At 71.6% G+C, this 56155-nt stretch carries 50 protein-coding genes and 1 pseudogene (2 of these 51 cut by a window edge); 27 read left to right on the top strand and 24 right to left on the bottom strand.

Translation table 11 applies throughout. The features are described 5' to 3' along the window. Positions 1-568 carry the 3' portion of a metallophosphoesterase gene (locus ACZ3X1_RS03475; RefSeq protein ID WP_467276069.1) on the top strand. 194 nt of this gene lie to the left of the window's left edge, so 568 of the gene's 762 nt are visible here — the last part of the coding sequence; its start codon lies beyond the left edge, outside the window; its stop codon occupies positions 566-568. Here ACZ3X1_RS03475 and ACZ3X1_RS03470 read toward each other — a convergent pair. The 7 genes from ACZ3X1_RS03470 to ACZ3X1_RS03440 form a co-directional block, all read right to left on the bottom strand. After that, positions 544-855: a DUF2087 domain-containing protein gene (locus tag ACZ3X1_RS03470; RefSeq protein WP_467276067.1), complete on the bottom strand. Its 312-nt coding sequence runs from the start codon at positions 853-855 to the stop codon at positions 544-546. The genes ACZ3X1_RS03475 and ACZ3X1_RS03470 overlap by 25 nt on opposite strands. 127 nt (positions 856-982) lie before the next feature. Further along, positions 983-1633 carry a hypothetical protein gene (locus ACZ3X1_RS03465; protein ID WP_467276065.1) on the bottom strand — a complete coding sequence of 217 codons (651 nt, stop codon included), beginning with the start codon at positions 1631-1633 and terminating at the stop codon, positions 983-985. Beyond that, a complete protein-coding gene (locus tag ACZ3X1_RS03460; protein WP_467276063.1) occupies positions 1630-2220 on the bottom strand; it encodes a DUF6114 domain-containing protein in 591 nt (196 codons plus the stop codon). Before ACZ3X1_RS03460 ends, ACZ3X1_RS03465 begins: the two co-directional genes overlap by 4 nt. After that, the gene (locus tag ACZ3X1_RS03455) at positions 2211-2840 is read right to left on the bottom strand and encodes a DUF6230 family protein (RefSeq protein ID WP_356810971.1); all 630 of its coding nucleotides are present in this window, start codon (positions 2838-2840) and stop codon (positions 2211-2213) included. The genes ACZ3X1_RS03460 and ACZ3X1_RS03455 overlap by 10 nt, the downstream gene beginning before the upstream one ends. A gap of 107 nt (positions 2841-2947) precedes the next feature. After that, complete coding sequence (locus ACZ3X1_RS03450) at positions 2948-3700, bottom strand: MerR family transcriptional regulator (protein WP_467276061.1); 753 nt, start codon at positions 3698-3700, stop codon at positions 2948-2950. Between the two features lie 28 nt (positions 3701-3728). Beyond that, positions 3729-4934 (bottom strand): methyltransferase, encoded by a 1206-nt coding sequence (locus ACZ3X1_RS03445; RefSeq protein WP_467276060.1) that lies wholly within the window; start codon positions 4932-4934, stop codon positions 3729-3731. 70 nt (positions 4935-5004) lie between these two features. Continuing rightward, positions 5005-5355, bottom strand: coding sequence for a tetratricopeptide repeat protein (locus ACZ3X1_RS03440; RefSeq protein ID WP_467276057.1), 351 nt, complete (start codon positions 5353-5355; stop codon positions 5005-5007). A 118-nt stretch (positions 5356-5473) separates the two neighbouring features. Here ACZ3X1_RS03440 and ACZ3X1_RS03435 point away from each other — a divergent pair, with 118 nt between their 5' ends. Beyond that, on the top strand, positions 5474-6439 hold the full coding sequence (locus ACZ3X1_RS03435) for a pirin family protein (RefSeq protein ID WP_467276053.1): 966 nt from the start codon (positions 5474-5476) through the stop codon (positions 6437-6439). A 566-nt stretch (positions 6440-7005) separates the two neighbouring features. Here the strand turns inward: ACZ3X1_RS03435 and ACZ3X1_RS03430 are convergent. The 3 genes from ACZ3X1_RS03430 to ACZ3X1_RS03420 all read right to left on the bottom strand — a co-directional run bounded on the left by ACZ3X1_RS03430 (position 7006) and on the right by ACZ3X1_RS03420 (position 13290). Next, positions 7006-7488: a barstar family protein gene (locus tag ACZ3X1_RS03430; RefSeq protein ID WP_467276051.1), complete on the bottom strand. Its 483-nt coding sequence runs from the start codon at positions 7486-7488 to the stop codon at positions 7006-7008. 607 nt (positions 7489-8095) lie between these two features. Beyond that, a complete protein-coding gene (locus ACZ3X1_RS03425; RefSeq protein WP_467276049.1) occupies positions 8096-12640 on the bottom strand; it encodes a putative T7SS-secreted protein in 4545 nt (1514 codons plus the stop codon). Next, positions 12640-13290 carry a hypothetical protein gene (locus ACZ3X1_RS03420; protein WP_467276047.1) on the bottom strand — a complete coding sequence of 217 codons (651 nt, stop codon included), beginning with the start codon at positions 13288-13290 and terminating at the stop codon, positions 12640-12642. Before ACZ3X1_RS03420 ends, ACZ3X1_RS03425 begins: the two co-directional genes overlap by 1 nt. 622 nt (positions 13291-13912) lie before the next feature. Here ACZ3X1_RS03420 and ACZ3X1_RS03415 point away from each other — a divergent pair. Then, positions 13913-14581 (top strand): hypothetical protein, encoded by a 669-nt coding sequence (locus ACZ3X1_RS03415; protein WP_467276045.1) that lies wholly within the window; start codon positions 13913-13915, stop codon positions 14579-14581. A gap of 406 nt (positions 14582-14987) precedes the next feature. Here the strand turns inward: ACZ3X1_RS03415 and ACZ3X1_RS03410 are convergent, their stop codons facing one another. Further along, positions 14988-16205, bottom strand: a complete 1218-nt coding sequence (locus ACZ3X1_RS03410; RefSeq protein WP_467276043.1) for a PP2C family protein-serine/threonine phosphatase — start codon at positions 16203-16205, stop codon at positions 14988-14990. 453 nt (positions 16206-16658) lie between these two features. On the opposite strand from ACZ3X1_RS03410, the gene ACZ3X1_RS03405 reads away from it, so the two are divergent. From ACZ3X1_RS03405 to rfaE2, 15 genes are all read left to right on the top strand, one after another. Then, the gene (locus ACZ3X1_RS03405; RefSeq protein ID WP_467276041.1) at positions 16659-17060 is read left to right on the top strand and encodes an ATP-binding protein; all 402 of its coding nucleotides are present in this window, start codon (positions 16659-16661) and stop codon (positions 17058-17060) included. Between the two features lie 252 nt (positions 17061-17312). Continuing rightward, entirely contained in the window at positions 17313-18407 is a 1095-nt protein-coding gene (locus tag ACZ3X1_RS03400; protein WP_467276039.1) for a carboxylate-amine ligase, read from the top strand. Positions 18408-18644: 237 nt separating this feature from the next. After that, the gene (locus ACZ3X1_RS03395) at positions 18645-19058 is read left to right on the top strand and encodes a CBS domain-containing protein (protein WP_467276038.1); all 414 of its coding nucleotides are present in this window, start codon (positions 18645-18647) and stop codon (positions 19056-19058) included. Between the two features lie 336 nt (positions 19059-19394). Then, complete coding sequence (locus ACZ3X1_RS03390) at positions 19395-20141, top strand: SDR family oxidoreductase (protein WP_356810964.1); 747 nt, start codon at positions 19395-19397, stop codon at positions 20139-20141. A 14-nt stretch (positions 20142-20155) separates the two neighbouring features. Next, entirely contained in the window at positions 20156-20965 is an 810-nt protein-coding gene (locus tag ACZ3X1_RS03385; protein WP_356810963.1) for an SDR family oxidoreductase, read from the top strand. A 247-nt stretch (positions 20966-21212) separates the two neighbouring features. Further along, positions 21213-22286 (top strand): lactonase family protein, encoded by a 1074-nt coding sequence (locus tag ACZ3X1_RS03380; RefSeq protein WP_467276034.1) that lies wholly within the window; start codon positions 21213-21215, stop codon positions 22284-22286. A gap of 180 nt (positions 22287-22466) precedes the next feature. Then, positions 22467-23429 (top strand): NAD-dependent epimerase/dehydratase family protein, encoded by a 963-nt coding sequence (locus ACZ3X1_RS03375; protein ID WP_356810961.1) that lies wholly within the window; start codon positions 22467-22469, stop codon positions 23427-23429. Between the two features lie 90 nt (positions 23430-23519). Then, positions 23520-25175, top strand: a complete 1656-nt coding sequence (locus tag ACZ3X1_RS03370; protein WP_467276030.1) for a carbamoyltransferase family protein — start codon at positions 23520-23522, stop codon at positions 25173-25175. A 5-nt stretch (positions 25176-25180) separates the two neighbouring features. Continuing rightward, positions 25181-26257 (top strand): glycosyltransferase family 2 protein, encoded by a 1077-nt coding sequence (locus tag ACZ3X1_RS03365; protein ID WP_362622435.1) that lies wholly within the window; start codon positions 25181-25183, stop codon positions 26255-26257. After that, positions 26254-26973 carry a D-glycero-alpha-D-manno-heptose-1,7-bisphosphate 7-phosphatase gene (locus ACZ3X1_RS03360; protein ID WP_467276027.1) on the top strand — a complete coding sequence of 240 codons (720 nt, stop codon included), beginning with the start codon at positions 26254-26256 and terminating at the stop codon, positions 26971-26973. Before ACZ3X1_RS03365 ends, ACZ3X1_RS03360 begins: the two co-directional genes overlap by 4 nt. After that, entirely contained in the window at positions 26970-28049 is a 1080-nt protein-coding gene (locus ACZ3X1_RS03355; RefSeq protein WP_390074055.1) for a glycosyltransferase family 9 protein, read from the top strand. The genes ACZ3X1_RS03360 and ACZ3X1_RS03355 overlap by 4 nt, the downstream gene beginning before the upstream one ends. Then, entirely contained in the window at positions 28046-29008 is a 963-nt protein-coding gene (locus tag ACZ3X1_RS03350) for a glycosyltransferase (RefSeq protein ID WP_390074057.1), read from the top strand. Before ACZ3X1_RS03355 ends, ACZ3X1_RS03350 begins: the two co-directional genes overlap by 4 nt. Next, positions 29005-30276, top strand: a complete 1272-nt coding sequence (locus tag ACZ3X1_RS03345; RefSeq protein ID WP_356810955.1) for a glycosyltransferase — start codon at positions 29005-29007, stop codon at positions 30274-30276. Before ACZ3X1_RS03350 ends, ACZ3X1_RS03345 begins: the two co-directional genes overlap by 4 nt. Positions 30277-30420: 144 nt before the next feature. After that, entirely contained in the window at positions 30421-31095 is a 675-nt protein-coding gene (locus tag ACZ3X1_RS03340; RefSeq protein ID WP_467276306.1) for a D-sedoheptulose-7-phosphate isomerase, read from the top strand. After that, positions 31092-32489, top strand: coding sequence for a D-glycero-beta-D-manno-heptose 1-phosphate adenylyltransferase (gene rfaE2, locus ACZ3X1_RS03335; protein ID WP_356810954.1), 1398 nt, complete (start codon positions 31092-31094; stop codon positions 32487-32489). The genes ACZ3X1_RS03340 and rfaE2 overlap by 4 nt, the downstream gene beginning before the upstream one ends. A 110-nt stretch (positions 32490-32599) precedes the next feature. Here the strand turns inward: rfaE2 and ACZ3X1_RS03330 are convergent, their stop codons facing one another. Continuing rightward, a complete protein-coding gene (locus ACZ3X1_RS03330) occupies positions 32600-33868 on the bottom strand; it encodes an MFS transporter (RefSeq protein ID WP_467276304.1) in 1269 nt (422 codons plus the stop codon). 544 nt (positions 33869-34412) lie between these two features. On the opposite strand from ACZ3X1_RS03330, the gene ACZ3X1_RS03325 reads away from it, so the two are divergent. Beyond that, the gene (locus tag ACZ3X1_RS03325) at positions 34413-35432 is read left to right on the top strand and encodes a glycosyltransferase family 9 protein (protein ID WP_467276022.1); all 1020 of its coding nucleotides are present in this window, start codon (positions 34413-34415) and stop codon (positions 35430-35432) included. Between the two features lie 1247 nt (positions 35433-36679). After that, on the top strand, positions 36680-37705 hold the full coding sequence (locus ACZ3X1_RS03320) for an ATP-dependent DNA ligase (protein ID WP_467276019.1): 1026 nt from the start codon (positions 36680-36682) through the stop codon (positions 37703-37705). Between the two features lie 219 nt (positions 37706-37924). On the opposite strand, the gene ACZ3X1_RS03315 is transcribed toward ACZ3X1_RS03320, so the two are convergent. Next, positions 37925-39391 (bottom strand): aminotransferase class I/II-fold pyridoxal phosphate-dependent enzyme, encoded by a 1467-nt coding sequence (locus ACZ3X1_RS03315; protein ID WP_467276017.1) that lies wholly within the window; start codon positions 39389-39391, stop codon positions 37925-37927. A 230-nt stretch (positions 39392-39621) separates the two neighbouring features. Between ACZ3X1_RS03315 and ACZ3X1_RS03310 the strand changes: the two genes are divergently transcribed. Next, a complete protein-coding gene (locus tag ACZ3X1_RS03310) occupies positions 39622-39828 on the top strand; it encodes a DUF5133 domain-containing protein (RefSeq protein ID WP_467276015.1) in 207 nt (68 codons plus the stop codon). A 334-nt stretch (positions 39829-40162) separates the two neighbouring features. On the opposite strand, the gene ACZ3X1_RS03305 is transcribed toward ACZ3X1_RS03310, so the two are convergent. The 4 genes from ACZ3X1_RS03305 to ACZ3X1_RS03290 all read right to left on the bottom strand — a co-directional run bounded on the left by ACZ3X1_RS03305 (position 40163) and on the right by ACZ3X1_RS03290 (position 44113). Next, complete coding sequence (locus ACZ3X1_RS03305) at positions 40163-41752, bottom strand: phytoene desaturase family protein (RefSeq protein WP_356810948.1); 1590 nt, start codon at positions 41750-41752, stop codon at positions 40163-40165. Continuing rightward, positions 41745-42197, bottom strand: a complete 453-nt coding sequence (locus ACZ3X1_RS03300; protein WP_356810947.1) for an SRPBCC family protein — start codon at positions 42195-42197, stop codon at positions 41745-41747. Before ACZ3X1_RS03300 ends, ACZ3X1_RS03305 begins: the two co-directional genes overlap by 8 nt. 100 nt (positions 42198-42297) lie before the next feature. Further along, entirely contained in the window at positions 42298-42627 is a 330-nt protein-coding gene (locus ACZ3X1_RS03295; RefSeq protein ID WP_356810946.1) for a plasmid stabilization protein, read from the bottom strand. A 292-nt stretch (positions 42628-42919) separates the two neighbouring features. Beyond that, a complete protein-coding gene (locus ACZ3X1_RS03290; protein WP_390074067.1) occupies positions 42920-44113 on the bottom strand; it encodes an amidohydrolase in 1194 nt (397 codons plus the stop codon). An 868-nt stretch (positions 44114-44981) separates the two neighbouring features. Between ACZ3X1_RS03290 and ACZ3X1_RS03285 the strand changes: the two genes are divergently transcribed. Next, the gene (locus tag ACZ3X1_RS03285) at positions 44982-45380 is read left to right on the top strand and encodes a profilin (RefSeq protein ID WP_390074069.1); all 399 of its coding nucleotides are present in this window, start codon (positions 44982-44984) and stop codon (positions 45378-45380) included. Between the two features lie 271 nt (positions 45381-45651). Here the strand turns inward: ACZ3X1_RS03285 and ACZ3X1_RS03280 are convergent, their stop codons facing one another. Continuing rightward, positions 45652-46095, bottom strand: coding sequence for an STAS domain-containing protein (locus tag ACZ3X1_RS03280; protein WP_467276009.1), 444 nt, complete (start codon positions 46093-46095; stop codon positions 45652-45654). Between the two features lie 866 nt (positions 46096-46961). Between ACZ3X1_RS03280 and ACZ3X1_RS03275 the strand changes: the two genes are divergently transcribed. Both ACZ3X1_RS03275 and ACZ3X1_RS03270 read left to right on the top strand, forming a co-directional pair. Continuing rightward, on the top strand, positions 46962-47396 hold the full coding sequence (locus tag ACZ3X1_RS03275) for a hypothetical protein (protein WP_356810942.1): 435 nt from the start codon (positions 46962-46964) through the stop codon (positions 47394-47396). Positions 47397-47780: 384 nt separating this feature from the next. Then, positions 47781-47882, top strand: a pseudogene (locus tag ACZ3X1_RS03270) (VOC family protein); the annotation flags it as partial. A gap of 190 nt (positions 47883-48072) precedes the next feature. Here ACZ3X1_RS03270 and ACZ3X1_RS03265 read toward each other — a convergent pair. Beyond that, complete coding sequence (locus ACZ3X1_RS03265; protein WP_467276007.1) at positions 48073-48612, bottom strand: GAF domain-containing protein; 540 nt, start codon at positions 48610-48612, stop codon at positions 48073-48075. A gap of 416 nt (positions 48613-49028) precedes the next feature. On the opposite strand from ACZ3X1_RS03265, the gene ACZ3X1_RS03260 reads away from it, so the two are divergent. The 3 genes from ACZ3X1_RS03260 (at position 49029) to ACZ3X1_RS03250 (ending at position 51068) form a co-directional block, all read left to right on the top strand. Next, positions 49029-49508: a DUF5133 domain-containing protein gene (locus ACZ3X1_RS03260; protein WP_390074072.1), complete on the top strand. Its 480-nt coding sequence runs from the start codon at positions 49029-49031 to the stop codon at positions 49506-49508. A gap of 95 nt (positions 49509-49603) precedes the next feature. Next, the gene (locus ACZ3X1_RS03255; protein ID WP_356810938.1) at positions 49604-50017 is read left to right on the top strand and encodes an SRPBCC family protein; all 414 of its coding nucleotides are present in this window, start codon (positions 49604-49606) and stop codon (positions 50015-50017) included. Positions 50018-50345: 328 nt separating this feature from the next. Continuing rightward, positions 50346-51068, top strand: coding sequence for a UdgX family uracil-DNA binding protein (locus ACZ3X1_RS03250; protein WP_390074074.1), 723 nt, complete (start codon positions 50346-50348; stop codon positions 51066-51068). 417 nt (positions 51069-51485) lie between these two features. Here ACZ3X1_RS03250 and ACZ3X1_RS03245 read toward each other — a convergent pair whose 3' ends face one another. The 5 genes from ACZ3X1_RS03245 to kdpA form a co-directional block, all read right to left on the bottom strand. After that, complete coding sequence (locus ACZ3X1_RS03245; protein WP_356810936.1) at positions 51486-51854, bottom strand: PRC-barrel domain-containing protein; 369 nt, start codon at positions 51852-51854, stop codon at positions 51486-51488. A 100-nt stretch (positions 51855-51954) separates the two neighbouring features. Further along, positions 51955-52116 carry a hydrophobic protein gene (locus tag ACZ3X1_RS03240; RefSeq protein WP_356810935.1) on the bottom strand — a complete coding sequence of 54 codons (162 nt, stop codon included), beginning with the start codon at positions 52114-52116 and terminating at the stop codon, positions 51955-51957. 456 nt (positions 52117-52572) lie between these two features. Then, positions 52573-53289 (bottom strand): potassium-transporting ATPase subunit C, encoded by a 717-nt coding sequence (locus tag ACZ3X1_RS03235; protein WP_467276000.1) that lies wholly within the window; start codon positions 53287-53289, stop codon positions 52573-52575. A 22-nt stretch (positions 53290-53311) separates the two neighbouring features. After that, positions 53312-55420 carry a potassium-transporting ATPase subunit KdpB gene (gene kdpB, locus ACZ3X1_RS03230; RefSeq protein WP_467275998.1) on the bottom strand — a complete coding sequence of 703 codons (2109 nt, stop codon included), beginning with the start codon at positions 55418-55420 and terminating at the stop codon, positions 53312-53314. Continuing rightward, a protein-coding gene (kdpA, locus tag ACZ3X1_RS03225; RefSeq protein ID WP_467275996.1) for a potassium-transporting ATPase subunit KdpA crosses the window boundary here: on the bottom strand, positions 55417-56155 show its 3' end. Its footprint extends 941 nt past the window's final position; only the last 739 of its 1680 coding nucleotides appear in the window; its start codon lies beyond the right edge, outside the window; its stop codon occupies positions 55417-55419. Before kdpA ends, kdpB begins: the two co-directional genes overlap by 4 nt.

The raw sequence follows: 56155 nt of genomic DNA, 5'->3' as shown, positions 1-56155 counted from the left end.
CCCCTTGGTGGTCTGTCCCGGCAACCACGACGGGCGCGCCGCCTTCCGCCGCGGACTGCTGGGGGAGGAGACCCCGTCCGCGCTGCCGGTCGACCAGGAGCTGCGCGGCGACGGCTTCGTGCTCGCCGTGTGCGACTCCTCCGTCCCCGGTGCGCACCACGGCTTCCTGGAGGAGTCGACGCTGGCCTGGCTGGACGGCGTACTGACCGACACCCCGCGGGACACCCCTGTCCTGGTCGCCTTCCACCACCCGCCGGTCATGCTGCACACCCCGTACGTCGACGGGATACGCCAGTTCGGCGAGGACAGGCTCGCCGCGCTCGTGGAGCGGCACCCGCACCTGGCGGCGTTCCTGTGCGGGCACGCCCACACCGCGGCCGCCACCACCTTCGCCGGCCGACCGCTCCTGGTGGCACCCGGGGTCGTGTCCACCCTCCGGCTGCCGTGGGAGGGGCGCACCGGGTCCTCCGAGCACGTGCACCTCGACGAACCGCCGTCCGTCGCCTTCCACGTGCTCGGTGACGACGGCCGGCTCACGACCCACTACCGGGTGGTCGTGGACCGCTGATAGCTGCGTCCGTCGCGGGTCCGCGTGAGCAGGCCCGAGGTGATCAGATAGCGCCGCAGCGCCGAACAGTCCTCGTGCACGGTGCGCAGCGCGTCGTTCACCTCGGGCTCCGTGTACGTGCGTTCCACCGTGAACAGGGTCTCGGCCAGGTGGACGAGGAGCTGTTCACGCCGGGCGGCCTTGCGCGGGATCGCGGTGAGGCGGCCGCCGCCGGAGAAGAGGTCGGAGACGTCCCGGCGGCCCGGCCGCGGGGCGGACTGCTGCGGGGGTTCGGTGCTCTGTGACATGACAACGAGCCTCTCGCGGCGCACCGGGTCCGGCAACGCAATTTCCGCCCGGGCCACGAGAAGTGAGGCCCGCCCCCCCCGGATTGACTCCGGGGAGGACGGGCCGGGCGCGGTACGGCGGTCGGGCTCAGGGGCCGACGGTGATGTCCTGCGCCGGGTCGGTGACGTCGGAGACCTTGTAGACCGCGTTGAACACCGACGCGGTGGCGCTGGTCGGGCAGCCGAACCCGCCGGTGACCTTGACCGGTACGGACGCGTTGGTGAAGGTCAGGGTCGACGGGCTGCCGTTGGCCCAGGTGCCGGGAACGCTCGCCGGGGCCGTGGGGGCGGCGGTGACCGTACAGGAGGCGAGCCCGCTCGTCTTGAGGACCAGCCCGCCGGTCGGCACGGTCATGGTGGCGGTGATCGGCGCGCCGTCCTGCATGGACACCGCCCACGCACCGCTGGTGGTGACCGTCGGGGTCACCCCCGGCATGCTGGACGTGCAGGAGCTGTACGTCGGCGGCGAGATCGGCGAGGAGACGGGCCCGGCCGGGTTGCTGTTGCCGGGCGCGGCCGGCACCGTTCCGGTGGAGACGGAGACCGTGCAGGTCACCGTCACCGAACCGGCCTTGAGGGTGGCCTTCCCGCTGAGGACGGCCTTGAAGTCGTGGCCCGCCGGGGTGACGGTGGTCGACCCGGCCACGGGCACGGGAGCGGCGGAGGCGGTGACCGAGGCGAGCGCGATGGCGCCGGCGGCGGCCGTCCCGAGGGCGAGCGCGGTACGTGTGCGGCTCATGGCTGTGCTCCTTGGGGATCGGAGTGCGGGGTGGGGGGCGGGGGCGCGCTTCGGGGCGGGACCGGGGCGGAAGCCCGGGGCGGGGCCGGAGCCGGGACCGGGGTCTCGTCCAGGTCCTGGGCCCGGCGCTTGTCCGATGCCGGGACCGCGACCGCGACCGCAGCCGGAGCCGGGACCGGAGCCGGGTCGGGCTCCGCCCCGGTCCCGGCCCCGGTTCCGCCGTCGGCGCGCTGGGCGGCGTACGGCTGCCAGGCGAACATCAGGCCGCCGCCGAGGATGCCGAGGAGGGTGCCGATCAGGAAGCCGCCCAGGTTCGACAGGACCAGCGCGGCGGTGGCGATCAGGGTGGTGAGGACACCCGCGAGACCGCGCTGCGGCGGCGAGAACCAGGCGGTGAGGCCCAGCACGACCATCACGATGCCCATCAGGACGGACGGGATCCCCGCCACCCCCTGCTGGAGCATGATCTTCAACGGCGCCAGTGGGAGGACGCAGATCCACGCCCCGGCCAGGATCGCGAACAGCCCGCCCCAGAAGGGCCTGCTGCGCCGCCACCGCCGCCACCGCTGACGGCGGCTCAGAAGCATTCCTTCTTGCCCTTGCTGACGTTCATGCTGAGCCCGGAGAGCTTGAAGGTGCCGGCGTTCGTCGCCCACGCCGTCTGCTGGAGACCGGTGATGCGGACCGTGTCGGCCTGCTGGGCGAAGAGGTCCTGCATGCCCTGCGCGTCGGCCGGCCCCTTGTCGAGGGTCGAGGCGTCGCGCCCGATCTCGATGTTGCTGAAGACGGCGTCACCGGCGAGCTGGGTCGCGTCGACGAAGAGGTTGCTCGCCTCCACCGGGGTCTTCCCGCCCGCGGTCAGGTTGAGCGAGATGTCCCCGACCACGGGGAGCGTGGTGACGACGGACTGGCAGAGGTTCTGGAGCTTGGCCTCCCGGATGGCGGTGACGGCCACCGGGATGAGCTCGTCGCGGGCGTTGACGTCGACGCCGCCGTACTGGGCGAAGCCCTCGCCCTCCAGGCTGCTCGCCGACACCTTGAACTGCTGTCCCGACACGGCGAAAGAGGCGGCCAGCACGCCCTGGGCGAGGGCGATGCCGAGGCCGGCGGTCACCGCGACGGCGGGAACGGTCAGGACGGCGAACCGGCGCCAGCGGACGCGGCCGGATGCGCTGTGCTCGTCGGATAAGTGGGGGGAACCGGTCATGGGATCGTCCCTTATTTCGGCTGTGCACCGTTGTTACCGACGAGTTGAATGTAAGAGTACCAATGGTGGTTGGCAAGGTTGTGCGAGCGCACCCTTTGAGCCGACTCCTACTGGTCCGTACGCAGCAGTTCGGCGACCTCCGCGTCCACCCGCCGGGCCATCGCCCGCGCGAACTCCGTGGTCACGACCTCGCCGGCCACCGGCCGCAGGGCCTTCACCGCCGCCGTGATGTGCTGGAGCCGACTGGCCGAAAGCAGTTCCAGTCCCTCCGCACCGATCACATGCCGCCGGAACAGGCCGACGAACCGGTCCGCGAGCGCGGCCGCCTGCGCCTGTACGAACTCCCCGGCGTCCAGGATCTCCGCCAGCGGCACCCCCTGCCGCACCAGCGCCAGCGTCGCATCCAGCAGACGCCGGCTCGGGTACGTGACCAGGTCGCCGTCGACCGTGAGGTAGCCGAGCTCCGCCGCCCGCCGGGTGTCCTCGGCGGTGGCCGTCGGGCCGAACAGCTCGCGCAGCGCGGCCCGGGTCATCGTCACCGGCTCGTCCTGCACCCAGTCGCGGGTCATCTCCTGCTCCAGGCCCAGCAGTTGGGACAGGCCGCCGCCGTCTTCCCACGCGCTGAGCAGCTCCGAGATGCCGTTGACCGTGTAGCCGCGCCCCAACAGGTCGTTGATCAGCCGCAGCCGGGTCAGGTGGTCGTCGGAGTACCAGGCGATCCGGCCCTCCCGGCGCGGCGGCGGGAGCAGCCCGCGCTCCTGGTAGTAGCGCAGGTTGCGCACCTTGACGCCGGCCGCCCGGGCCACGTCCTCCCGGCGGTAGCGCCCGCCACCGCTTCCGTCCTCCACCTGGCTGCTCACGCGCCAGAGTGTAGGACGTACCGGCAGGTCACATAGGGCGTGCGGGCCGCGGACGTTCCTCCTTGACCGCCCGCAGGACCACGAACTTCGGCTCGCTCGCGACGACTTCGCTGTTGCCGAAGAGCTGGCGCAGGTGGGTGTGGTAGCCCATGTGCCGGTTGGCGACGACCCACAGCTCGCCGCGGGGGCGCAGCACCTTGCGCGACTGGGCGAACATGCGCAGCGCCGTCGCGTCCGTGGTGGCCTGGTGGGAGTGGAAGGGCGGGTTGCACAGGATCAGGTCGATCGAGCCGGGGTCCAGCATGGCGACGCCGTCACCCACGAGGAAGTCGGCCCGCTCGCGCTCGCGGTGCACGTTGGCGCGGAACGTCGCCTTCGCCGAGGCGACCGCCTGGTACGACTCGTCGGTGAACACGATCTCGGCCCGCGGGTCCGCGACGGCGACGGCCGTGCCGACGATGCCGTTGCCGCAGCCCAGGTCCACGACCCGGGCGCCGTTGGTGTTGGTCGGGATGCTCTGCAGGAAGAAGCGGGTGCCCACGTCGAGCCGGTCGGCGCAGAAGATGCCGGCGTGGTTGACGGCGGTCAGGCCGGCGCCCGAGCCCGCGTCCTGGTCCAGCTTGTACGTCACTGGCCACGGGTCTTCGCCCCGCGTCGCGGTGGCGGCGCCCGGCGTGCAGAAGATCAGCCGGGCCTTCTTCTCGGCGAGCGAGGTCCTGGTCGGGCCGAGGATCCGCTCGAAGAGGTTGAGGGTGGAGGTGTGGATCTCCTTGACCATGCCCGTGCCGACGACGACGGTGCCCGCGTGCACGTGCGGCGCCAGCCGGTACAGCTGGTCCTCCAGCAGCGCCAGGCTCTTGGGTACGCGCACGAGGAGTACGTCGATCCGCTCGGGCGGCGGGTCCTGCGTGGTCAGGAGCCGCACCGTGGACTTGGCGGTGCCGATCCCGGCCCGGTCCAGGTTCGCCGCGGTACCGGCCCGGGAGAGGTAGGAATCGGTGATCTGCGTCGGGCGGTACGCGGCCAGCGCCGTCGTCAGCGCTCCCCAGCGGTCACCGAGGATGGTGATCTGCCCGGCGCCGGCCAGGTCCACCGGACCGTGTTCCCCCGTACCGGAGTCGAGGTGGCGCAGCAGGTACTCGTCGGCGGCGTCCCAGGCGCGGAGCCGGTCGCGCGGGTCCTCGGGGAAGCGGGTGAGCTCGTAGGAGCCGAAAGGCGTGGTCAGACGGTTCATCGTGCCCCCAGGCTAACCGAGGAGGCCGCCCGGCCCCGCACGCACGGGCCGGGCCGTCGCAGTACGGCGGCTACTCGGGGAACTCGCCGGCCATCGCGGCCGCCATCCGCAGGTGGGGACGGGCCTCGCCGGGCCGCCCCATGCGCTCCAGAGTGCGACCGAGCATGAGCTGGGCGTAGTCCTCCACCGGCCAGCGCTCCAGTACGGCGCGCAGCTCGCGCTCGGCGCGGGAGAGCTGGGCGGAGTGGTAGTAGGCACGGGCCAGCAGCAGCCGCGGGGCGAGCTGCTCGGGGGCCCCGCCCGCCAGCGGCTCCAGGATGCGGGCGGCCGTCGTGTACTCCCGCGCTTCGAAGAAGAGCTGGGCGCGCGCCCAGCGCTCGGCTGCCGTCCCGTGCTCGAAGTACTCCTCCGGCGCGTTCATCGTGTGCCTTCCGCCGTTCAGGTGGTTCGTTCAGGTGGTTCGTCCGCTGCCTCGAACACGCTTGGCCTCCGGAACATTCCGCTCAACACGGCCGCCCCGGCGGGGCTAGGTTGTGCCCATGAGCAATCTCGATCGCCAGCCCGCTCTCTCCGCCTGCGGCGGCCGCGGATTCGTCGTGGCCGAACCGGTGCGCGAGCTCCTCAGCCCGCGCACGGTCAAGCTGGGGGAGTCCACCGAGGTACGCCGACTCCTGCCGAACCTGGGCCGCCGCATGGTGGGCGCCTGGTGCTTCGTGGACCACTACGGTCCGGACGACATCGCCGACGAGCCCGGCATGCAGGTCGCGCCGCACCCGCACTCCGGGCTCCAGACGGTGAGCTGGCTCCACGAGGGCGAGGTGCTGCACCGTGACAGCGTCGGCAGCCTGGAGACGATCCGCCCGCGTGAGCTGGGCCTGATGACCTCAGGCCGCGGCATCAGCCATTCCGAGGAGAGCCCGCGCCCGCACGCGCGTTTCCTGCACGGCGCCCAGCTGTGGGTGGCCCTGCCCGACGCCCACCGCAACGTGGAACCGCACTTCCAGCACCACGCGGACCTGCCGCAGGTGACGGCCCCGGGCCTGACGGCGACGGTGATCCTCGGCACCCTGGACGCGGCCACCTCGCCCGGCACGGCGTACACCCCGATCGTGGGCGCGGACCTGGCGCTGGCGGCGGGCACGCAGACCCGCCTCCCGCTGGACCCGGACTTCGAGTACGCCGTCCTGTCGATGTCGGGCGAAGCCCACGTCGACGGCGTCCCGGTCCTCCCGGGCTCGATGCTCTACCTCGGCTGCGGCCGTACGGAACTCCCCCTGCGCGCAGCCTCTGACGCGGGCCTGATGCTCCTGGGCGGCGAGCCGTTCGAGGAGGAGATCGTGATGTTCTGGAACTGGATCGGACGGTCACACGAAGAGATCGCCCAGGCCCGCGAAAACTGGATGACTGGGACCAGATTCGGCGAGGTGAAGGGGTATGGCGGCCCTCCACTTCCGGCTCCTGACCTGCCCCCGACCCACCTCAAACCACGCGGCCGAGTGCGCTGACCTGCGATAACTGGAGAGAGGTGACCCCGCGGGGCGCGGGTCAGACGCCTTCCGGTTACTGAAGCCTCGTGCGGGGCCTTCCCCCTCTGTAGGTGTCCGTGGGGGGGTGTATGTCTACGAATGCTGACCCAATGCTGACTTTCCTGACGCTACGTCAGGTGAGGCTTCGTGCAGGTACAGACGTCGAAGCGGCTTCGTCGGCGATCCGCGCTTGTCTGGAAGTTGTTCCCGGCTACGTGCCGGTCGGGTTGCCCACTGCGCTTCGCAAGGGCCGGACCGAGAGTCTGATCGCCCGGGTGTCACCCCTTGTGGGAAGCCGACAACCCCTGCGGCGGTCGTCGCAGCGGCGTCCGCCGTGCAGTCTGCGCGAGGTGGGCTTCCGGGTCCCGTGCCGGGCTCGTAAGCCAAATCCGTCTGTGCAGACCTCGGAGCCACTCGGCCCCCAGTGAGCTTCTCGGCCCACGTCTTCCCTCCGGGCGACCCGACTGCTCTGCTGCCAAATTGACAGCTGCTGTTGAGCACCGCTGATACTGGACGACTGGCTGTAGGCAGCGGACTGGGCCAGCTCACCAGTTGGGCTGTTCCTGCCATTCTTCAATCCGTTTCGCGAGGGTGGAGACGGAGTCCTTGTCGCATGACAGGACAACGGAGAGTTTTGTGAGCGTCACGCCTTCAGGGCGCTTGGTGTAGGACCACCGCTGACCAGCGCGCCACAGGCATCCGAAGAATTTCTTGCGGCCATCGTCGTCCCGGGAAAGGGAACTCTCGGCGGATTCGATAATCAGGATGCGATTGTCCGCCGAAATCCAATTAAGGTCGCGCACGCAATCATAGAAGGCGTTCCAGTTCCACCCAAAGTACTCAGGGAACTTGAGTACTTCCGAGAAGTGTTGGAACGCCGACACCGCGTCGGGCATTTCCTGGCCGTTGAGACGTGCCACGTACACGCTGCCCGACGCGGGCAGGAGTTCATCGAGGGGTACGCCACCGCCTGGCGTGATTACGTGCATCCACGGGGCGATACGGATCGCCGGCATCTCTTCCTTCATCGATCTACCCACCTAGTAGGGCTTCTGCCCACACCGTGTCCCTCAGGTCGAACCGCTCGGGTCATCGCCGACCCATACCGAGAACTCGATCACCACGGCAGATTTGCCCGTCACCACGGAGTGGCTTCGGCTTGCGGTGCCACCACCAGTGCGCGGGATCGGCATCCCTGCGCCTGTGCCGCAGCCAGCGGTCCAGTTCCCCGGTGACGTCCTGGATCGTGCACGCCTGGAAACGAGCGTCCAGTGAATCCAGCAGGACGATAATTCCCGCCGTCGGCTCTAATGCTTCAGGTCCCTGCCTCCGTGAATTCTTCGAGAGTGCGAATCAAGGTCGCGATCGCGACCCTTTCCTCTTCTGCGGAGCGGTCTGCATGAAAGTCCCACCTGCCGCTGTCGAGAGGGAACGCTTCGCGCAACACAAGTCCAACCCATCCAAGGCTGCCATCCAATGCGAGTCGCTCCGCAAGCCAATTGCGGTACCTTGAAAGGTCGCCATGTTGATCGGCTGCCGAGAATCCGTACAGAAAGGCCGTGTAGTTGGAGAACTGTTCACCCAGTCCAAACATTCCAGGCCTGGTTCGCAAATGCGGAATGATTTCTGAGAGTCTCAATCGAGTGGCCTCCAATGAAGTATGTCAAGGTAGTCTGGACTCCAGAGTGCATCGTATTCGGCTCTCGGTAGTCCGTACCGGCCTGTGAATCCGTCGTAGACCCGATCACCGTAGACGACAACATCGTGGTGGAACCAAATGGGATCCGTGCCACGGTAGGGGCCCATTGAGTAAGCTTCGGCAAGCGGGTTGGGAATGGCATTACTGATGCGATACCTCACTCCACCACCCAACTGTTCCTGGATCTTTACTGCGACATCTTCGCATCCGTTCCAGTTCTTCGGGTCCTTAATATCAAGAGGTTTCCAATCCTCGCCGAGATCCGGGCAACCGTCGGGTGCGAGGCCCAGGCGGTCGGACCAGGTGAGGGGGTTGTGGACATAGGCGGCCGGGTTCGGTGACGGGGTGAGGCCCAGGGGGTCTGGGGTGAGGTAGCGGGCGGTTTCCGGGTCGTAGGTGCGGAAGTAGTTGTGGTGAAGCCCGGATTCCGGATCGCAATACTGGCCTGGGAAGCGGAGCGGGGTGTAGGCCGTCGCGTCGCGGTTCCAGGTTGTGCTGCCCCACAAGGTGCTGCGGGTGTGCCACGCCGTGGTGCCGTCCTCCGCCAGAAGGTGGGTGGGTGTGCCGATCAAATCGGTGACGATCACGAAGAAGCGGTCGTCGACCTCGGACTGGTCGATGCGCTCTGCCTGGGTCAGGGGGTGCAGGCCTTGATGGGTCCAGGTCAGGGTGACCGCGCCGCTGGTCTCCTCGCAGAGGGTGGTTCCGTCCCAGGTGAACAGGGTTTCCTCGGTGACCTCACCGGTCTGTGCAAGGCGCTGCTTGGCTGTGCGGCGGCCGAGGGGGTCGTACTGGTAGCACCAGCGGGTGCCGTCCGGGGTCGTGACACCAGTGAGCTGATTTTCCGCGTTCCACTCATACCGCCAGGTGTCCGGCTTACGGGAGAGACGGCTCTTCTGGCGGAGGGTGACGCGCCCCAGGGCGTCGTGCTCGTAGCGGATCGATCCCGCCCGGATGATGCGAGTGCCTGCGTAGGTGCGGGCGCCTTGTGCGTCTCCGTTCGGGTGCTGGGGCGGCCAGGAGGTACTGGTCTGGTTGCCGGCTTCGTCGTAGGCGTAGCGCTCCGACCAGCACGCGGCATCCACCGCTGTCACGCGGGCCGCCGCGTCCAGGGTGAAGCTGCGCGAACCGGTGACGATGTCCTTGATGCCGGTCAGGTAGCCGTCGGCGCGGTAGCTGTAACCGCGCCGCTGGAGGGTGCGGCCGTCCTGGCCGACTACGGATTGGGCGTTGCGGCGGCCCATCACGTCGTACTCGTGGGTGAGGGTGAGCGACGGGCCGAGTGTCCGGGTCAGCTCTTGGCCTGCCGCGTCCCGCTCGAACGTCAGCGTGCGGCCGGCCGTGGTGAGGGAGGTCCGCCGGCCTCCTTCGTCGTACGTCCAGTGGGACTCGGCGCCCGTGGGGGTGATGCGGCTGGTGCGGCGGCCCAGAGCATCGTAGTCGTACGTGAGGGTGCGGCCGTTCACCGTTTCCGACAGGAGCCGGCCCCTGGCGTCGCGGAGCCAGGCGACCGTGGTCTCCCGCGAGGATGCCGTCGCGAGGGCGTCGAAGACGTCGTACTCGTAGGTGCTGACCAGGCCGGCCGCGTCCTTGCGGACGACCTGCCCGAGTGTGTTGTGCTCGTACGCCGTGGTCTCGCCCGCGGCGTTGGTGCGGGAGGTCAGGCGCCCCGAAGCGTCGTACCCGTAAGTGAGGGTTCGGTCGTCGAAGTCCGTCTCCGAAGCCAGCCGTCCCGCCTCGTCGTAGGCATAGTTCCAGGTGAGCCCTTGCGGGTTGGTGACCCCCGTCAGGCGGAGTTGCATGTCGTGCGTGAACGTGTAGCGCGTGCCGTCCGGCCCGGTGCGGGTGTTGAGGAGGTCGAAGTCGCCGTACTCGAAGTTTGTGACTCCGCCGATCGCGTCCGTGTGGGTCAGGCAGTTGCCCTCGCCGTCGTACGTCCAGGACTCCGCGGTGCCGTCGGCGTTCACCCGGTGCAGGAGGCGGCCCTCGATGCTCCAGGTGAGGTGCGTGGTGTGGCCCAGCGGGTCCGTGATGGCGATCGGGCGGCCGAAGGCATCGCGGACATACGTTGTTGTCCCGCCCAGGGGGTCGGTCGCTGAGGCGACCTGGCCCGCCGGGTCGCAGCGGACCGTCGTGGTGTTGCCCAGGGCGTCTGTCACCGAGGCGAGGTGGCCGCGGCTGTCGTACCCGAATTGGGTCGTGGCGCCGGACGGGTCGGTGACCGAGGTGCGGTTGCCGTGGTCGTCGTAGGTCTGGCGGGTCACCCTGCCGTCCGGAGTGATCAGCTTCACCGGCAGGCCGAGCGCGTTGTATTCCGCCCGCGACGCACGGCCGTCCGGTCGGGTCACGCCGGTCACCCGGCCCGCCTCGTCGTATGTGAAGCGGGTGGTGTGGCCCAGCGGGTCGGTGTGCACCAGGAGGCGATTGCGGCGGTCGTGCTCGAAGCGGGTCGTCGCGCCGGTGGGATCGATCTCCGCGGTGATCTGGGCTCGGTCATTGACCAGGAACTGCGTGGTGTGGCCGAGGGAGTTGGTGAGGGTGGTGCGGCCCGGCTCGTAGGTGAATCGGACGTTGAGGTGGCCGTTGGTGCCGGACTGGGCGACGCACCGGTGCTGGTCGTCGTAGACGTAGTCGAAGTGACGGTCGTTGGTGTCGGTCCAGGAAGTGATCCGGCCTAGCTCGTCGTAGCCGAAACGGAGTGGCAGGCCCGAGGAGTTGGTGACCTGGGTGAGGTGGCCGTCGGTGTAGCCGTAGCGCAGGACCTGGGTGCCGTCGGCCAAGGCGAGGCCGGTTATTCGGCCATCGGAGGTCGTCAGGCGGACCTCGTAGCCGCCGCTGTGGGAGATGGCGGCAGGGGCGCCTGCTTCGTCGTACGTGTAGGTGATCCAGGCGCCGTTGCGGTCGTCGATCTGAGTGAGCAGGCCGTCCTCGGTGAAGTGTCGGACCTGTCCGGTGTTGAGGTCGGTGACCGTGTAGCTGCCGTCGTCCTGCTGTTCCAGCGGCCAGCTGCGGCCCAGTCGTGGCAGTACGGGGGCGTCGGGCGAGGGGTGTGGGTAGCCGAGCAGGCTGCCGTCCTCGCTGACCAGGACCACGCCCTCGTCGTCGAACTCCAGCCGCTGGTCGACGGTGCAGGCCCAGGTGGGGCCGAACCAGCGGCCCAGGCGGTACGACGACTCGAACGTCCGGCTGAACACCAGCGGCAGGGAGCCGGGCAGGACCAGGTCGGTCTGGGGGAGCGTCATCCGGCCCGTCGCGACGTCGACCGGATCCTCCCGACAGGTCTTGCAGTCGGATTCGCGGGACTTGTCGTGCGGATCGTGGCGCAGCTCGTCACCGGCCGAGGGAGCTGGCTCCTTCGGTCCCCCCGGCCTCTTCGGCGTATGTGTCAGGTCGTCGGCGAGGCGGGCGGCTCCGGCGGCTCGGCGGGCAGCGCCGGACAGGAGGCCACCCCCCTTGGGGCCGGCGGCTTCAGGGACGAGCTTGCCGCCGAACTCGAAGGGGTCCTGCATCGCGCTGTCGGCCATGGCCTTGGCCGCTGCGGCAGGGTCGTTGGCCGCCGTGAGGAAGCCGGCACCCATGCTCTTGAGGCCCATCTGGGCCACGGTCGGGTGGGTGATGTTGTACGGGTCCTGTGGGCTGAGCGCGCGGCCGAAGTTGACCAGGCCGGCCGCGCCCTTGGCGATTCCGCCGAGGAAGTGTTCGGCCTCCGCGCCCTTGCGGACGATCTCGACCAGCGCGGCGTCGGCGGCCGACACTTTCGGCGCCGCGTCACGGGCCTTTTCAAGCGCCTGTGCCACCGAGCGGGCCACGTCGTCGCGCTGGCGCCGCGCCTCGGCCAGCTTCTGCTGGGCGGCCTTGATGCCGTCCGCACCGGGGTCGGTGAAACCCATGGGGCGGGCCGGAAGAGGATCCTGCTGAGCTTTGACAGCCGACTCGTAGTCCTTGACCCACGTGTCGTAGGCGGCGTGGGCGTTCTCCGACAGCTTGACGGCGGTCTTGTAGTCGTCGATCGCCTCCTTGGCCTGCCCCTGTGCCCAGGTCACCGTGTCGGCGAAGCGGCCGACTGCGCCGGCCGCGGTCTCGAAGGCGGCCGCGGCCGCGAACCAGCGGGGCGCCTTCTCCTGGACGGAGTCCCGAAAGGCGTCGGCCGTGGCGCCCTTGATGCCGTCCGTGCCCAACTTCTTCAGGCCATCCCCAGTACGGGTAAAGGCCGCGTGGAAGTCACTCAGGTGCCCGGCGGTCGTCCGCAGGCTGCTCGCGCTGCCGTGGACCAACTGCTTGGGATCGTCGCTCTGGCCGAGCTCGACCTCCCCGACGTCGGCGCCCAGACGGTTCGCCGCAGAGTTCGCCGTGTTTCGGACAGCGTTGGCACCCCCCTGCCAGCCGACATCCTCCAACACGTCGGCGCTCTTGTCGCCGAGCCACTCGACGGCCTCGCCCGTCAAGGCGGCACCCTTCTCCAGCCAGTTGCCGTCCCCCATCAGAAACTGCCCCCCTGATCGCCGCTCTGATCACTGTCCTGATCGCCACCCTGCTGGTCCGCGCCCTGCGGGTTGCGGAGACGGTCGAGGGTCTCGCGGTCCATGCCCTGCGCCTCGGCCACGTCCTCCAACACGCCGCCGCCGAACCCATCGTTGAGGATGTCGCGCTTGGTGTCCGCCCACGTACGGTCGAAGTCCTCCCTGGCCTGACGCGCCTGCTCCGGCGTCTCCCGCTTGAACGCGTGATCCGACAGGATCGCGTCCATGGACTTCTTCTCGACCTCGTCCTCCGACGCGTAGGGGTTGCCGATACCGGCGTTGACCAGCACCTTGAAAGTGCCCCTGCGGTATTGGTCCTCCTCCCACACCGAGCCGGCCCCAATACCCAGGCGCTCGGCGAGCCCACTGGTCATGACGAAGAGACTGCTCACGCTCATATCCCAGCGTTCGCAGAACCCCTCCAACGCCGCCGCGACCGCCGGATGACCAGCCTCCATACCCGTCGGCGCCAGCTGGCTCATACCGCCACCCGCCACGGCCGAGGTGCCCATCGCGAACTCACGCAACTCCCCGACCGCGGAACGCAGACCGTCCTGGATGTTCCGAACCGCGACCGGATCCATCTCCAGGTCTGCGCTGCCACCACTCATGATCCCTACCCCCAAGGTTCCCGAAGACGCTACACGAGAAGACCGACAGCTCCGGTGCCGAGCGTCGACGTTCGGCCAGGTCAGCGGACCACTGCGGCATGTCCCGGCCAGTGCCCGCAGAGCCAGGGCCTGGCCGCCATCGACTGGCACGGCTTGTGGCCCGACGAACCAGAGGCGGACCAATACGGCATCGCGAAGTACGACGAAGCCCAGATCGTTTCCACGGCGATGAGACCCAGTTGGGTCGGTCGACTGAGCACCCCACTGATCTCGTCCACGGGGGCAGCCGACGGGCCCGGACCAGAGCCCAGTAGCTCGCCGCGCACGTCGGCAGCGAGGTCCTGGGCGAGCCACAGCTCGGGTGGCGATACGAAGAGAGGCGAGGTCGACGTTCGCCGGGACCCCGGCCGGCAACGACCACACGGGAACTTAGGGGTCACTACCTGGGGAATTACGGGGGCTGTCGGGGATCTTGTGACGGCGGCCAGACGGTTGGAGCGTCGGAACCTGTCCAAGCGCCTGCCCCCAGGTATGCGGGTTGCGTACGAGACCGATCACCCCGTCAACGGCTTTCGTGACAGAGTGTTCTTGATCAAGAACAGAGGGGCAACGGGGGTACGAAGTGAAGCACTGGGGACGGCTGTCGGTATGCGCGATGACGGTGGGCGTCTTGACAGCCTGCGGCAGCGGCGACCCGAGTGCCGGGCCGGGCGGCTGGGGCGGCGGGAAGCCCGAGGCCGTTTCGCAGCCCGGTCCCTACCGGGTGGTCCTGCCGCCCACCCTGCTCAAGGGAAAGTACAAGGAGACCGAGCACGCCGAGCCTGATCAAGCCCTCGCCCGCGGCCTCTCCGACTGGATCGACAACCCGGTCCCCGTCTTCGCGGCCTACGAGGGACCCTCCAGTCCTGATAAGAACAAGGCCGCGGACATCCTGACCGTCACTGGTGTGCAGGGGTTCGTGCCCAGCCCGGTACAGGCGCGCACTCACATGCTGGACACGCTGGACCGCCGATGGGAATTCCCGCAGGAAACGGTCGTCGGCCCGCGCGCTATCACCCCCTCCGGCGGCGAACCTCTGTCGTGCCGCGTGACAAAGAGGCGTCACGAGGCCGGCCAGTCGTTCATCAGCCTCGAACCCGAATGCACCTGGGCAGACGAGTCAGCGGTCATCGCCGTCGTCGGAAGCGTCGACTTCGACACTCCGCCGGCCTCCATCAACCTCGACACGTTCGCCGCAACCGTGGCCACCATCCGCAACGAGGTAAGCAAGCAGATCGCCGCCAAACCCTGACCGACCGTCCCTGAGGGGCCCGCCGTTCGTTCGTGGGGGCCCTCGGGCACGCAGCGACGACCGGTTCAGGTGTCCTTGTAGATCCGGCGAAGACTGGATGAACGGCACCCGCTTCGGCGAGGTGAAGGGCTACGACGGCCCTCCGCTTCCGGCCCCGGCACTTCCCCCGATTCGCCTGCAGCCCAGGGGAAGGGTGCGCGGAACCGGTCTGATGCCATGAGATGCACAGGCCCGCGAGCGGGCCGCGCCCGTGCGTACGAGCAGCTGCCCAGGCTCCGATGTCGTCGCGGTCGGCGGTGCTTTCCCCGGCGAGGATCGCCTTTTGCCCCTGCCCGGCCGCACGCGTCCGACACCGCCGCCGGGTCGGGCGACCGGCGCTGCCGGCCGTTCCCTCCGGCCGGCGTGGTCAGTGCGCACGGGGGGAGGGGTGCCATTCGATGAGCAGGATCGTCGCGTCGTCGTGCAGGTGGTGCCGGTGGTGGGTGAGGACGCTGCGGACGAGGCGGCGCAGTGCTTCGGGGGCGTTGTCGCCGGAGGCGGTGGAGCGGATGACGGTGTCGGCGAGGCGTTTCTCGCCGAAGAGGTCGCCCTCGGGGGAGCGCGCTTCGGTGATGCCGTCGCTGTACATCAGGACGCGGTCCCCGGGCTGGAGCCGCAGGTGTTCCTGTGCCGGAGGGTCGGGGGTGTGGAAGCCGAAGCCCAGGGGGAGATGGGCCGGGCGTTCGAGGGCGTTCTGCAGAACGTGGCCGTCGCGGATGAGGAGCGGCGGCGGATGGCCGCAGTTGATCCAGGTGAAGTCCCCTTGCACGGTGTCGAGTTCGGCGATGACGGCGGTCATGAGCCGGTTCGGAATCCACTGGGCCAGGGTGCGGTCGATGGCGCAGGCGATGTGGGGGAGGTTGCCGCCCGAGCGGCGGGTGGAGCGGCACGCGGCGAGAGCGGCGGCGCTGGCGCCCCCGGAAGCGAGGTCGTGGCCCATCGCGTCGACCAGCGTCAGGTGAAGGACCTCGTCGATGAAGTTGTGGTCGAAGGCGTCGCCCCCGATGTCGTACGCCGGCTCCAGTACGGCGGAGGAAGTGGCCAGGTCGGTGCCGATGGTCCGGGGCGGCAGGAACGCCCACAGCAGTTCGGCCTGGAGGGTCACCGGCCGTACGCGCTGCCGCTGGACGAGCGGGTCGTGGTGGGTGGACTTCGATACCACCAGGAGGGTGGCCAGGCTCGCCAGCGCCCGGCCGGCCTCCGGCAGCCCGGGGTCGGGGCTGGAGGTGAGGGCCTGCATGACGCCGATCCGCTCGATGCCGTCGATCATGGGGAACCAGCTCGTGTCCCCGCCACGCGTCGACTGCACTTCCTGGGTGCGGTAGGCCAGACCGGCGAGGGAGTTGTCCACGTCGAGGCCTTCACGTTCCTCGACCGTGAGGTCGGGCTGGGGCAGCGGCAGCAACCGCCGCTGTTGCAGGTCGGCCAGGTAGAGACGGGTCCGCATGATCCCGAGCCGGCGGGCGGCCTCGCCGATCACCCTGGGCAACTGCAGTGCGGACGCACCGTGGGAGCGCTCGAGCACCCAAGCCAGAACGGGCCCCAGACCCTCCGGCCCCACCGGGACGGTCTCCTCCGCGGTCACTGCCGCGCTGCTTCCGCAGCGTCACGAGCCATCGCGCGCCTCGATTCCAACCGGCGGCCCCTGCTCCATCCTCGTCCTCCCCCGCCGCGAAAGCGACCGGCACGGCGGGACGGATTCCGGCGGGTGGGGGACCCGGGGCGGGTGAGAGCTCTCCGTCCCGCGTGCCCCGGGACAACCGAGACGGAGCGTTGTGGGGGAGCCTGCGACGAGGCCGTGCCGGCCACCGCCGGCGGCATGCTTCCCGCCGCCCTCACCCCACGAGGCGTCCCGCTGCCCCTGCGCGGCAAGGTGCCCGCGGACGCTGAGCAGGACGAGTGACGTGAGGGCCCGCCGGCCTGATGGCCGGCGTATCCGCCGGCGGGGGCGACTGGGCCGGGCCGGAACGGGCAGGGGCACAACGGAGGGCGTCGCCCAGTACGCCCCTGGACCCGTCGAAGCCTTCGGAGCCGACCCATGCCCCTCCCCCTCGTGCACCTGGAGCTGAACGGTCCGGGTGCCGCGGCTGCTGCCAGGAGTGCAGCGCGCGGCTTCCTGCGGCCGTCCCACGCGGGTGCCCGCGCGTTCACGCCCGTCGCGTGCGATACCGCCCTGCTGGTGATCAGCGAGCTGGTCACCAACGCCGTCCGCCACACGTCCGGGGGCTGCGTGCTGGAACTGCACAGGACACCCGACGGCGGGCTGGACGTCGATGTCAGCGACACCAGCAGTGCCGATCCCCGACTCCGGAACCCCGGTCAGCGGGGTGAAGGCGGATGGGGTTGGCACCTCGTCAACCGGCTCGGCACAGAGGTCGACGTGCGTCACCTCGGGGAACAGGGCGGCAAGACCATCCACGTCCACCTGGGCCGCACCTAGGCCTTCTCTTGGCTCAGGGGGTCTCGCGAGGTCGATTCGAGGCCACTTCGATCCCCCTTGGCGACGGGTCGCAGGTCTACGGCCTGTCCTAGTAGGAGGCACGGCAGTTGATCTCCGCCGCGGTACGGCCTGCGCGATGATCCGTCCCGCGTGCAGTGCCCCAGGACGTCGACGTGCGGGTCGCAGACCCCGGCCCACCGCCTGAACCGTCCCTGCTGGGGTGATCAAAGAACGGGCGGGTAGCCGCAGGACATGCTCACGGTGGGAGTCGAGGAAGAGTACTTGCTGGTCGGCCCAGCGGGCATCCCCGCTCCGCTCGTGGAAGAAGTGCGCGGTACGGCCGGTATCGGTCCCCTCGCCGAGGAGGGCGAGGTGCAGGAGGAACTGCTCCAGGCCCAGATCGAGGTAGCCACCCCCGTCTGTCGCCGGCTTGATGAGGTCGCAGGCCATCTGCTGCGGCTGCGACACGCCCTGGCATCGGCTGCCGAGGTGCACGGCTGCCGGATCGCGGCGACGGGAGCGGCGCCGGTGCGAGGAACCTCGGCCGTGCCGGTCACGCGTAAACCCAGGTACTTGCGGATGCAGGGCGAGGCGCGACAACTGGTCGACGAGCAGCTGATCTGCGGGATGCACGTCCACGTGGGCATTCCCGACGCGGACACCCGGGTGGCCGTGCTGAACCGGATCCGGCCGTGGCTCCCGACCCTGCTGGCCGTGTCCGCGAACTCGCCGTTCTGGGACAGTCGGGACACCGGCTTCGCAAGTTGGCGCACCGTCGTCTTCGGCCGGTGGCCGGTCAGCGGTCCGCCCCCGCACTTCGCCGGACTCGCCGATTACGGGCGGCGCCTGGACGCGCTCGTGCAGTCCGGTGTGATCGCCGACCGAGGGCAGGTGTACTGGCAGGCCAGGCTGTCCGACCGGTACCCCACCGTGGAGGTCCGCTGCCCCGACGTCCAGCTCGGGGCCGACGACGCGGTGATGATCGCCAGCATGGTTCGGGCACTGGTCGCCACGGCGATTGCCGACGAGAAGACCGGAAAGCCACCTCCACCGCCGTGCCCTCCGGAAATCCTGCAGGCGGGCAACTGGCACGCGGCCCGCCACGGCCTGAACAGCACGCTCTTGGACCTCACCGGCCACCCGCACAGCAGTGGTGACGTCGTGCATGCGCTCATGCACTACATCGCCCCAGTCCTGGAGGACGCCGGGGATCTGCGGGAGGTGAGCGCCCTGGCGCACCGCCTGCTGCGCGAGGGCACTCCAGCAGATCGGCAGCGGCGTGCCCTGGCCGAGGGCGGCCTGCCGATCCTCCTGGCACTGATCACCGACGCGGCACCCACCGCCTGACACCCCGCTTCGACCGCCGCGCTGCGCTCTGTCCACGCCTCACGCCTGCGGTCTGAGACGTGCGCCCGCTCGGTGCGGACGAGGCTCGCCGCACCGGCCCTGCGCGGCAGCTTCGCACTTGGCGCTACGGCACGAGGCACGGTGGCGATGCACCAGCGGCTGTCCATGCGTAGGTGGGGGAATAAGGGGCAGGGGCCCGGCGGGAGCCTGTCGATCCTCAGAGACGGGGTGGCTGCGATGACTACCGCACGCGACATCATGACTCCGGAACCCGAATGTATCGATGCCGAATCCACCGTGCTGGAGGCGGCGCGGAAGATGGCACGCCTCGACGTCGGTGCGCTGCCGATCTGCGGTACCGACCACAAGCTCAAGGGCATGCTCACCGACCGGGACGTCGTCACCAAGGTTCTCGCCGTTGGCAAGGACCCGGCGACCTGTAAGGCGGGCGATCTTGCACAGGGCGAGGCCGTGACGATCGGCGCCGACGACGACGCCTCCGAGATCCTCCGCACGATGTCCGAGCACCACGTACGGCGGCTGCCAGTGATCGATGGTCACGACTTGGTCGGCATCGTCGCCCAGGCTGATGTGGCCCGTGCCCTGCCCGATCCCCAGGTCGGAGATCTCCTCGAAGCCATCTCCAGCTGAGGAACGCTGCCGCGGACGACACGCCGGCCCCAGCGCGTGCAGCCTCGCAGCGGAGCCGGATCACTCGCCGGAGCCGTACGAGAACCGTTCGCCGGTCGGGGCGAGTACGAGCGGGGCGGCCGACCGGCGTCATGACCCAGCGGTCCAGTCCCTGCCCGGTCCATGGACGCGGCCGGGTACCCGGAAAGGAACGCCGGCGCCGCCTGGTGGCCTAACCCCGCGCGCCCGGTGCCCGACCCCTGCGCAGAGTGAGTCCCACAAGACGCGACGGCGCCGGCCCCCTCCCCACCCGGGGCGGCGCCGGCCCGCCGGAACCGAGGGAAGGCAAGGCACAGCATGAACAGCGCCGCACAGGTCGACCTGACGGGCAAGCAGGCTTTGGTCACCGGCGGGGCCCGGGGTCTGGGCGCCGCCATCGCGCGGCGGCTCGCAGCAGCCGGCGCCTCCGTCCTGGTCGCCGACGTACGCAAGGACCTCGCTCAGGAGCTCTGCGCGGACCTCGTCGTGGCGGGCGGCCGTGCCCGCTTCGTCGAGATGGACGTGTGTGACCCCGACGCGGTGGCGGCCGTCCTCGGGGACGTCGAGGCCGACGGCGGTCGGGTGGACGTCCTCGTCAACAATGCGGCCGTCGACGTGTCGAAGTCCGTCGAGCACCTGACCGCGGAGGAAGTCAAACACGTGGTGACCACCAACCTGCTCGGCCCGATGTACCTGTGCCTGCAGACGTACCGGCGCATGGTGGCCGCGGGCGGGGGCCACATCGTCAACATCCTCTCCACCGCCGCCAACCGGACCTGGACGGAAGCGGGCCCCTACGCGGCGAGCAAGTCCGGGCTGCGGGCGTTCACCCACACCCTGTTCAAGGAGGCGCAGCGGGACTGCACCGGGATCGGTGTCACCGGGATCATCGCCGGCGGAATGGAGACCGCCTTCATCATGGACCGGTTCCCGGAAGCCGACACCGCACTGCTCCAGAGTCCGGAGATCGTCGCCGACACGGTCATGTACGCGCTGTCCGTGCCCGCCGGGAGCGTGGTCGGGGAACTGGTCGTGGTGCCCCGTCGTGAACCCTCCTGGCCCTGACGGGAGGCGCGGCCATGATCAGCCCTTTGAGTTTTTCCCCCACCACGGCGGTGGTCACCGGCTCCGACTCCGGAATCGGCCGCGCCGTCGCCGTGCATCTGGCCACGGCCGGACTGGATGTCGGCATCACCTGGCACGAGGACGAAGAGGGAGCCGAGCGCACGGCGCATGAAGTTCGGGCGCGCGGCCGGCGCGCCGTGCTCGCCCGGCTCGACCTCACCGACCTTCCCGCCGCCGCCGACGTCATCGACCGGCTCGCCGAGGGACTCGGGCGCATCGACGTGCTCGTGAACAACGCGGGCACCGGAACCGCCATCCCTTTCCTGAACCTGGACCTGGCCACTGTTCGCCAGGTCCTCGACGTCGACCTCGTGGGCCCGCTGTTGTGCGGTCAGCGGGCGGCCCGGCACATGATCCGACAGGGCACCGGCGGCCGGATCGTCAACGTCACCTCCGTCCACGAACACCAGCCGCGCGTCGGCGCCGGCCCCTACTGCGCGGCCAAGGGCGGACTGGGACTCCTCACGCAGGTGATGGCACTCGAACTCGCCGAACACGGAATCACCGTGAATGCCGTGGCTCCCGGAGAGATCGCGACCCCCATGACCGGCCAGGAGGACGAGGACGTGCGTACCGAGCCCCGGCCGGGCATTCCCGCCGGCCGGCCGGGCGACGCCCACGAGGTCGCCGCCGTCATCGCCTTCCTGGCGGGAGCCTCGGCTTCCTACGTCACCGGCGCCTCCTGGACAGTGGACGGCGGCATGCTGCGGATGGGACCCATGGCCGGGTCGCACATGGACCACGACCGGTGGCGCCGGCCCTGAGGGCCGCCCCCACCCGGCGCCCCCGACGACGCACTGACGCAGGCGCGGGAGCACAGCGGGCGCCGTGCGGGCCGGCGGCGGCGTGCCCGCCGAACCGGCGACCGACTCGGTCGTGGAGGCTCAGCCGCCGGCAGATACGGCCCGGCGGCTGAGCCGCTGCCCCACACCGGCCCGGTCGGCGCGGGTTCGTGGCAGCCGGCTGCTAGCTTCGCCCGGAGCAGGGGACTGACGGCGGAAGGACCACCCGGTGGGCGGCGCGGGAAGCACGGACCAGGGCGTCGGACAGCGCGCGTACATCGGTTCGTTCGCCTCCGGCGGAGGCCGCGGGATCACCACGGCGGCCGTGGACCCCGTCACGGGGGCGCTCACCGTACTGAGCGTCGCCGACGGCCCCGGCCCCGCGGACGCCTCGTGCCTGGCCCTGTCCGTCGACCGGCAGGTGCTCTACGCCGCCGGCGGAACCGATCACGGGCTGGCGGCCGCATACCGGATCACCGCCGACGGTCTCGCCCCGCTCGGACGGCCCGTCCCCGTCGACGGCCTCGGTCCCGCACACATGAGCGTCGTCGGGGACCGGCTGCTCATCGCCAACTACGATTCGGGCAGCGTGAGCAGTCTCCCGGTCTCGCGCGACGGCGGGCTGGAGGGCCCCGCCGCCGTCCTCGGCCACCGCGGCCGCGGGCCCGACCCCGAACGGCAGGCCGGCCCGCACGCCCACTGCGTGACGCCCGATCCGAGCGGCCGCTGGGTGCTCAGCGTGGACCTCGGCACCGACTCGGTGCGCGTGTGCGCGCCCGATCCGGCCGGCGGGCCCCTCCGCGTACGTACCGAGACGCCGCTGCGGCCCGGAAGCGGTCCCCGGGAAGTGGTCTTCCACCCTCGCGGGGACGTGGCGTACGTGGTCCACGAGCTGGAACCGCAGGTGACCGTATGCCGGTGGGACGCCGGCTCCGGGAGCCTGTACCCGACCGGGGAGGTCGCGCTGGGCTCGGGCGACGACGCGGCGGACGCCAGGGAGTACCCGTCGGTGGTGCTCGTCCCGGGAGACGGCCGTTGCGTCTGGGCGGCGATCCGGGGCAGCAACCTCATCACCACCCTGTCGCTGTCCGACGGCCCCGAGAAGCCGCGGATCACGGATGTCGCGAACTGCGGAGGTCACTGGCCGCGGCATCTGGCGGCCGACCCGTCGGCGCGCCATCTGTACGTGTCCAACGAGTGGTCCGGTGACGTCACCTGGTTCGAAACCGATCCCGACAGCGGGCGGCTCCACCTGGCGGGCAGGCTCGACGTCCCGGCCGCCGCCTGCGCCGTCCTCGCCTGAACACGGCCGCCCTGAACACGGCCGCTGTCACCCGGTTGCCCGCTCCCACGTGCCGGTCCACCCCGGCTCCAGCAGGCTGAGGGGCGTATCTGCGGGGTTCATCCCGGTACGAGCGGGCCCGGCTCTCGCCGCTCCCGGTTCCTGCGTCCCGCTGTGCCCCTGACGGACGAGGAGATCACCATGGGCTCATCGCACGCGCCGCGATGGGAGCACGCCGTCGTCACCGGCGGTGCGGGCTTCGTCGGCTCCCACCTGTGCTCAGCCCTGCTGGCAGCGGGGACCGCCGTCACCTGCGTCGACGACTTCAGCACCGGGCGGCCCGAGAACATCTCGGAACTGGTCGACCATCCCGGGTTCACCCTGCAGGAGACGAACGTCTCGCGACCCTTCAGCGTACGGAGGGACCCGGACCTCGTTCTGCACCTGGCCTCCCCGGCTTCCCCCTCCGACTACCTCCGGCTGCCGCTCCACACGTTGGAGGCAGGGAGCCTCGGCACGCGCAACGCCCTGGAGCTGGCACATCGCAGCGGGTCCCGCTTCGTCCTCGCCTCCACGTCCGAGGTCTACGGGGATCCGCAGGAGCACCCCCAGAACGAGCGGTACTGGGGGCACGTCAACCCCGTCGGCCCGCGCAGCGTCTACGACGAGGCCAAACGCTTCGGCGAGGCGTTGACCAGCGCCCACGCCTCGGCCCTGGGCACGGACGCGTGCATCGTGCGGCTGTTCAACACCTATGGCCCGCGCATGCGGGGCTACGACGGGCGCGCCGTGCCCACCTTCATCCGCCAGGCGCTCGCGGGCAACCCGCTGACCGTCACGGGTGACGGCCTGCAGACCCGTTCGCTGTGCTACGTCGAGGACACCGTCGCCGGCATCCTCGCGGCCGCCGACCACGGGATGCGGGGGCCCGTGAACCTCGGCAACCCCGACGAGCTCACCATGCTCGAGCTGGCCCGCTGGATCGTCGAACTGACCGGTTCCTCCTCGGAGATCACCTTCATCGAGCGGCCCACCGACGATCCGACCGTGCGCTGCCCGGACATCACACTGGCGCGGGACAAGCTCCAGTGGGAGCCGCGAGTGGCGGCAGAGGACGGGCTGCGCCGCACCATCGCCTGGTACCGCGCGCATTGCGACGACTGATCCCTTCGGGCTCCCTCGTACGTTCGCCGGCTGCTGTGCCTCCTCTGCGCGGCCCCGCCCGGCACCCCCACCCGAAAGGTCTCTTCCGCGATGCGCATTCTCGGAATCAACGCGCTCTTCCACGACCCGTCCGCCGCACTCGTCGTCGACGGCCGTACGGTCGCCGCCGCCGAGGAGGAGCGGTTCTCCCGTCGCAAGCACGGCAAGCGGCCGGTGCCCTTCTCCGCCTGGGAACTGCCCGAACAGGCCGCGGCCTGGTGCCTGAAGCGTGCCGGTCTGCGTCCGCAGGACCTCGATGCCGTGGCGTACTCCTACGACCCCGCTCTGGCGCGGCCGGCCGACGCCATGGGTCTGGACGACCCGTGGGACCACCTCCGCCAGACGTACGCGCGCGAGGCCCCGGGTTTCCTGGCCACCACCCTGCCCGGCCTCGACCCCGGCCTCGTGCGCTTCGTTCCGCACCACATGGCACATGCCGCGTCCGGCGCGTTCGCGGCCGACGGCGCGGACCGCAGTTCCGTCCTGGTCCTGGACGGACGCGGTGAACGCGCTTCGCACCTGGCGGCCCGCCGCCTGGGCGACAGGCTGGAGCCGCTGTACGCGCAGGACCTCCCGCACTCGCTCGGACTCGTCTACGAGGAACTCACCGAGCACCTGGGCTTCTTGAGGTCCTCCGACGAGTTCAAGGTGATGGCACTCGCCTCCCACGGACGCCCGCGGATGCTCGCCGAGCTCCGCCGCTACGTGTACCCCACGGGCGACGGCGGCTTCCACGCCACCGGCGTCCCCTGGGGCGAGTTCTGCCCACCCCGCGGCGCGGACGAGCCGTGGACCGGAGCCCACGCCGATCTCGCCGCGAGTGCCCAGGCCGTCCTGGAAGAGACGCTGCTCGACCTGGTCCGCTGGCTCCACGGCCGCACCCACGACCACGTGCTCACCCTCGCCGGGGGCGTCGCGCTGAACTGCGTGGCCAACTCCCGCATCGCGCGCGAGGGCCCGTTCTCCCGCGTGTGGGTGCAGCCCGCCGCCGGAGACGCGGGAACGGCGCTCGGTTCCGCCCTGCTCCTCGCCGCCGGAGCGGGGGACGCCCCCGAGCCCATGGCCGGCGCGGATCTGGGCCGCGACTGGTCGGACGCGGAACTCGGTGCCTGGCTCAAGACGGCGGGAGTCCCCTTCGAGAGGCCCCAGGACATCGCGGTCACCGTCGCTGAGTCGCTCGCCGACAACGCCATCGTGGCCTGGTTCCAAGGCCGTTCGGAGTTCGGGCCGCGGGCCCTGGGGCACCGCTCACTGCTGGCCCATCCCGGGCACGCGGGGAACCTGGAGCGCCTCAACGATGTCAAGGGCCGTGAACAGTTCCGCCCCGTGGCCCCGATGGTGATCGCCGAGCGGGCGTCCGAGATCTTCGACGGACCGCTGCCCAGTCCGTACATGCTGTTCGTGCACGACGTGGCCGCCGATTGGCGCGAGCGCATCCCCGCGGTGGTCCACGTCGACGGCACGGCCCGCATCCAGACCGTGGATCCGGAGCGCGAGCCGCTGGTGGCACGCATGCTCACCGAGTTCGAACGGCGCACCGGACTGCCCGTCGTCGTCAACACCAGCCTGAACACCGCCGGCCGGCCGATGGTCGACGACCCCCGGGACGCCCTGGAGTGCTTCGGCTCGTCACCGGTGGACCTGCTGGCCATCGGGCCCTACGCCGTGCGCCGGGACGGCATCTTCCGTACCGCCGAGGAAGGTTGACCGCCATGCTGCAGTCCTCCGTGCCCCTGCCTCCGTACGCGATCGTGGTGCCCACCCTCGGCCGGCCCAGCCTCCGGGCCTGCCTGGACGCCGTGGCGGCCGCGACGGCCTCCGGGCGCGGCCCGGTGCGGATCGTTCTCGTACACGACCGTCCCGGTCCCGACGGAACTCCGCCGCCCCTGGACGTCCCCCCGGTGCTCCGCCCGATCACCACCGTCGTGGCCGGCCGGGCCCGCGGCCCCGCGGCCGCCCGCAACACGGGAATGCGGGCGGCGGGTCCGGTGCCCTGGATCGTCTTCCTCGACGACGACGTGGTGCCGGGACAGGGGTGGGGCGAGGACCTGGCGAACGATCTGGTCTCCGCTTCCCGTGACACCGCAGCCGTTACGGCCCGCATCGACGTTCCCCTTCCGTCCGGCCGCCGCCCCACGGACTGGGAACGCAACACCGCGGGTCTGGCCACCGCCCGCTGGATCACCGCCGACATGGCCTTCCGCCGGGAGGCGTTGGACGCCGCAGGCGGCTTCGACGAGCGCTTCGGGCGCGCCTTCCGCGAGGATGCCGAGCTGGCCCTGCGCCTGATCGAAGGCGGCTGGGTCCTGAGCCCCGGCAGTCGCCGTACCACTCACCCGGTCCGCCCCGCAGATCGCTGGATCTCGGTCCGGCTCCAGGCCGGCAACGCCGACGACGTACTGATGGGCCGACTGCACGGGCACGACTGGTGGGGGCGGGCAGCGGCCCCTCGGGGGCGGCTGCCGCGCCATGTCGCCGTGACCGCGGCCGCCGCCGCGGCCGTGGGCTGTGCGGTGGCAGGCAGGAGGGGCGCCGCCGCGTGGTGCGCGGCCGGCTGGGTGGCGGGCACCGCCGAGTTCGCCGCCGCCCGGATCGCACCCGGACCGCGCACCCCGTCCGAGGTCGTCACCATGGCGGTCACGAGCGCGGTCATCCCCGCTGTGGCGGTCTGGCACTGGCTGCGCGGGACGGTCGTGCACCGCCGTGTCCACCGAGCGGACCCGGCGGCGCCCCCCGTGAGCCGCTCGGCGGCTCCGCAGGAGGCTCCCCGCCAGCAGGTGTGGTCATGAGGAACCGGCCCGTCGGAGGCACCACCGTCGGTGGGGCCCCGGCCGGAGCCGTTCCCTGGCTGTGGGACCGCCCCGGCGCGGCCCGTGTCCCGCGCCGGCCCCGGAAGGCCGGCCGGCTTCCGGAAGCGGTCCTCTTCGACCGTGACGGCACGCTCGTCGTCGACGTCCCGTACAACGGCGACCCCGACCGGGTCTCTCCCATGCCGACGGCGCGGGCCGCGGTGACCGCGCTGCGCGAGCTGGGGGTCCGGGTCGGTGTCGTCAGCAACCAGTCGGGCGTCGCCCGCGGGCTGCTGACGCAGCAGCAGGTGATGGCGGTTCGCCGACGCGTGGACGAACTGTTCGGTCCGTTCGACGTGTGGGCCGTGTGCCCCCACGGCCCTGCGGACGGCTGTGGCTGCCGCAAACCCGCACCCGGCCTGATCCTTGCCGCGTGTGAGCGGCTGGGCGCGGCCCCCGAACGCACCGTGGTCGTCGGCGACATCGGCTCCGACGTGCGGGCCGCCTCCGCCGCGGGGGCGCGCGGGGTGCTGGTGCCCACGCCCGTGACCCGCCCCGCAGAGGTCGCGGCCGCCGGCGAGACGGCGTGCGATCTGCTCACCGCCGTCCGGCTGATCTCGTCCCCGGCCGGCTCCGGAGCCGGCCGCGGCACGGACGAGGTGCCGGCGCGCGTACCCCTGCGGGAGCGCCCGCGCGCTGTCGGCGGTGGCGGATGAACGCCCCGCGCAGTCTCGTCGTACGCCTCGACAGCGCCGGGGACGTGCTGCTGGCCGGTCCTGCCGTGCGCGCGGTGGCGGCCGGCTCGTCCCACACCACGCTGCTCTGCGGGCCGCAGGGTGTCGCCGCGGCGCGGCTGTTGCCCGGAGTGGACCAGGTGCTGGTGTACGAGGCCCCGTGGGTGGGGCTGGAGCCGGGCCGCACCTCGCGCGAGGAGTGCGGTCTGCTGGTCGACGCACTGGCAGCCGGCCGTTTCGACCGTGGCGTGATCCTGGTGTCCCACCACCAGTCCCCGCTGCCGGCGGCCCTGCTGCTCGCGCTCGCGGGAGTGGGGCAGGTCGCGGCCGATTGCGAGGAGTACCCGGGGTCCCTGCTCGCGCTGCGCCACCACCGGCTGCCGGACCGGCACGAGGCGGACGCGGCGCTCGACCTGGTGCGCGACTTCGGTTTCGCGCTGCCCGACGGCGACGACGGCGCCCTGCGCGTGTCCGTCCCGCCCGACACGACGCGGCTGACGGGTCCCGAACCGTACGTGGTGCTGCACCCGGGAGCCGCGGTGGCCGCCCGCGCCTGGAGCCCGGCCAGGGCGACGCGTGCCGCGGCCGCGCTGCACGAGGCGGGGCACCGGGTGGTGGTCACCGGCAGCCCTGCGGAGAAGGGGCTGACCGCGGAGGTGGCCGGCCGCCACGGACTCGACCTGGGCGGCGTCACCGGCGACCTGCACGAGCTGGCCGGTGTCCTGGCCGCCGCGCAGGTCGTGGTGGCGGGCAACACGGGCCCGACCCATCTGGCCGCCGCCGTGGGCACACCCGTGGTGTGTCTGTTCGCACCCGTGGTGCCGGCGGGCCGGTGGCGGCCGTACCGGGTGCCGCACGTGCTGCTCGGCGACCAGCGGGCTTCGTGCGCGGGCAGCAGGGCGCGGGTCTGTCCCGTCGAGGGGCACCCCTGTCTGGACTCGGTGGATGACGACGAGGTGCTGGCGGCTGTCGCCGGCCTCCTCCCGGACGCCCCGCCGGGCGGCCGTGGACCGCGACCGCACGAGCCGAGCGAGACCGATGGAGAAGTGACCGTATGAACATCCTGTTGTGGCACGTGCACGGTTCCTGGACGACCGCGTTCGTCCAGGGACCGCACACCTACCTCGTACCGGTCACCCCGGACCGCGGGCCCGACGGGCTGGGCCGCGCCCGCACCTTCAGCTGGCCCGATTCGGTGCGGGAGGTCACGCCGGCCGAACTGGCCGATGCTCCGGTGGACCTCGTGGTGCTCCAGCGGCCCCACGAGATGGAGCTGGCCGAGCGCTGGCTGGGCCGCCGCCCCGGACGCGACGTTCCCGCCGTGTACCTGGAGCACAACGCACCGGACGGCGACGTACCCCGCACCCGGCACCCCTGCGCCGACCGCGAGGACCTGACACTGGTCCACGTCACCCATTTCAACCGGCTGTTCTGGGACAACGGCGGCACCCGCGCCGAGGTCATCGAACACGGCATCGTCGACCCCGGGCACCTCTACACCGGCTCCCTCCCCCGTGCGGCCGTGGTGACGAACGAACCGATCAGGCGGGGGCGCCACACCGGAACTGACCTCCTGCCCGAGCTGGCCCGGGCGGCGCCGCTGGACGTCTTCGGCATGGGCACCCACGGCATCGCCGAGCACCTGGGGCTGTCCGCGGGGCGGTGCCGTGCCTACGAGCTCCCCCAGGGCGACCTGCACACGGCGATGGCGGAGCGCCGGCTGTACCTGCACCCCGTGCGCTGGACCTCACTGGGACTGTCGCTGCTCGAAGCCATGCACCTGGGCATGCCCGTCGTGGCGCTGGCCACCACGGAGGCCGTCGAGGCCGTCCTGCCCGGGACCGGCGTCCTGTCCACCCGGCCGGAAGTGCTGGCCCGCGCGGTCGTCCACTACGTCAACGAACCCCAGGCGGCTGCCGAGGACGGCGCGCGCGCCCGGCAGGCCGCGCTCGAACGGTACGGCCTCAAACGCTTCCTGGCCGACTGGGAGCGCCTGATGACGGAGGTACGGTCATGACACCCCCCACCGCCCGTTCGATACGGTCGCCCAACCGGCTCCGGCCCCTGTCGTTGGCCCTGGTCTCCGAGCACGCGAGCCCCCTCGCGACACTCGGCGGTGTCGACGCGGGCGGGCAGAACGTGCACGTTGCCTGCCTGGCGGGGGCACTGGCCGACCGAGGCCACCGGGTCACGGTGTACACGCGGCGCGATTCCCGGGACCTGCCGGACAGAAGCCGTTTGCGGCCGGGTGTGACGGTCCACCACGTGCCGGCCGGACCGGCCGATCATTTGCCCAAGGACGAACTGCTCCCGCACATGAGGGAGTTCGCGTACTACCTGATGCAGCACTGGCGGGAGTCCGGTCCTCCCGACCTGGTCCACTCGCACTTCTGGATGTCCGGGCTCGCCTCGCTGGCGGCGGCGCAGGAACTGGGCCTGCCGATGCTGCACACCTTTCACGCGCTGGGAACCGTCAAGCGGCGCCACCAGGGTGCCGACGACACCAGTCCGCCCTCACGCATCGGCTGCGAGCGGGAGGTCGCGTTCGGCTGCGACCGGGTCGTGGCGACGTGCCGCGACGAGGTCACCGAACTCGCCGGGATGGGCGTCCCGGAGGACAAGGCCGACGTCGTTCCGTGCGGTGTGGACACCGAGCGGTTCCGCCCCGACGGACCCGTTGCCGAGCGCGGATCCGCCCACCGCCACCGGCTGCTCCAGCTCGGCCGGCTCGTCCCCCGCAAGGGGGCGGCCCTGTCCATCGCCGCTCTCGCCCACCTGCCGGAGGCGGAGCTCCTGATCGCGGGCGGCCCACCACCCGGCGGTCTCGACCGCGATCCCGAAGTGCGGCGGCTGCGCGCCCTCGCCCGGGGGGCGGGAGTCCTCGACCGCGTGCGCTTCGTCGGCGCGGTGCCCTGCGACGCCGTGCCGGCCCTGCTGCGCAGTGCCGACGTCGTGCTGTGCCCGGCGGACTACGAGCCGTTCGGCATCGTGCCGCTGGAGGCCATGGCCTGCGGCCGGCCGGTCGTGGCCAGCGCCGTCGGCGGCCAGCTGGACACCGTCGCCGACCGGGAGACGGGGCGTCTCGTGCCGCCCCGGGACGTCCTGGCGCTCGCGGCGGCCACTGCCGAGCTGCTGGCCGACGACACAGTGCGCCGGGCGTACGGCGAGGCCGGACGGCGGCGCGTCCTGAGCCGTTACGGCTGGTCCCAGGTCGCCGCCGCGACGGAACGGTCCTACCGCTCGGTGCTCGCCGGGCGGCTCGTGGTCGCCGGGACGACGACGTGAGCCACCTCTGCCGCTCCTCCGTCCGTCCCGGCTCCGTCCGACGAACCTCTCCGGTCGGTCACGACCGGACCGTTCTCCGCGCAGTACCGATTGCCTGAAGGAGGTGGGGTGCGGACCGCTCTCCCGAGCGGCCGCCCCGACGCCATGAGCCGATCTCCCGCAAGCACAGGAGCCCACCAGCACTGCCAGGCACTGGAGGACGCGCTGAGACGTCTGCGCGTCCACGGTCTGGACCAGCTCGCCCACTGGGGTCACCGGCTCGCCGCGGTGCTTCCCGCCGGAGGCCGCCTCCTCGCGGCCGGCAACGGCGGCAGCGCTGCCCAGGCGCAGCACTTGACCGCTGAGCTGGTCGGCCGCTACCGGGAGGAGCGGCCGGCGTACTCGGCCATCGCCCTGCACGCCGAGACGTCCAGTGTCACGGCGATCGGCAATGACTACGGATTCGAGCAGGTCTTCGCCCGGCAGGTCGCGGCGCACGGCCGGGACGGTGACGTCCTGGTCCTGCTGTCGACGTCGGGCCGCAGCGGCAACCTGCTGTCGGCCGCGAGGACGGCCCGCGCGGCGGGCGTGGAGGTCTGGGCCCTGACCGGAACCGCCCCCAACCCGCTGGCGGAGGCCGCCGATCAGGCGCTGTGCATCGACGCTGCCTCGGCGGCCACCGTGCAGGAGGCCCACCTGGTGGCCGTGCACCTGCTGTGCGAGTCCTTCGACTCGGCCCTTGCCTCCTCCTCCTCCGCCACCGCCGCCGCCTCCTCCTCCACCGCCGCCGTCAGCACGGCGCCTCGACGCACCGTCGCCGCCGTCAGGAGGACCCGGTGACCGGCCGCGAACCGCTGGTCGTGGTCGGCGACGTCCTGCTGGACCGCGACATCCGGGGTGCAGCGTCCCGTCTCGCTCCGGACGCCCCGGCGCCCGTCGTCGACGTCACGGACGACCTCTCACGGCCCGGAGGCGCAGGACTGGCCGCCGTGCTGGCCGCCCGTTCCGGCCGCGAAGTCGTCCTCGTCACGGCACTGGGGGAGGACCGTGCCAGCAACCGGGTGCGGGAGGTGCTGGACGGCCGGGTCCGGCTGGTGGAGCTCCCGCTGGAAGGCTCCCTGCCGGTCAAGACACGGATACTGGCCGACGGCCGCCCCCTGGTCCGGATCGACCGGGGCGGTGGCCGGGTCGGCCCTCCGAATGCTGCCGTAGGACGGGCCTTGGCCGATGCGCACGCCGTCCTGGTCGCGGACTACGGCAGGGGCACCGCGCAGGCGCTGCGGCCCCTGCTGACCGACAGCGCGCGCCGCGTCCCCCTGGTGTGGGACCCACACCCGCGGGGCGGACCACCGGTGCCGGGAGCCCGCCTGGTGACACCGAACGCGGCGGAGGCGACCGCGCTGTGTCCCGATGAGGGGGACTCCTTGGCAGCGCACGCCCGGCGCGGCGCGGAGCTGGCGGAGCGCTGGGGTGCCGCTGCGGTGGCCGTCACACTCGGCGAGAGGGGGGTCCTGCTGACCCGTCCCCTGTCCGAGGCGCCGATGCTCGTACCGTCCCCGTACCGAGCCGTGGGCGATCCGTGCGGAGCGGGCGACTGCTTCGCGGCCGTGGCGGCCTGCGCACTCGCGGACGGGGGCCTGCCGGAGGAGGCGGTACAGCTGGCGGTGGCCGCGGCCGCGGCCTTCGTAGCGGCGGGCGGCGCCTGCGACCCCGCCCTGTGGCAGACGTCCCGCGCCACCGGCTTCGCCCGGCCGACGGGCGGCGACGCCTTCGCGACGGCCGCGAGCGTACGGGCTCGGGGCGGAACGGTGGTCGCCACGGGCGGCTGCTTCGACCTGCTCCACGCCGGGCACGTCGGCCTGCTGGACAGTGCGCGGCGGATCGGCGACTGCCTGATCGTCTGCGTGAACTCGGATGCCTCGCTGCGGCGGCTCAAGGGGCCGGGCCGCCCGCTGAACCCGCTGGAGGACCGCGTACGGGTACTGGCGGCGCTCGGCAGTGTCGACGCCGTCGTGGCCTTCGAGGAGGACACGCCCGAGACCCTGCTGGACCGGCTGCGGCCGGACGTCTGGGTCAAGGGCGGCGACTACTCGGCCGACGATCTTCCGGAGGCGCGGGCGCTGCGGGCTTGGGGCGGCCAGGCCGTCGTCCTGCCCTACCTCGACGGCCGCTCCACGACCGGCATCGCCGATCGCGCTGCGCGGGCCGCCTCCGGTGCCCGGTCCGCCCCCTGAGCGGGCCGGGCCGGGCCGGGGGCCGGGCCGGGCCGGGGGCCGGGCCGGGCCGGGGGCCGGGTCGGCACACGCTGCGTCGCGGACGGGTCCGCGTGTCGGACTCGCAGTGATCAGGCGGCGGTGCTCAGCCGCGCCCGGACGGGCACGACAGCCTCGGGCACCGGGATGAGCGCTCCGCTGCGGGGCTTGCGCCCCTTCAGCAGGTAACCCGCGACGACGAACGTGGCGATGGCCAGTCCGCCCACGATCAGCGTGACCCGTACCCCGGCCAGCTCCATGAACACTCCCAGCATCGGCGGCGCCGCCAGGCCCCACACGGTGCGGATGCTGGACCAGGCGCCGAGCACACGGCCCCTCATGTGGGCGGGCGGATCGGTCTGGAGCACCGTGGACTGGGCGGTGTCCCCGACGGATTCCGCGATCGCCATGGGGAGGACGAGGACCAGGAGCACCAGGAGGGAGGGGGCCAGGCCGGCGAGGATCTGCAGGAGGGCCCCCGCCAGGGTCAGGACGGCCACCATGCGGACGCTCGGCCTGCGCAGGCGGGCGCCGAGGACCGCTCCGACGATCCCGCCGACGGCCAGCACGGTGGAGACCTTGCTGAAGGAACCCGCGTCACCGGCGAGGGGCCCGGTGACCAGGACCACCAGGGTGAGCGAGTAGTTGCGGCCGAACAGCGCACTGATCCCGTTCAGGGCGGCGAGGGCGACCAGTCGCGGGCGCCGCATGAAGAAGGCGAGCCCCTCCCGGGCGCTCATGCCCCGCGCCGCGGCCGCTTCGGGCGCGGGCCGCCCCGCGGGTGCGGGTACCACCGCCCGCGTTGCCTCTCGGGGGCGGGCCGCCTTGAGGAACGGGATCACGCAGGCCACGAACAGGAACGACAGGCCGTTGGCCGCATAGGCCGCCGCCGTGCCCAGCAGGCCGACGGCCACGCCGGCGAGCGCCGCGCCCGCGAGGCGTCCGGCGCTGTGGACGAGCGAGCCCACCCCGATGGCCGACGGGACGTCCGGGGCGTGGACGAGATCGTTGCCGAGCAACGCGCACGCAGGGCCGTCGACGGTGGCGATCAGGCCGGTCACCGCGGCCAGCGCCAGCAGCACCGGTAGGTCGAGCCCGTCCAGCGCGACCAGCAGGGCCGTCACCAGCGCCACCGCACCGAGCAGGGCCTGCGCGACGGCGGCGGTCAGCTTGCGGGGCAAGCGGTCGACGGCCGCGCCGCCCGCCAGGCCGAGGAGCAGGCCGGGCGCCATCTGGATGGACACGGACAGGCCGGTGGCGGCGGCCGATCCCGTGATCTGGAGGACCAGAAGGTTCTGCACCGTCAGCTGCATCCAGGTGCCCGCGTTGGACACGAAGTTCGCGACGGCCCACCAGCGCATGCTGCGGTAGCGGAGGGACCGCCACGGAGAGCGGTCGGCGGAGCGGTCGGGAGTGGGGGCGGAGGAGGACGCGGAGACAGAGGCAGACACAGACAGGACCCAGGGTGGAGCGCGAAGCGCAGGAGGCGGAGGGGAACGGGCGCTCCGCGCCGCCCGACGCGCACGGCGACGCCCGGCAGCAGAAGGGGGAGGAACTGGCCCGCGGACCATGGTGGCAGAACCCGCCGCCCGCCTTGGTGACCCGTGGCACCCCACGGTCCCTCCGGCAGGCCCCGGACCCTGGCCTGCCAAGGCCTGAGCGACAGCCGGTGTGTTTGCTCACAGCGGCCGTCCGGAGCCGTCCGAACACCTGGCGGCCTAGCCCGGCGTGCCCCGGAGGACCGTCCTCGGGACAGTGGAGTGCAGCAGCCGCGCGACGCGGGATCTCCCCGGCCGGAGCGGCTCGGCAGCACCCGGGCGGGAGTACCGCTCAGGTGTGGATCCCGACCGGCGACAGCGGTCGGATCAGCGGCCGTCCGCCCCTTGTGAGCTTCGGAAGGACCTCATGAGTCTGCACACGCCGGCAGGCCCCGCTCCGACGGAGCACGCGTTCGCCCCCAGCCGCGCCCGGGTACTGGTCCTGCGGGCCTTGGGCCTCGGCGACCTGCTGACGGTGGTGCCCTGCCTGCGTGCGCTGCGCAGGAGCATGCCGGATTGCGACATCGTCCTCGCCGCACCCGGTCGGCTCGCCGGCGTCGCCGTGGCCACGGGCCTGGTGGACCGTGTCCTGCCCACGACCGCGCCGGGCCGCGGCGTGCCCACCGAACTGAGCTGGGAGGGGCCGCCGCCGGAGCTGGCTGTGGACCTGCACGGGAACGGGCCGCCCAGCCATCGCCTCCTCCAGCAGCTGCGGCCGCGTCGGCTCCTCGCCTACCGGCACGCGCAAACCCCGGACGTCCCCGGACCCGAGTGGCGCGAGGACGAGCACGAGCGGGAGCGCTGGTGCCGCCTGCTGCGCTGGTACGGCATCGAAGCCGACCCCGCTGACCTCTCGATCGCCGCCCCTCCGTGCGCCTCGCCCGCCCCGGGTGCCGTCGTCGTCCACCCCGGCGCCGACGCCGGTTCTCGCCGGTGGCCCCCCGAACGGTTCGCAGCGGTCGTACGCGCCCTGCGCCGAGCGGGCGCGGACGTGGTCGTCACAGCGGGCGCGGGCGAGGGGGTGCTGGCACGGCGGGTGGCCAGGGATGGCGGACTGCCACCGGGCGCGGTGGTCGGCGGCTCCTGTGACGTGCCCTTCCAGGAGCTCTGTGCACTGGTCGCCGGTGCGCGCTGCGTCCTGGTCGGCGACACGGGCCTGGCGCACCTCGCGACGGCCCTGGGTACACCGTCCGTCGTCCTCTTCGGCCCCGTGGCCCCCTCCCTGTGGGGCCCGCCCCCTCACGCCAAGCACCGGGTGCTGTGGTGCCCCCGTGCGGGAGAGGACCCCTTGCGGCCCGGCGACGCACACGCGTCTGCGCCCGATGCCCGGCTCCTGCGCATCACCGTGGGCCAAGTGGTCGAGGCGGTGCTCGGCCACCGCCCTTGATCGCCGGTACCGTGGTGTTCCGCCGCACCCGGCGCGTCGAACGGCGTGAGATCAGCTGGGGTTCCGCTCGCCGGGCGGGTCTTGGGGATCGACTCCGGTGACCGCCGATGCGTCCCGTGTGCCACTGGGACGGCGGGAGGCGCCCTGGGGCCCCAAGTCGTGCATGCCCTTGGAGCTCTTGGCACCCTTGGCCTGCCGCTCTCCCCTGCGGCCTTCGCTCTTTCCTACATCGATGCCAGAGCCCTTCTCCTCTTCCTGGGACACCTCGCGGCCGGGACCGGGAGCGGGCGCATGCTCTTCCGCGTGGAAAGACCGCTTGGCGCTCGGGTTCTCCTGCTGTCGCGTCGCGTCTACGTCCGGCGCCCAACCATGCTGGGGACCGGTGTGCCTGCTTGCCTCGCCTTGGCTTGGTTCGTTCTGCTTCGCCATGACATACCCGCTCTCTTCGGCCGCCTGGGCAGCCGGGCGGCCGAACTGTCGATTTGTGCTGCTCCTACCCATTCGGGCCCGGACAATCCTGCGGGCCCAGTCGAGATCGCGAGCGCGGCGGGCTTCGCTCCTCCACGGATCGATGGCTGCAGCCGGCTCAGGAAGCAGGCCTGCGCACCTGGAGCAGTTTCGGCTGCAGTCGACGAGCGGGCGTGGTGGGATCGGCGGGTGAAAGATCCCTTCGGATGTGACGCGCCGGCTCTCCTGGCCTGTTCCGGGACCCCGGACCGCGCGGCGGCGCGCCGCGCCGTTGCTGCCCGCGCTGTCGACCCCACAGATCTGGGGCTGCTCCTGGACATGCTCGGGCTGTTGCCCGAGGCCGGCCCGGAGCCGCCACACCGACCGGGATGCAAGGCTGACCCTGGTGATTTCTCGGCCGAACGCCGCGGATTGCGAGCCGGCGGGTCATAGCGCCTGGTCGCGATGCGGATCCTCCTCCGTTGCGGTGGCCCAGTGCACGCAGAGCACGTGCGAAAAGACGGATCCGGCACCTTCTCGCCCCGCGCTGCGCGGCCGGGGCTTGCCACGGCGCGCGGCGCGCACAGCCCCGCCGGCGTAGCTCCGGCTGCTTCGGGCAGGCGCCTTTCGTGGCCGACAGGGCCTGGTCGGGGTACGCCCGGCCCGTGCCCTTCCGACGGGCGCCAGGCGCTGCGCCCTCCGAGCCGGCCGGTGCTCGTGGAAGGAGCGCGGCTGATGACGTACGGCAGTGAAAGGGCTGTCCTCATCCGGGACGCAAGCGCGAAGGGCGGGAATCCGGAGTGACGTTGCGACCGCCGGTGGAGCCGATGCTGGCGCAGGCCGTGGAGTCGGTGCCGGGCCCCGGCGTGCTGGGCGAGCTGGCCTTCGAACAGAAATTCGACGGCTACCGGGCCGTGCTGTTCACCCCCGCCGGGGCGGGCGGAGCCTTTCTGCTCCAGACCCGGCGCGGACCGCTGATCCAGGACCGGTTCCCCGACCTCGTCGCCGCGGCGGACAAGCTGCCCGACGGCCTGGTCCTGGACGGGGAACTCGTCGTATGGGACCCGCAGGCAGGCCGGCTGTCCTTTGAGGGGCTGCAGCGCCGCACCGCTGCCCGCGGCCGCCGCAGCACGCGCGCTCTGGCCGCATCGCTGCCCGCGTTCTTCATCGCGTTCGACATCCTGCAACAGGACGGAAGCGAGTTGACCGACTACCCCTACCGCCAACGCCGCCTCCGACTGGAAGCCCTGTTCGCCGACCACCGGCTCGCGGCCCCCTGGACGCTGTGCCCGATGACTACGGACCTGATCAAGGCCCAGCAGTGGCTGGAGTCCTGGACCGAGATCTCCGGCGTCGAGGGCATCGTGGTCAAGGCGATGAACCAGCCCTACCTGCCAGGACACAGGGACTGGTACAAACTCCGTCGCCGGGACACGACGGAAGCGATCATCGGCGCGATCACCGGCACCATGATCCGGCCCCAGCTCCTCCTTCTGGGCCGCCGCGACGCCTACGGCGACCTCCGCTCGATCGGCCGTACGGCCCCCCTGCGTGCCGAGCTGGCGCGCCTCGTCGGTGGCAACGTGATCGCGGCCGATGCCGGGCACCCCTGGGAGGGCTGGCGGTTCGCATCGGCGTGGGGCAGCCGGGACCTCCTGGACGTGACCCTGGTACGCCCCGAGCTGGTCGCGGAGATCAGCGCCGACACGGCCGTAGACGGCGGCGGTGTCTTCCGGCACCCGGTCCGCTTCAAACGGCTGCGCCTGGACGTGGCTGCGGAGGAGGTGCCGCTCTTCAGCCCCGGGCCGAGCGCGGCCACCGGCTGAAAGCCGGGGTGAGCACCTGCACGGAGGGGGAGGTGGAGCAGGTGCTCACGGGTGGCGGCCGGAGGCCGCTCAGCGCGCCGGCCGCCATGTCCAGCGTAAATTGACCAGGCGGGCGACGTCACATGCCGGTCGAGCGGAGCTGCCGAGAGGCCCCGGCGAGCCCAGCGACGCCGTGCCGGTCGCAGGGGAGCCGACGGAGCCGGCGCATCGCCGTGGTGGTCAGTCTTCGCGGAGTACGCGGATGCTCTTCACCTCCGTGTCGACGGCGTCCGGCACGACCATGCCGGATTCCACCCCGGTCCGCAGGTAGCGCAGGACGTCAGCGGTGAGGCGTTCGCCGGGCAGGGCCGCGGGAATGCCGGGCGGGTAGGGGGTCAGCATCTCCGCGGCGATCCGACCTTCAGTCTTCTCCCAGGGCACCTGCTCGGTGGGGCCGAAGAAGGCGTCACGGGGCAGCGCCCCCTGTTCCAGACGCAGCCTTGGGGGTGACGGCACCTCCACGGGCTGTCCCGTCCGAAGCTCTGCGGTGTGTGCAGCCAGGTCGGTCAGGGCCGCCAGCAGCACTTCGACCGTGTCACCGTCGTCGGCGTGGGTGAGCTGGGCACTGATGCGGCGGTGGTCGGCGAGGTGGAGGTTGATGCGGTGGTTCTCCCGCAGCCAGTCGGCCGCACGGTAGCCCGTGACTCCGCACGCGCTGATGTCGACGATGACTTGGAGAGGATCCATGTCCGCTGCCCGGCCCGGCCCGCAGAAGTCCTCGTGGCCGTGCACGTGCATGCCGTCGATACGGGAGATGCGGTCGCGGGACTTCCGTGCGAGGGCGAGCGCGTGGTCGTAGAGGGCCTCGCCCTGCTCGACCATCTGTCGACGCCATCCGTCCAGTGCCGCGTACACGAGGACCGAGGGGCTGGTGGTGCCGAGCAGGTCTTCCCTGCTCTTGAGGACCTCGGCCTTCACCAGGTCGCCTTGGAGGTGGAAGACGGAACTCTGCTCCAGGCCGGAGCCCATCTTGTGGACGGAGGTCACGCACACGTCTGCGCCGGCGTCCATGGCCCAGGTCGGCAGGTCCGGGTGGAAGGGGAGGTGGGCGCCCCATGCCTCGTCGACGATCAGGGGGCGGCCCCGGCGGTGGCACACCTCGGCGATGGCGGACAGGTCGGAGCAGGTGCCGTAGGGGGTGGGCGTGGTCACCAGCGCGCCGCGGGCGTCGGGGTGCTCGGCGAAAGCCGCCTCGAAGGCCTCGGCGGAAGGCGGGTGGGCGAGGTGCCGCTCTGCGTCCCATTGCGGATCGACCCAGACGGGCTGGATGCCCGAAAGGATCAGGCCCGAGATGACGGACTTGTGCGCGTCGCGTCCCACCAGCAGCTTCTCGTGCGGACCGGCGACCGACAGCATGGCCGACTTCACCGACAGGGAGCTGCCGCACGTGGAGAAGAAGGCGTGGTCCGCCCCGACGGCATCGGCCATCAGCGCCTGCGCCTCCTCCACGATCCCTTGGGAGGACGTACGGTCGTCCAGGCCGCTGGTGGCGAGGACATCGGACCGGAACACCGCCTCGCCGAGCACCGCCAGGACACGGGGGTCGGTGCCGCGTCCTTGTTTGTGCCCCGGGGGTGTGAACGGAGTCTGGCCGCTTTCGTGGTAAGCGGCCAACGCGTCGAGTACTGGTGCCTTCGATTGATCCATATCGCACGTCTGCCCCGAGGCGGCCCATGAGAACGGACATTTTGCGGGTCCCCCTCAGTGCAGGCGCCGCCACCGCCACGACCACGGTGAGCTCTCCGGGTCGCCGGCCCCGGCCGTCGTCGAGCTCGCCTCGACGGTGGTGCGGGAGCAAGCGTGCCCCGCGCCGATCGGGGCAGGGGGTTCGTGGGACCCTGCCGCAGCGCGGTGATCTCAGAAGGGATCTGATCCCCATGACGCGCGAGCTTCATCCTTCTTCCCGGCTCCAGGAGCGTTTGGCCGAACCGGCGCGGTCGTGGGCGGTCGGCACGTTGATGGCGACGCCCGATCCCGAGGCACGCCGCGCCGTGGACGATGCCATCTACACCTTGTGTGTCCTCATGGCGCAGCCCTCCCCGTATGCGGCCGTCAACGAGGCGCTCCAGTACACGGACGGCTGACCCCGGCCGACATGCTGCGACAGTTTTCCGGCACGCGCGTGTTCGCCGGACGGCGTGGGTTTTCCGCCTGCTGCACAGCAGGACTCCACGAACACGGGGAGACCGATGCGGAAGAGCGCAGCGATGGGCCAACGGGCACAGCAGTGGTCCCGGGCGTCTGCGGCGCCTCCCGTGCCGACGGGAAGGCCGGGGCCCCAGGAGGCCGGGTGGCTGTAGAGGTGGCGGGGGCCGCGGGCATCGGTTCCCGCGAGACGGCCGAAGCCGTTCGTGTTCGCCCTTTGCGTGGCGACGGGGCAGCGCAGCGCCCACAGCGCGCGCGCTTGCGACGTGCTCGTCACACGCGTTGGGCGCGGTGGAGGAGGGTGTGGAGTCCGTGGCGTCGCAGGGCGGCCCGGGCGGCGTTCGCGCCCGGAGCGCCGTGGACGCCGCCGCCCGGGTGGGCGGCCGCGGAGGCCAGGTAGAGGCCCTTCAGGGGCGTCTCGGGCCTGCCGGTACCCGGGGTGGGGCGGAAGATCGCCTGCTGGTGGAGGGCGGTGGTGCCGTTGTTGATGGCGCCGTTGTGGAGGTTCTCGTCCATGGCTTGGAGGGTGGTGGGAGCCAGGATGCGGCGGGCGCGGATCAGTGAGCGGAAGCCGGGTGCGATGCGTTCCACCTGTGCTTCGATGCGGTCGGCCATGGCCTCCTGTTCACGGGCGTCCCAGCGGCCGGTGATGCGGTCGGGGCCGGCGTCGGAGGTGATGTGTTGCGGGAGGTGGGTGTAGGCCCAGGCCGACTCCGTCCCGGCAGGTGAGCGGGTGGGGTCCGCGGTGGTCATCTGGCCGAAGAGGGTGAACGGCTCGTCGGGGACCTGTCCCGCGGCGATCTGTGCGGCGAACCGGGTCAGGCCGTCGACGCCGTCGGCCACGTGTACCGTTCCCGCTCCGGCTGCCTGCGGAGCCGTCCACGGCACCCGGCCGGTCAGTGCCCAGTCGACCTTGAAGGTCGCGAAGTCCCAGTGGAAGTGTTCCAGGTCCCGCAGGAGGCGGGAGGGGAGGTGTTCCTCGCCCACGAGGTCCCGGTACAGGGCCTGTGCCGACGTGTCGGCCAGTACGGCGCGCCGCGCGCCGACGGTCTCTCCGCCCGCGGTCCTGACCCCGACCGCGGTGCCACCGCGTACGACGACGGCCGCGACGCGCTCCCCGCAGCGCAGGGCTCCTCCGCGGCGTCGGAGGCGGCTCACCAGCGCCGCCGTCAGGGCGCCGGAGCCGCCGACCGGGACGGGGAAACCGTGGCTCTGTCCCAGCATCGACATCAGCCAGCCGAAACCACCGCTGCCCGCCGCCTCCGGCGCCAGGTCGGCGTGCAGGGCGTTGCCGGCCAGCAGGAGCCGACCGCCTTCGCCCCGGAACTCCTCCTCACCCAGCCGGCGCACCGGCAGGGCCAGCTTGCGGGCCAGCCGCAACCCGCCGGAGGCGCGAAGTCTCGCGGCCAGTCGGAGACCGGAGCGGACCGGTGGGAAGGGCGTGAACAGAGCTTGTACGAGGTCAGGTCCCACCCGGGCCCACGTCCGGTACATGTCCTGCCAGGCCTCGCCGTCGGCGCCCGCGAACTCGGCCAGGCCGGCGCAGGTGTCCTGCACTCGGCGTTCCAGAACCGCACACCGGCCGTCCCTCAGCGGGTGGGCCAGCACGGAGGGGGCATGGCTCCAGCGCAGGCCCTCGGCGGCGAGATCGAGCCGCGCGAGTACCGGGGAGGCCGCGGCCAGAGGGTAGAAGGCGCTGAAGACGTCCGAGACGTAGTCGGGGTGCACGCCGCGGTCGCTTCGTACCGCTCCTCCGGGCTCCTCCTGCGCCTCCAGGACCTCCACGCTCCACCCTGCGTCGAGCAGCACGTTCGCGGCCACAAGCCCGTTCGGCCCGGCACCGATCACCACTGCGTCAGGCACGGAGCACCTCGTCGGGCTGCTGCTCCACGACGCTGGCCAGGCGGGCCAGCATGCCCCGGTGGCGGAGCTGCAGGGCCGCTTCGCTCACGGAGTTGTGCAGGGAGCCGCCCAGGCCGCGCAGGGGGTGCTCGTCGCAGATGACGAGGGTCTCCTCGCCCCACGGCCTGAGCTGGAGGAAGATCCTCGCCGTGCCGAAGGCTTTGAACGCCGCTTCCAACTCCAGCTCCCGGCCGGCCTCCTGGTGGCGTACGGTCGTCGTTCCGTCGGTGGACCAAGGGCCGATACGGACCGTGTAACGCAGCTGGGAACCCACTGCGGGCCAGGTGTGGTCGAGGGGCGTGGACTCGGACGGGCCCACCACCCATTCCCCGTACAGGGTCGGATCGGCGAGTACGTCCCACACCTTATGAGGGGGACGCCGGATGAGCTTATGACGTACGGCCACGGGGACTCCTCCTGTTGCCAGAGCGGTATGGGCGGGTGCAGCGCGCCGAGCACCCGAGCAGGGGAGGGGGAAGCCGGCCTGCCCGGCGTGCCTGTCGCGGTCAGTGGCCGAGGGCGTTCTTGAGCTGCTGCTTGGTCATCGTGGAGCGGCCCTCGATGCCGCGCTTCTTCGCTTCCTCGTACAGGTCGTCCTTGGTGCGTTCGGAGGAGCTGCCGCGGCCACGGGACTGCTCGCCGCCGCGTTGCGAGGCGGACTTGCCCTGGGTGGAGCTGCGGCTCGCGGTCTTGCTCTCGCCCGATTGGGCACGCTCCTTGTTCACCGTTCGGGAGGCCATTTCCTCGGCGCGGCCCTCCGACATACCGCGCTTCTCACCCGACTCCTTGATGTGTTCGTACTGACGCTCGCGCTTGGGGCTGGATCCTCGGGGCATGACGGAACCCTTCATCGACGGTGGTGTCACGGTCATGGTGCGGGTACCCGGATGACGTCGCATCTCACCCGACTCGGACCGGGTGTCCTCGTGGCCGCGACCGGTCGTGGCGTCCGTTGCCGCACATGGGCAGGGCGATCCGCTGGCCCAACGGGATACGTGCCGGCGCGTTGGGCCACCGGGTCCGGTCCGGCAGGGCTTGACCCGCCGAAAGGGTCCGACCTGCGAGAGTCCCGCCTCGGGGCGGGGGAGAGCAGGTTCTCGTCCGGTACGGGACGACCGCTGCTCGGAATCAGAGGCCTGCCGCCTCCTTCTCCCGCTGGCGGGCCCAGGCCCGGGAGGCGAACCCGGCGTCGGTGAGCACGTCGGCCGCCGTGCAGGCCAGGGCTTCGGCAGCCGCCAGCATCACCTCGCGACCCCGCGGCGAGGCTGCGGCCCGCGCGAACGCGGGAGTGTGGTCCGAGGCGTCCTGGCCCAGGATCGCGACGAACGGATGGATGGCGGGGACGCGGCTGCTCACGTCTCCGATGTCGGACGAACCAAGGAACACCCCGCCGACCGGCTGGGTGAGCCGGATGCCCGAGCGTGCGATGTGCAGGCTGAACCGGTCCGAGAGCACGTCGTTGTCCCGGAAGTGGGCGTAGCCCTTGCCCACGCGGGCCACCTCGACCGTGGTGCCGGTCGCGGCCGCCACACCTTCCGCGCAGCTGCGGAGGTCGGCGACCAGGACATCGAGCGAAGCGCTCGTGGCCGCGCGCAGTCCGAACAGGCCCTCGGCGAAGGCCGGCACGATGTTGGTCGCGCTGCCTCCATCCGTCACGATCCCCTGAACGTGAGAGCCGGACGGCAACCGCCTGCTCACCACGGCCATGGTGTTGAACAGCTGGATGAGGGCGGCCAGGGCGTCGATCCCGCGGGTGGGATCGCCCGTCGGATGCGCCGCCCGGCCGTGAAAGCCCACTCGGACCTGGGTCTGCGCGGTGAGTGGCGCCCATGACCAGTCGTGCACGCCGGGATGGAACATCAATGCGGCGTCCACCCCGTCGAACACGCCGGCGTCGGCCAGGGCGACCTTCCCCCCGCCCCGCTCCTCCGCCGGTGTCCCCACGGCGAGCACCGTGCCCTCGACGTCCTCCAGGACGCTGCGCAACGCCAGGGCGGCCCCCATCCCGGCCGCGGCGATCAGGTTGTGTCCGCACGCATGCCCCAGGTCCGGCAGCGCGTCGTACTCCATCAGCAGCGCCACGCATCGCCCCGGCCCCCTCCCGGCACGGGCCACGAAAGCCGTGTCGAGTCCGGCGGTCCCCGCTTCGACCGCGAACCCGGCCCGCCGCAGTTCGCCCGTGAGCAGCCGGGCCGCCCGGTGCTCCTCGTAGGCGAGTTCGGGTTCTCCGTGCAGGGCGCGGCTGACTGCCCACAGACTGTCCGCCCGGCGGCTGCACTCCCGCCGCAGCCGTGCGTACAGGTCATCGGATGGATCGCCCACGTCGCCTCCTCGCAGCCTTGTGCCCGCTTCTGTCCAGCGGGCGGCTGATTACGCACGCCTGCGCCAGGGGCGCCGGACCCACGGTCTGCGGATGACTGCTCGGCAGGCACATCCCGGAAGGAGGACCGGGCGGCACTGCTGCGGAGGGGCGGAGGCGACGTGACCCGCCTGGCTCCGTGCCGTCCAACCGGTGCGGGCCTGCCTCCCGGCCGTCGTAACCCACGTCGCCCGCACCCGGCTGCCGCGCCCGGAGCGTACGCGGCCCCTGGAAGCCACGGGTCTGCTGGGCGCCGACGGGCGCGCCGACGAGCTCCGCGCCACGGGCGAATCCGGAGGTAGACGTTGCGGGAGCGTGCCCGACTGCCGTGTCCGCCCTGGCCGCGGGGGTGTGACGGCGTCCGCCGGTGCCGCAGCCGCCGCGCCGACGCCGATGTACGTCCGGCGGTATCCACGATGCCCATGCGGGTCCGGGCTGAGGACGTACCCGATCGCTACCACAGCAGGGGTCGGACGCCGGCTCCGCGACGGCCCCCACGGCTCTGGCTCCTGATCCGTACCGGCCGGCCGGCACCACCGGACGGCCTCGTTCCTCCATGGGCGATCTCACAGAACCGACCGCCCGGACCGGACGCAGTACGGGGCGCACCATGCACCCAGTCGAGGCCGAGGCGGGCGCGTGCAATCCGCGCCGGACAAGGCTCGACACCCCGCCGGCGGCCACATGGGAGCAGGAGGCGCCGGCGTAGCAGCCCTCCTGAGGGGCAGGTGCCTGGCACAAGGCGCGTCTGCGTCCCTCCTCGCGGCGCCCCACTACAAGCCGTAAGGCCGCCCGCATTTCGTGCGGCCTCAGGAGGACGGGGATTGCGACATGGACAGGGCAGCAGCAGAGCTGCGGCGCGCACTCGCCGCATCCAGCTGTGTCGCTCAAGCGGAAATCCTGCGCACGGACGGTACCGCCCGGTGCTCGACAGGCCGGTTCCTGACCACGGTGCAGGAGGGGAGACGGCTGGTCCGGGTGTTCGACGAACCAGCGGATGCCCTCGCCCACGGCATCCTGGTCGGCGGCCGCACCTATGCGGTAGCCGAGGCGAACGGCCACGTCGTGCACGGCAGCCACGCTGACACAGGCGTCGTCGCCGTGAAGTGCCCCCCTTTCGTCATCGTCGGCCTGTACACCGAGGGGCAACGCCCCGCCGACGTGGTACTCGCATTGGACAGGCTCGCCGCTCTCATCACCTCGCACCTCCAGCCGCCGGGAGGAGAGTGAGGTGCACGGGTGTCGCTGGGCGCGTGTGCTGCTGCCCGGCGCCGCCGGCTTCCGGGCGACTGCCGGACTTCGCCCCCGGGTCGGCCCACATGGATGGCCTGGATCGCGGCCCGTCACCACCTGCCTGGGGGCCCTCGACGGCTCTGCACGGCTCTGCGCTCCGCACTCGATCAGGACCGGCGACCACCCGTTGGGCCACCCGTTGGGGGCGGCACCGTCCGGCCGGCCCGTCCTGGACCGCTGGCGGGTCCGTCGGTGTCGCGGCGTGCCGTCACGTCCGGTCTGTGGTCGTCACGTCCGGTCTGTGGCCCGCGCCGGTGCGGACCACGCCTGTGGCGCGGGCGGATTCTGCGGCTTCTCGCAAGGTGCAGCGCAGGAGCCGGGTGGTGGGCGTCGCACGACGGTCTTGGTCGTCGGGCTGGATCAGGTCGTCGGTGAAGCCCAGGAGCTGCCGGGGCTGGTGCTGCCAGTTGTAGGCGAAGAGGGCGACGCCCCTGGAGCGGGTGTCGCGGGCGAGGTCGAGCAGGGTGCGGAGGCCGACGACATCGAGGAAGGACAGACAGCGCATGTCGAACGCCACCGCCGCGACATCGTGGTGGAGGGCCTCGTGCACCGCGTTCAGGGCCTGGCCGCAGTCCGCGTCCAGCTCTCCGACGGGTGTGACGACCACGGTCGCACCGTAGCGTCTGATGTGGATCTCGAAATCGCTTCGCATGGTGCCTCGCCTCGCCCGAACAGCCGGGAGGACCCTTCCATCCTCGTCCCGCGCCCGACCCGCCCGCAACCATCGGCGGCCGTGTGAGCGTCCAGCCCCCGCAGGGTCCTGCGACCTCCTGTCGCCGGCGGTGCCTCAGCCTGGTGACGGGCGCGAACGGAGGGTGTGCAGCATCGCGACGACGGCTCGTCGCTGACCTGGTCGAAGTCGTCGTACCACTGCGATGTCGTCCGCCTCGAAGCGCATGAGGTCGGCGGTGCCGGAGGCCGACGGGTACAGGGGAGGATCAGCCGGCCGGGATCTTGTCGGCGCAGGTGGTGCAGGGCCGCACGTGCGGTGACGCCTGTGGCGAGTCCGTCGTCGACGAGGATCATGGTCCGGCCGGTGCGCGGGGGACCCACCGGCCGCGTTCCAGCGCCCGGAAAGACTGCGTGCGCCACCAGCGCTGCGCCCCGTAGGCCCCCTGAACACGAAGCTCGCCGGTCACGGCCCGGTTTGGAGCGGTACGCCCGTGCCGGGTGAACTGCCGTTGCCGCGACGCGCGGTGTGGTCGTGACCCGGCGGATGGCCCACCAGCTCACGGCGGGTCGATCGAGGATGCCGGCACCGCATGGCGGGCATGTGGTCGCCACATGGGTGACGGCCGGTGCGACTGCTGCGGCGCTCGGATACCGGAGCGTTCGGGGGCGGCGGGCCGGCGGTGCTGCCGGGCGGCACCCCGCAGCGTCCGCAACAGACCGGTGCGGGTTGCCGAACCGGGCGGGGCCAACGGCGTCACGGGCATGCACCTGAGGGGACGACGCCCGTTTGACATGGTCCGAGGGCGTGCCAGGGTTGTAGGTGGGGTCAACGCTGGGAGGTTCCGCATGGCTTCCTGTTCGGCATGGGGTTCTGTCGCGAGGCAGCTTCCGCTGAGGCTGACGGCCGGCACCTTCTTCCTGAACTCCGGCCTGTCGAAGCTCCGCGCGGACGAGACGACCGCTGAGGGGTTGCAGCAGTTCGCTGCCCACACGTATCCGTTCCTGGGCAAGCAGGACGCCCAGAAGTTCGTCCGACTGCTCGCCGCGGGCGAGTTCGCCATCGCCGCTGCGCTGCTCGTGCCGGTCGTTCCTGCCGCGGTGGCCGGAGCTGCGCTGACCGCTTTCTCCGTTGGCACGCTCGGGCTCTACCTGCGTACGCCGGGGATGCGGGAGGAAGGCAGCCTGCGCCCCACGGAGCAGGGAATCGCGCTGGCCAAGGACGTTTGGCTGCTGGGGATCGGCGTCTCCCTCATCGCGGACGGCGTGAACGGCCGCCGGTGACGCACCCGCGCACCACACGAGGGTCGACCCCTACCCTGCCCTGCCCTCCCCTCCCCTTGACGTGCAGAGGGCAAGAGGGCCCGGCCTTGCCGGCGGCGGTCAGGTCGCAGGGCTCGGTCTTGAGACGCCTGCGTACGGGACGAGCCACGTGCTCAGGCCGGCGGCGGCCCCTTATGGGCGTGGAAGGTGCCCTCGGTCCACTTTCCCTCGACCTCGGGCGGGGCTCCCTGCCCGTGGAGGCTGCCCGGCACGGTCATGGCCGGGCGCGGGGCGGACCGGCGTTTCACCGCCTCGGGTCCGGTGCTGGATCCACGATGCACGGATCCCAGCCGTAGCCGCAGAAGAGGGCGGACTGCGGCGATCCGGTTCGGGTCGCCTCGGTCGGACGTGGACGACCTCGACGGCGAGGAGGCGCGGGCGCTGGCCTTCACTGCCACGGTCTACGCGGACCCGGCCGGTCATCCGTTCTGCCTCTGCCTCCACTGACCCGTACCGGGGCGCGGGGCGCGGTGGCCACGTCCCGCGCACGCGTCGCCGGCCTGCCCGAGCCGTAGCGGAAGGATCCCGGACGTCCCGCGGGCCGACCGAAGCCCTGTGGCCCACAGAGCAGAGCAAGGAAGCGCGCCGAGGAGGCGGGGCGGGCCTCCGCATCGGGAACATCTCGGCCCCGTGGGCGTCACGGGAGGTCGCCCAGTACGGCTTCGGGCGCGATACGGCGTTGGACGATCTCGGCGGCGATCTCGGTAGGGCGGTGGTGGTGACGATCGGCGAAGGCGATGAGGTGCCGGGCCGCCTGGGCCGGGGTGATGTCGGCGGTCGCGGCGAGCATGCCGGTGGTGGGGTCGAAGGCGGCCTTCCCGGACAGGACCGACTGGGTGCGGGTGGCGATGTCCTCGGCTCGGAGGCCGTCCTTCTCCCAGGTCATCAGCGCGGTGGTGGTGACATCGGCGAGGGCGCGCAACAGGTGCGTCTCGCCCTCGCCGAGGGAAGTGGGCCGCCGGACGAGAAGGTTGAGGGCGCCGATGGCCTTGCTCCGGGCGATCAGGGGCACCGCGTGGGCGCTGCCGTAGCCGTCCGCGAGGGCGAGGGGGACGAACTCCGGCCACCGGTCCCCGTCGGCTTCGAGGTCGTCGGCGTGTGCGGGGATGCCCTGGTGGAAGGCGTCAGTGCAGGGACCCTGCCGGATCTGGGCCTGCCACATTTCGGTGAGTTCCACCGTGTGTCACGGGGCTTCCCCACCTAGGGGCGGCAGCCTTGAACAGCAGACCCGCAAGGGCCTGGGTCCGGGTGCACGGCGGGCGCCGTGAACAGGTCCGGCGCGCAGAGGTCGCGAGGGGAGCCCGCGTCCGGTAGGCGGGGGCGCCGAAGCCTCGATACGACGGAACCAGGCTGGTCCATCCCTCCCACCATCCCACGGCTCCAGCCGGGCGAAACGGTGGCCGCCCCACGAAAATTCCGGAGCGCGGACGCGCCACCGGCACGGCGTGCCGCAGAGGCCACCGCGCGATGCGCGGGAATACCTTCCGTTAGCACGTCGTCGCATTCCGGGACGGCTCCCGCCCCCCACTTCGGACGAAGGGCTCCCACGTGTCTCCAGCCGGTGACCGACCTCCGCGCCCGACCGCTGCCGTCGTGGCGTCGGACACGCCCGCCGGGCTTCCGGCCGGAGCGCCGACGACCGTCCGGGCGGTGGGCATGCTGATGGCCGCGACACCGTGCGGTGCCCGTGACGCGCACCGGATCCTCGCGGCGGCCGCAGACCTCGTCCGGTCGAGCCCCGATGCCGTGGCGGCGGTCATCGTCGAGGGCTCCTGCGGCACTCCGGTACCCGGGCACGTGGAGCGGGCCGTGCGCCGGGCGATGGAGGCGGCTCGTACGTCCGGGCGGCCGGAGGGGCCGCTCGTCGGGCTCCTGCCTGCCGCGACCAGGGTGCAGGAGGTCCTGACCCGGTTGCGTGTCTGCCGGTCCCGCCTCGGAGTCGCGCCCGAGGACCCCGCGGCGCTCCGTGCCATGGACGATGCCGCCTACACCCTGTGCGTGCTGATGTGCCGGCCGACCGTCCACGAGGCGGTCCTCGCAGCCGAGGCCCGTCTCGCCCGCCCTGCCCAGTAGCCCCTTTGCTGTGTCCGTGGCGCGTGCGTGACGGCGGCCGGGGTGGGGCAGGCGCCGGTACGGACGATTCGGAACGAACGAGAGGTGGCGATCCGATGACCGAGTACGAGCGGTCCCGTACGATGCCCGCCCTGCCGGAGCACGTCTTCGACCAGGCGTCCAACGTCGGCCAGATGGACCAGTGGCTCCCGCCCGAACTGCACGTGCACGCCGAGGAGCTGCCTTCCGTGCGCGTGCGTGAGGACGGTGCCGAGGACGACAAAGCGGCCGTTCTGCGCGCCAGGGCGGACCAGATGCGGCTCGAGTGGGGGAGCCGCGAGAGCGGCGGGTACACCGGGTGGCTCCAGGTGGCCGGTCATGACGGGGGTCCCGCCGAGGTGAAGGTGCACCTCTCCTTCCTCACCAGCGAGACCGATCCGGGGGAGCAGGCCGTGAACGAGGCCCTCGACCGCAGCCTCGCCCGCCTGGAGGAGCAGGTGCGCCTTCGCGTCGACGGCGCGGCGGGCTGAGCCCCGCGAGGCCGGCCGGGGCAGGGGCGCCCTGGGAGCGCCTGCCCGTCAGCGCCGGCTTCAGCCCTGCCCCGGGCAGTCGTACGGCAGGGGCGGGAACCGGTGCCCGCGGACATCGGTGCTCTTGCTCCAGAGGTGCTCCTTGCCGCAGTCGCAGGCGTGGATGGCCGCTCTGGGGAACGATTTCACGCGAGGGGCTGCGCGCGGGCTGCCCCGTCCGGCGGTTTCGTGAGGAGCCCCTCGGGCAGAAGCCGACTGCCGGTCGGTGGTGCTGCCACGGAAACGACCGAGGCGCCCGAACGGCATCCACGGCTCGAAGGCGGCGGTCATGGACAGCACGAACGCGAACGCGTCTCGCGCCCCGGCCTCGGACGGCGGCCAGGGGGATGGCCAGGGGAACGGCGGCCAGGGGTACGACGCGACTCCCTACCTGCCCTCCCGCGGCGGGCTGGCGGCCCTGCGCCGCGCCGCGGCCGACTGTCACGGCTGCCCGCTCTTTCAGGACGCCACCCAGACGGTCTTCGGCAAAGGGCCGGCGCGTGCGCGGCTGATGCTGGTCGGGGAGCAGCCCGGAGACCAGGAGGACCTGAAGGGCGAGCCCTTCGTGGGCCCCGCGGGTCAACTGCTGCGCCGGGCCCTGGACGAAGCGGGGCTGGGTGAGGAGAACGCGTATTTCACCAATGTGGTCAAGCACTTCAAGTTCACCCCGGCCCCGCGCGGCAAGCGCCGGATCCACAAGGCTCCGAGCCTGCGGGAGATGACCGCGTGCAGACCCTGGCTGGCGGAGGAACTGAAACTGGTCGCCCCCGAGGTGCTCGTGGTGCTGGGAGGAACGGCGGGCAAGGCGCTGCTCGGATCCTCCTTCCGGGTGGGTGAGCGGCGTGGTGCCCTGCTGCCGATGCCGGACCCCTTCGGTGAGGAACCCGGAACCGCCCCCGGCCAGCTGCTGGCGACGGTCCATCCCTCTGCCGTCCTGCGGGCAGACGACCGGGAGGCGGCCTTCGCGGGACTGGTGGCCGACCTGTCCGTGGCCGCCACCGCGCTGGAGTAGGAGCCGGGCAGAGCGCGCTCCCGCGTCGGCCGGCGGCTCCGTGCCCGAGAACCGGCCGGTTGCCGGTCGAGCCCGGCGGATCGCGGTTCGCCGGGCTCCGCCGGGGTAGCCGCTGTCGCCCGGTCCCTGCCCGATCCGCAGGTCGGCGATCTGCTCGAAGCGCTTTCGGTGTGAGCGAAACCGGCGGTCGAAGACGAAGCCGCCAGGGGCGCCTTCGCCAGTCGGCCTCGACGCCCTCGGACTACTACCTGAAGAACACGGGCAGTCAGGGGCCCGGACCGCGCGCCGCGGTCCGGGCCCTGCCCCGTGCGGTGCAGCCCTGCGGCGCGGTGTCATTGCGGCTGCCCCTGACCGGCCACGACGTCGGTCCCGGCACCCAGGGGGTGCCGGGACCGACGTCACCGGGCGGGGGTGGGATCAGGCGGGTCGGCCGCCGAAGGGGGCGCCGGTGCCGTAGTACGTGCCCAACTCCTCCCGGTACCCGGCGTCGCCGAGGTGCTTGTCCCGGTGGAACTCGGGCGCGTTCTTGATCTGTTCCTTGGTGCGGTCGACGTAGACCGTCTTGTCCTCCGGGTCGATCCGGATCACGGTGCTCGCCGGCAGCAGGACCTCCTTGCCGAAGATCCAGACGCCGGTGTCGACGACCAGGTAGGCGTCACCGACCTCGTCGGAGTGCTTGTCCACCTTGCCGATGCCGCCGTCGGTCGCCTCGACCTTGTAGCCGGTCAGATCGGTGCCGGCCAGGTGGCCCGAGGTCGACTTGTAACTCCACACATGCTCAGTCACGCGAAAAACAACTCCTCCGGTCAACGGAGGGCGGCGGGAAGTGAATTCCTGCCGACCTCCTCGTTCCGTACGTCGTGCAGAACCGCGCCTTGTCGCACGGCTACCAGCGATACCAGCGGCCACTACCGCTCTTGGGGCGGGCGACGAATCCGATCAGCCACAGGATCAGGACTGCGACAGCCACCCACCAGAGAATCTTCACCGCGAAACCCGCGCCGAAGAGGATCAGGATCAGCAGGAGAACGAGAAGCAGGGGAACCATGGTTATCAACCTCCGAAGCACCGTGTGCCCGACGGCACCCCGGACATGCATTCGACTTTATTTGTTTCTTATCCGGGCTGCTGGGCAGGAGATTGCCCCGGGTGACGCGGTTCTTGCGCGGCTCGATACCCCAGCGGACGGCGTAGGCATGTCGAGCACTGACGGGGGGTCCGGTCGGCACGAGCATGCGGGCGAGCGGGCGGCCTGCGCCACGGTGGGCGTCGAGTCGACGGGGCACAGCGGACGCACAGGCTCGGAGGTCACTTCGCCTTCGTGTTACGGGTAGAGGGCCCGTGAAGAGAGTGTCCGGCTTTCGGCTCGGGCTCCGGCGCGCTCTTCGGCGGCGGCGCTGCAGAACGGGCCGGACTATTCGGATACGGGCAAGTTCCTGCGCTGCCGGCGGTGGCCGCGGGAGATGCGTGTCCCGTCGGCTCCGGTCCCCTGTTGTGCGGAACATCAGCTCCTGGCCAGGGCCTTGAGCGCGATGTTGAGTTCGAGGACGTTGACGCGGGGTTCGCCCATGAAGCCGAGGGTGCGGCCGGTGGTGTGGTCGGCGACGAGCTTCTCGACCTGCTTGACGTCGAGCCTGTGCTGCTCGGCGACGCGGTGGACCTGGAGCTTCGCGTACTCGGGGGAGATGTCCGGGTCGAGGCCGGAGCCGGAGGAGGTGACGGCGTCGGCCGGGACGTCCTCGGGCTCGACCCGGTGGACCGCGGTGGAGTTGTCGGCGATGGCGGCTTCCTTGGCGGCGACGACCTGCGCGCAGAGGGTGCCTTCCTCGGCGTGCTTGGTGCACTGGCCGTTGACGGCGCCGTTGTCGGCGGAGCGGTTGGTGGCGCCGGAAAGGATCAGCGAGTACCGGGTGTTGACACTGTTGCTGCCCAGGCCGTTGGAGGGGCGCGGCTGGAACCACCTGAGGTCCGGCCTCGCCGCCTCCTCGGGGTCGTCGGGGTTCCGCTTGGGCAGGTCGTAGCGCTGCCCGATGAGGGAGGAGCCGACGACCTGGCCGCTCTTGTCCTTGATCTCGGAGCCGTTGGCCTCTTCGTTGAAGAGGGCCTGGGCGATCCCCGTGACGGCTAGTGGGTAGAGCACGCCGCAGATGATGGTCAGAACCAGCAGGGCCCGCAGGCCCGCGCCGATCAGGCGCGCTGTGTTGCTTACAGAGTTGTTCATGGCGGATCAGCACGTTCCTGATTCAGGCGAGGCCGGGGATGAGGGAGATGAGCATGTCGATGAGCTTGATGCCGATGAACGGGGCCGTCAGGCCGCCCAGTCCGTAGATTGCGAGGTTGCGGCGGAGCATCTTGTCGGCGCTGGTGGGCCGGTACCGGACGCCCTTGAGGGCGAGCGGGACCAGCGCGATGATGATCAGCGCGTTGAAGACGACGGCGGAGAGGATCGCGGAGTTGGGGGAGGACAGGCCCATGATGTTGAGCGTGTCCAGCCCCGGGTGGACCACGGCGAACATGGCCGGGATGATCGCGAAGTACTTCGCGACGTCGTTGGCGATGGAGAACGTGGTCAGGGCGCCACGCGTGATCAGCAGCTGCTTGCCGATCTCCACGATCTCGATGAGCTTGGTGGGGTCGGAGTCCAGGTCCACCATGTTCCCGGCCTCCTTGGCGGCCGAGGTGCCCGTGTTCATCGCCACGCCGACGTCGGCCTGGGCCAGCGCCGGTGCGTCGTTCGTACCGTCGCCCGTCATCGCGACGAGCTTGCCGCCGGCCTGCTCCCGCTTGATGAGGGCCATCTTGTCCTCGGGCGTGGCCTCGGCGAGGAAGCCGTCCACACCCGCCTCCTCGGCGATGGCCTTCGCGGTGAGCGGGTTGTCGCCCGTGATCATGACGGTCCTGATCCCCATGCGGCGCAGCTCGTCGAACCGGTCGCGCATGCCCTCCTTGACCACGTCCTTGAGGTGGATGACACCGAGGACACGGGCACCCGTCTCGTCCTCCACCGCCACCAGGAGCGGCGTACCGCCGGCTTCGGAGATGCGATGGGCGAGGAGGTCGGCGTCGTCGGCGACCCGGCCGCCCTGCTCCCTGACCCAGGTGATGACGGACCCGGCCGCACCCTTGCGGGTCTTCCTTCCGTCGACGTCGACACCCGACATGCGGGTCTGGGCGGTGAACGCGATCCACTCGGCCTGGGCCAGTTCACCCTGGTGGCGTTCGCGCAGCCCGTACTTCTCCTTCGCGAGGACCACGATCGAGCGCCCCTCGGGCGTCTCGTCGGCCAGCGAGGACAGCTGCGCGGCGTCGGCGAGTTCGGCCTCCGTCGTGCCCTCGACCGGGACGAACGCAGAGGCCCGGCGGTTGCCGAGGGTGATGGTGCCGGTCTTGTCGAGCAGCAGCGTCGACACGTCGCCGGCGGCTTCCACCGCACGCCCTGACACGGCGAGGACGTTGCGCTGGACGAGGCGGTCCATGCCGGCGATGCCGATGGAGGAGAGCAACGCGCCGATGGTGGTGGGGATCAGGCAGACGAGGAGCGCGGTGAGCACGATCATCGACTGCTCGGCGTCCGCGTAGATCGCGAACGGCTGGAGCGTGACGACCGCCAGCAGGAAGACGATGGTGAGGGATGCCAGCAGGATGTTGAGGGCGATCTCGTTGGGCGTCTTCTGCCGGGCCGCGCCCTCGACGAGGGCGATCATCCGGTCGATGAAGGTCTCACCGGGCTTCGTCGTGATCTTGACGACGACCCGGTCGGAGAGGACCTTCGTGCCGCCGGTGACCGCACTGCGGTCGCCGCCCGACTCGCGGATGACCGGTGCGGACTCGCCGGTGATGGCCGACTCGTCGACCGAGGCCACGCCTTCGACGACGTCACCGTCGCCGGGAATGATGTCGCCGGCCTCGCAGACCACCAGGTCGCCGATCTTGAGATCGGTGCCGGGAACCTGCTCCTCGCCCGTGCCGTCGTCGGCCAGGCGGCGGGCGACGGAGTCGGTCTTGGCCTTGCGCAGGGTGTCCGCCTGGGCCTTGCCGCGGCCCTCGGCGACGGCTTCGGCGAGGTTGGCGAAGACCGTGGTCAGCCACAGCCAGGCGGTGATGGCCCAGCCGAACCAGTCCGTCGGATCCTTGACGGCCAGGACGGTGGTGACGACCGAGCCGATCAGGACCACGAACATGACCGGGGACTTGACCATGATGCGGGGGTCGAGCTTGCGGACCGCGTCGGGGAAGGACTTCAGCAGCTGCTGCGGGTCGAACAGGCCTCCGCCGACTCGCCCGGCAGGCGGCTCGTGGCCGGTGGTGCGCAGGTCGTCGTGCGGCGCACGGGTCGCAGTGGCGGTGCTCATGCTGCGAGCCCTTCGGCGAGCGGGCCCAGCGCCAGGGCCGGGAAGTAGGTCAGACCGGTGATGATGGCGATGGTGCCGACGAGCAGGCCCGCGTACAGCGGCCTGTCCGTACGGAGCGTGCCCGCGGTCTCGGGAACGGGCTTCTGCTCGGCCAGCGAGCCGGCCAGCGCGAGGACGAAGACCATCGGCAGGAAACGGCCCAGCAGCATGGCGATGCCGATGGTGCTGTTGAACCACTGGGTGTCGGCGTTCAGGCCGGCGAAGGCGGAGCCGTTGTTGTTGGCGCCGGAGGTGTAGGCGTAGAGGACCTCGGAGAAGCCGTGCGCGCCGGTGTTCGTCATCGAGTTGCCCGGGGTGGGCAGGGCCATGGCGGCCGCGGTGAAGCAGAGCACGAGGGCGGGGGTGATGAGGATGTAGCAGGCGGCGAGCTTGATCTCGCGGGTGCCGATCTTCCTGCCCAGGTACTCGGGGGTGCGGCCGACCATCAGGCCGGCGATGAACACCGCGATGACCGCCATGATCAGCATGCCGTAGAGGCCGGAGCCGACGCCGCCGGGCGCGATCTCGCCGAGCTGCATGCCCAGCAGCTGAATGCCGCCGCCCAGCCCCGTGTACGAGGAGTGGAACGAGTTGACCGCACCGGTCGAGGTGAGCGTGGTCGCGACCGAGAAGATCGAGGAGGCGGCGATGCCGTACCGGGTCTCCTTGCCCTCCATGGCGCCACCCGCGACATCG

It is taken from the genome of Streptomyces sp. NPDC023541 (assembly GCF_055559995.1).
Note: the sequence above shows the minus strand (reverse complement) of the source record. Positions and strands in the feature narration are given on the sequence as shown.

What these genes read in the sequence shown, in the direction of transcription:
- ACZ3X1_RS03470 (WP_467276067.1), bottom strand. Translation starts at nt 855, where the DNA reads ATGTCACAGAGCACCGAACCCCCGCAGCAGTCCGCCCCGCGGCCGGGC.
- ACZ3X1_RS03465 (WP_467276065.1), bottom strand. Translation starts at nt 1,633, where the DNA reads ATGAGCCGCACACGTACCGCGCTCGCCCTCGGGACGGCCGCCGCCGGC.
- ACZ3X1_RS03460 (WP_467276063.1), bottom strand. Translation starts at nt 2,220, where the DNA reads ATGCTTCTGAGCCGCCGTCAGCGGTGGCGGCGGTGGCGGCGCAGCAGG.
- ACZ3X1_RS03455 (WP_356810971.1), bottom strand. Translation starts at nt 2,840, where the DNA reads ATGACCGGTTCCCCCCACTTATCCGACGAGCACAGCGCATCCGGCCGC.
- ACZ3X1_RS03445 (WP_467276060.1), bottom strand. Translation starts at nt 4,934, where the DNA reads ATGAACCGTCTGACCACGCCTTTCGGCTCCTACGAGCTCACCCGCTTC.
- ACZ3X1_RS03440 (WP_467276057.1), bottom strand. Translation starts at nt 5,355, where the DNA reads ATGAACGCGCCGGAGGAGTACTTCGAGCACGGGACGGCAGCCGAGCGC.
- ACZ3X1_RS03435 (WP_467276053.1), top strand. Translation starts at nt 5,474, where the DNA reads ATGAGCAATCTCGATCGCCAGCCCGCTCTCTCCGCCTGCGGCGGCCGC.
- ACZ3X1_RS03430 (WP_467276051.1), bottom strand. Translation starts at nt 7,488, where the DNA reads ATGAAGGAAGAGATGCCGGCGATCCGTATCGCCCCGTGGATGCACGTA.
- ACZ3X1_RS03425 (WP_467276049.1), bottom strand. Translation starts at nt 12,640, where the DNA reads ATGGGGGACGGCAACTGGCTGGAGAAGGGTGCCGCCTTGACGGGCGAG.
- ACZ3X1_RS03420 (WP_467276047.1), bottom strand. Translation starts at nt 13,290, where the DNA reads ATGAGTGGTGGCAGCGCAGACCTGGAGATGGATCCGGTCGCGGTTCGG.
- ACZ3X1_RS03405 (WP_467276041.1), top strand. Translation starts at nt 16,659, where the DNA reads ATGCCCCTCCCCCTCGTGCACCTGGAGCTGAACGGTCCGGGTGCCGCG.
- ACZ3X1_RS03400 (WP_467276039.1), top strand. Translation starts at nt 17,313, where the DNA reads ATGCTCACGGTGGGAGTCGAGGAAGAGTACTTGCTGGTCGGCCCAGCG.
- ACZ3X1_RS03395 (WP_467276038.1), top strand. Translation starts at nt 18,645, where the DNA reads ATGACTACCGCACGCGACATCATGACTCCGGAACCCGAATGTATCGAT.
- ACZ3X1_RS03390 (WP_356810964.1), top strand. Translation starts at nt 19,395, where the DNA reads ATGAACAGCGCCGCACAGGTCGACCTGACGGGCAAGCAGGCTTTGGTC.
- ACZ3X1_RS03385 (WP_356810963.1), top strand. Translation starts at nt 20,156, where the DNA reads ATGATCAGCCCTTTGAGTTTTTCCCCCACCACGGCGGTGGTCACCGGC.
- ACZ3X1_RS03375 (WP_356810961.1), top strand. Translation starts at nt 22,467, where the DNA reads ATGGGCTCATCGCACGCGCCGCGATGGGAGCACGCCGTCGTCACCGGC.
- ACZ3X1_RS03370 (WP_467276030.1), top strand. Translation starts at nt 23,520, where the DNA reads ATGCGCATTCTCGGAATCAACGCGCTCTTCCACGACCCGTCCGCCGCA.
- ACZ3X1_RS03365 (WP_362622435.1), top strand. Translation starts at nt 25,181, where the DNA reads ATGCTGCAGTCCTCCGTGCCCCTGCCTCCGTACGCGATCGTGGTGCCC.
- ACZ3X1_RS03360 (WP_467276027.1), top strand. Translation starts at nt 26,254, where the DNA reads ATGAGGAACCGGCCCGTCGGAGGCACCACCGTCGGTGGGGCCCCGGCC.
- ACZ3X1_RS03355 (WP_390074055.1), top strand. Translation starts at nt 26,970, where the DNA reads ATGAACGCCCCGCGCAGTCTCGTCGTACGCCTCGACAGCGCCGGGGAC.
- ACZ3X1_RS03350 (WP_390074057.1), top strand. Translation starts at nt 28,046, where the DNA reads ATGAACATCCTGTTGTGGCACGTGCACGGTTCCTGGACGACCGCGTTC.
- ACZ3X1_RS03345 (WP_356810955.1), top strand. Translation starts at nt 29,005, where the DNA reads ATGACACCCCCCACCGCCCGTTCGATACGGTCGCCCAACCGGCTCCGG.
- ACZ3X1_RS03340 (WP_467276306.1), top strand. Translation starts at nt 30,421, where the DNA reads ATGAGCCGATCTCCCGCAAGCACAGGAGCCCACCAGCACTGCCAGGCA.
- ACZ3X1_RS03330 (WP_467276304.1), bottom strand. Translation starts at nt 33,868, where the DNA reads ATGCGCTGGTGGGCCGTCGCGAACTTCGTGTCCAACGCGGGCACCTGG.
- ACZ3X1_RS03325 (WP_467276022.1), top strand. Translation starts at nt 34,413, where the DNA reads ATGAGTCTGCACACGCCGGCAGGCCCCGCTCCGACGGAGCACGCGTTC.
- ACZ3X1_RS03315 (WP_467276017.1), bottom strand. Translation starts at nt 39,391, where the DNA reads ATGGATCAATCGAAGGCACCAGTACTCGACGCGTTGGCCGCTTACCAC.
- ACZ3X1_RS03310 (WP_467276015.1), top strand. Translation starts at nt 39,622, where the DNA reads ATGACGCGCGAGCTTCATCCTTCTTCCCGGCTCCAGGAGCGTTTGGCC.
- ACZ3X1_RS03295 (WP_356810946.1), bottom strand. Translation starts at nt 42,627, where the DNA reads ATGCCCCGAGGATCCAGCCCCAAGCGCGAGCGTCAGTACGAACACATC.
- ACZ3X1_RS03285 (WP_390074069.1), top strand. Translation starts at nt 44,982, where the DNA reads ATGGACAGGGCAGCAGCAGAGCTGCGGCGCGCACTCGCCGCATCCAGC.
- ACZ3X1_RS03280 (WP_467276009.1), bottom strand. Translation starts at nt 46,095, where the DNA reads ATGCGAAGCGATTTCGAGATCCACATCAGACGCTACGGTGCGACCGTG.
- ACZ3X1_RS03275 (WP_356810942.1), top strand. Translation starts at nt 46,962, where the DNA reads ATGGCTTCCTGTTCGGCATGGGGTTCTGTCGCGAGGCAGCTTCCGCTG.
- ACZ3X1_RS03255 (WP_356810938.1), top strand. Translation starts at nt 49,604, where the DNA reads ATGACCGAGTACGAGCGGTCCCGTACGATGCCCGCCCTGCCGGAGCAC.
- ACZ3X1_RS03250 (WP_390074074.1), top strand. Translation starts at nt 50,346, where the DNA reads ATGGACAGCACGAACGCGAACGCGTCTCGCGCCCCGGCCTCGGACGGC.
- ACZ3X1_RS03240 (WP_356810935.1), bottom strand. Translation starts at nt 52,116, where the DNA reads ATGGTTCCCCTGCTTCTCGTTCTCCTGCTGATCCTGATCCTCTTCGGC.
- ACZ3X1_RS03235 (WP_467276000.1), bottom strand. Translation starts at nt 53,289, where the DNA reads ATGAACAACTCTGTAAGCAACACAGCGCGCCTGATCGGCGCGGGCCTG.
- kdpB (WP_467275998.1), bottom strand. Translation starts at nt 55,420, where the DNA reads ATGAGCACCGCCACTGCGACCCGTGCGCCGCACGACGACCTGCGCACC.